This is a genomic window from Embleya sp. NPDC020630 (assembly GCF_044334985.1).
Lineage (GTDB): Bacteria > Actinomycetota > Actinomycetes > Streptomycetales > Streptomycetaceae > Embleya.
Map to the genome: position 1 here is coordinate 1 of NZ_JBIRUB010000011.1, position 57,671 is coordinate 57,671.

The window sequence follows — 57,671 nt, forward strand, 5'->3', positions numbered from 1 at the left end:
CGTCCGGGGGCGGCACATTGACATCCCCCCGCCCGGGGGGGGGGGGGGGGGGGGGGGTTTGGGGGGCCCCCGGGGGGGGGGGGCGGCCCCCCCCGGGGGGGGGCCCGCCCGACGCGCGCCCCGGGTCAGCCGCGGTCGACCTCGCTGACCTCCAACGTGCCCTCCGCGTACTGCCGGCGGATCACCTTCTTGTCGAACTTGCCGACGCTCGTCTTCGGCACGGCGGCGATCAGGCTCCACCGCTCGGGCACCTGCCAGCGGGCCACCTGCCCGGCGAGGTAGTCGCGCAGCTGCTCGACGGTGGTCTGCGCGCCCTCGCGCAACACCACCGTCGCCAGCGGGCGTTCGCCCCACTTGTCGTCGGGTACGCCCACCACGGCCGCCTCGACCACGTCCTCGTGGCCCATCAGCGTGTTCTCCAACTCGACCGACGAGATCCATTCGCCGCCCGACTTGATCACGTCCTTGGCCCGGTCGGTCAGCCGCAGGAAGCCGTCGGCGGTGATCGTGCCGACGTCGCCGGTGTACAGCCAGCCGTCCTTGAACCGGCCGCCGCCACTGGCGTCCGCCGAACCCTCGTCGCCGATGTACGCGCCCGCGATCCACGGCCCGCGCACCAGCAGTTCGCCCACCGCCTCGCCGTCGAACGGCATGTCGGTACCGTCCGGGCCGACCAGGCGGGCCTGCACCGACGCGGGCAGGCGGCCCTGCGAGATCCGGTACGGGAACGCCTCGTCGCCGGTCAGCCCGGCCGGCGGGCGGGCCACCGAACCCAGCGGCGAGGTCTCGGTCATCCCCCACGCGTGGATGATCCGGACCCCGTGCCGCTCCTCGAACGCGTGCATCAGGCCGGGCGGACAGGCCGAACCGCCGACCACGACCTCGTTGAGCGAGGACACGTCGGTCTTGTGTACGTCGAGGTAGTCGAGCAGCCCGGTCCAGATGGTCGGCACCGCGGCGGCGAACGTCGGCTTCTCCGCGGCGATCATCGTGGCCAGCGGCTCCGGCTGGAGGAACCGGTCCGGCATCAGGATCGACGCGCCGCACAACATCGCCGCGTACGGCAGGCCCCACGCGTTGACGTGGAACATCGGTACGACCGGCAGCAGCAGGTCCCCGGGGCCCAGGCCGAAGCCCTCCATCGTGCACACCTGCATGCTGTGCAGGTAGGTCGACCGGTGGCTGTAGACGACGCCCTTGGGGTTGCCGGTGGTGCCGGAGGTGTAACACATCGCGGCGCCCCGGCGCTCGTCGATGTCCTCGGCCCAGTCGAACTCGGTCGGCCGGCCCGCGAGCAGGTCGTCGTAGCGGTGCACCCGCTTGCCGCAGTCGCCGAGCGGGGCCAGGTCGGTGTCCGCGCCGGTGACCACCACGTGTTCGACCGTGCTCAGCATGGGCAGCAGCGGCGCGGCGAGCGCGGCCAGCGAGCCGTCCAGGACCAGGACCCGGTCGTCGGCGTGGTTCGCGATGTAGACCAGCTGCTCGGGTGGCAGCCGCAGGTTGAGCGTGTGCAGCACCGCGCCCATCGACGGGATCGCCAGGTAGCACTCCAGGTGCTCCTGGTTGTTCCACAGGAACGTGGCGACCCGCTCGTCGCCGGTGACGCCGAGTTCGCGCAGGGCGTGCGCCAGTTGCGCGGAGCGTCGGCCGACCTCGGCATATGAGGCCCGGCGCGGGGCGCCGCCGGTCCAGGTCACCACCTCCGAGCCGCCGTGCACCGTGGTGCCGTGGCGCATGATGCGAGCGATCGTCAGCGGCACGTCCTGCATCGTGCTCAGCACAGTGGAGCCTCCCTGCGTTCGCCGGACGGGGACCGGTCGAGGTGTAGGGGATTCTTTCTCGCCGATCGGGTCGTTGTCAGCCCCTTGAGCGGCGCGTTTCGGTTTCCGGACCGGGCGGCTCGGTTTCCGGAGCGACGCCGGATCACGCGCCGTCCCACGCGCCCGTCGCGATCCGCCATGCGCCCGTACGGGTGAACCAGGCGTGGCGATCGGCCGATCGGGCTAGCCGGACGGAAGAATGCGACGGTGTCCCGGTTGCTCCGGGTGGCACATCGTTTTCGACGGAACGCGGCGAGCATTCCGTAACTCCCGTTTTTCCGCTCTTCCGGAGGGGGACCGGCGAGCCCTCGACGTCCCCCTGGAGGGCACCTCGTGTACCCGTTGGAGGTCCGACCCGAACCGCACCCGCCGTACGACGTCGTGCTGCCGGACGCGTTGGGCCACCCCGTGCTCGGCTTCCGGGACGGCTACTGGTTCCACATCGGCCGGGACGGGCCGGCCCGGCCGTTGTGCGCGCGCACCGCGATCATCGGACATCCGGAGTCCGCCGGGCCTATCGTGCAGGTCATGTGTTGGTGGATGCGCGAACACCACGATCACCCGCAGGCGATCGACCTCGGTACCGAACTGGCGCTGACCGTCGGTGAGATGAGTCGCCGACTGCATGCGCGGGGGCCGGCGGCATGGTGAGGCGTTGCGGGTCGGTACGGATAAGGCAGGTGCCGTGCGGGCCGCGGGTGCCGGCGATTCGGGTGCGGACGTGCACGATTGTGCGCCGCCGGACCGGGATGCCGGGGCGGCGGTGCGGGTGATCGGGCGGGGCGGTTCGGCCGGTGTGCTCGGCTTGCTCGCTTTACTCGGTTTGCTCGGCCGGGGCGGGCGGGGTGCTCGGGGTCGTCCCCTACTTGGGTGAGGCGATCTTGCCGAGCAGGTCGACGATGCGCTGTTGTACGTCGTCGCGGGTCGAGCGCTCGGCCAGGAACAGCACGGTCTCGCCGGTCTGGAGCCGGTGCAGGTCGTGTTCGACGAGGTCGAGCGTGGTGTAGACGACGATCGGTGTCGAGTGCAGCCGTGCGTTGTTGCGCAGCCAATCGACCACGCCCATCCGGCGCCGGCGCACCAGCATCAGGTCGAGCACCACGAGGTTGGGCTCGACGCTGGACGCCTTGGACACCGCCTCGCTCTCCGAGGCCGCGTGCACCACGTCCATCCCGCGCCGCTCCAGCGACGCGGTGAACGCGGCCGCGATGTCCGGGTCGGCCTCGACGAGCAGCACCCGCGAGGCGTGTCCGGCGCTGTCCGCGGGGGCGAGCGAGCGCAGCAGTACTGCCGGGTCGGCGCCGAACGCGGCGTCGCGGGTGGCCTGCATCAGGCCGGCGGTGACCAGGACCGGGATCTGCGCGGCGGTCGCGGCGGTGCGCAGCGACTGGAGCGCGGTACGGGTGATCGGGCCGGTGAGCGGGTCCACGAACAGCGCGGCCGGCTGCACGGGGACACTCGCGTCGACCTCCTCGCGCGAGCGCACCAGGAGCGGACTCCAGCCGCGCGCGGTCAGCGCGCCCGCGGTCGCGGTGTCCGGCTCGGGCCAGACCAGGAGGCGACGCGGTTGGCCGTCCGGTGCCGGGCTGACCATGGTCGGCAGGTCGGCGCCGGACATCGCCTCGGCGTCGCCGGGCGGGCCGGCCGGGAATCCGGGCCGTCGGCCCTGGAAGGGAATCGGCTGGTCGGGCGCGGCCGGGATCGGCGGCAACACCTCGGTCGGCATGTCGGCGGCGGCCGGGCGGCCGGGGCGGTCCTGCACGCTGGTGGTGCGCCCGGTCGGGTCGGCGGCGCGGTTCTGTGCCGGGATCGGCGCGGGCGGCGTGGACAGCCGGCGCCGGGCCTGTGCGCCCTGCGGGGTGTGCGCGCCGTTGAGCCGGCCGCCGGCGGCGGGGGTCGCCGGGGTCGCGGGTTGCCGGCTCGGGATGGCGGACGGGTCCTGGTGGGCGGCGCCTCGGTGCGAACCGGATGCTCCGGCGGGGTCGTCGGCGGCCTCGGGCAGCTCGCGGGCGGCGCGGCCGCGGCGGGAACGGGGCGGGTAGACCGCCTCGAACGCGCCGCTGTTGTTGCGCGCGGCCTCCTCGGCCTCGTCGTATGCGTCGGCGTCGGGCCGCTCGTGCCGGCCCTCGTCGGTGCCGGCGCTCGCGGGCACCAGGGGCACCGGTGCGACGGTGCCGGCGGGCAGGGCGAACGGGCCCTGCGGCGCGGGGGCGACCGAGCCGGGCGGCGGGGGCGCGGGTACGGGCGGGGTGGACGAGCCGGCCGGCTCCAGGCGGGCCCGTGGGGGCTGGGCGCCTCGGCCGCGGACGGCGAGTTCGACGCCGGCGCCGGGGGCGGGGCGGTCCTCGGGGTCGTGGTCGGCGCTCTCGCGGTCGGCGGCGGCGGGCGCGTCGGGGGTCGCGGGCTTGCGGGGGGTGACGGCCGAGCCGATGCGGCGCTTGGGGGCGGCGGGGCCGTCGGCGGTCGCCGTCTGCTTCGCCGGGGTCGATGCGGTCGCGGTGTCCGTGTCGGAGTCGGGTGACTCGTCCGCGGCGGGCGTGGAGTCGTCGGGTTCGTCGGCCTGCTTCGGGGTGCCGTCGGCGGCCTTGCCCGCCTTTGCCGCCTCGTCGGCGTCCGCGTCCTGCTCGTCCTTGGCCGCCTTGCCGGCCTCATCCGTCTTGTCGTTCCTGCCGGCCTTGCCGGTCTTGTCGGCGCCCGGGTCCGGGCGGCCCGACTGGCGGGCGCGGCGGCCCTTGGCCGCGCGGTGTTCGCCGGAGCTGACCACCAGTTCGGCGGCCTCCTCGTCGGCGGGCAGTTCGACGACGTACGTGCTGCCCCGCCCGGCCACGGTGTGCGACTCGATCGTGCCGCCGTGCGCCTCGACCACGGCGCGGGCGAGCGGCACGCGGACGCTGCTGTTGCGGCTCTCGGGGCCGCGTACCTCGATCCGGGCGAGGTTGCCGCGCTGCGCCGCCGCGACCACGACGGTGGAGCCCTCGGGGCCGGCCGCGACCACGTCCGCGAGCAGGTGGCCCAGCGCGCGGGTCATCGCGTCGATGTCCACCCGTACGCCGACGGGCGACGCGTTGACCGCGAACTCCACGCCCGCGCCGCGGGCGAGATAGGTCACCGTCTCCATGGCGCGGTCGACCAGGTCGTCCACCGTGGTCGGCATGCGGTCGGGTTCGGCCGGGGTTTTTGCGTCGTCCGCCGCGGGGGTCGGGTCGGCGTCGGCCGCCTGGTGGGCGAGCACCTCGCTCGCGAGTTCCTCCAGGCTTTCCAACTCGCCCGCGACCTGACGCACCATCCGGCGGGCGCCGTGGCCGACCTCGCCGGCGCCGCCGTCGGCCACCTTCTTCAGCCGACCGCGTACCGCTTCGAGTCGGCCCAGTATCTCCGTGTCGACCAACTCGGCCAGCTGGGCCCGGCGTTCGCCGAGCGACTTCTCGCGCGCGGTGTCGCTGAAGGTCATCACGGCGCCGACCACGGCGCCGCCGAGCAGGATCGGCGCGGTGATCATGTCCACCGTCACGAAGCCCTCGTCGCCGCGCCACAACACCTGGTCGCGCAGCCGCTGTCGGCGGCCGTTGCCCAGGGTCACCAGCGGCGGGCACTCCTCGGCGGGCAGCGGGGAGCCGTCGGCGCGGGCGTGCATGAGCAGTTCGTGCACGTTCCGGCCGCCGAGGTCGCTGGCCCGGTGGTGGAGGATCCGGGCGGCGGCCGGGTTGGCCAGCACGATGTCGCCCTCGGCGTCGATGCCGATGATGCCCTCGCAGGCCGCGCGCAGGATCATCTCGGTCTGCCGTTGCTGGCGGGCGAGTTCGGCCTCGACGTCGACCTTGCCGGTGAGGTCGCGCACGACGATCATCAGCAACTCGTCGTCGTATCCGGCCGGCAGGTTGGCACTGGTCACCTCGACGGGGAAGACCCCGCCGTCGGTGCGGTGCGCGGACATCCGGGTCGGCTTGGTCCGGGTGTCGCGGGTGTCGTTGGTGGCCCGTACCGACCCCGGGATGCGCCGGTGGTCGAACGACGGGAGCAGGTCGAGGAGACCGCGACCCACCACGGGAGTGCCCGGCGCCTCCAGGACTTCCAGTGCCATGGCGTTCGCGTTGACGACGGTGCCGTTGCGATTCACCAGCAGGAGGGCGTCCGGCAGGGCGTCGAGTATGGCGGCGAGGCGAGCAGCGCCTCGGGATGGCCTGCTGCTCACGAAGCGCGTACCTCCTCCGGTCCTCGGACTGCGCGACGGCCATCTTGCCCGTCGCCGCCGGGGCATGTCACGACCGACTATCCCATTGTTTTTGCAGTCACGTTGACGAGCCTAGTAATCTGTTCCTCGTCGGCAAACACCGATGGAGGCTTCGCCTAGTCCGGTCTATGGCGCCGCACTGCTAATGCGGTTTGGGTTCATCCCCATCCCGGGTTCAAATCCCGGAGCCTCCGCTCGACGAACAGCCCGTCTGGTCCCACCAGGCGGGCTGTTTCGCGCCCACCGTCGCGACCTTTCCGTGATCGCACGGCGACCCGGGGTCACGACTCGGGCCATAATGTCCGATATAAGGCTCATATCCGAAGCCCTCGCCCTGCCCCGCGCACACCCGCCATCACAGCGGACACCGCCGCGATTTCCCCTCGACCGATCACACCCGCCATACCCCCCGTCCGCCGACATGCCCGAAAGGCCCAATTCAGCCGGCAGCGAACACAACCAAGCCACACCCGAGCGCGTCGCGCCGGCCGTCCACGCGACGCGAGCCCATCCGCTCGCCGCCACGCTCACCCGTTCGGCTGCGGATCCCCCACCAACCGAACCCCATTGCTCACGAAATGCCCAGTTCACACCACCACCGGACAATGGATTTCACCCCGAGCGGGGGACCATGTATTGTTGACCTCGGTCAAGCCGACCAAGCGCTCGTAGCTCAACGGATAGAGCATCTGACTACGGATCAGAAGGTTGCAGGTTCGAATCCTGCCGAGCGCACAAGATTGCGCTAGAGCACAGGTCAGCCCCTGAATCAGGGACTGACCTGTTTCGCGTTTCCGGCTCGGTGCGGACGGTCGCCGGCCCGACAGGTGAGCAACGTCGCAATCGGTCCCGAAGCCGCCTTCTCTCGCTTGGGCGCCCTGCGAAACCAGATGCACCGCAGGAATCGGCACAGACCTCGACCGGCAGCGTGCACATCGCCGTTACCTCGGCAACACCACCGGTCCGCAACGGCGGCGAACTATGCACGATCCGACTCGACTTCGAGTGACACGACCTCCTCCGAGTGCCCGGAAAAGATCATTTCCACAACGAATGTGCCGGACGTACCGTGGTGGGTCGGAGGGAAGTTTTCGGTCGATCGGGGAAGAAGACCATGGCAGATCGCACCATTTGTGAAGCGCTCGGCCGGGCACGCCGTAGGCGTGGGCTGACCCAGGAGCAGTTGGCCGAGGCGTCGGGTGTCTCGCTGGGGGTCATCCGCAAGCTGGAGTGCGGCGATCGGTTGAGTGCGCGACTCGCCACGCTGCACAAGCTTGCCGCCGCGCTGGGGGTGCCGACCACGGCCCTGCTCGACACGACGCCGGCCGCGACGGCCGGCACGCCCGATGTCGAGCCCGATGGGCTGCTGCGCCTGCGGCAGATTCTCAATCCCGTGCCAGGATCCGCACCGGATCCGGCGGTCGAGACCGGTGAGGTACCGGACGCGACCGCGCTGCGAGAGTCCGTCGCACAGGCCGTATGCCTCGCCGACGCAACCGACTTCAACACTTCGGCACGCGTGCTGCCGACGCTGCTGGCGGATGCGCAGTCGACCCTTCGGCATGTGGAAACCGATGAAGAACGGGCTTCGGCCCTGCGTTCGTTGTCCACCGCATATCGGCTGACGGGCCAGTTCCTGATCCAACTTCATCACCGGGATCTCGCCCACGCCGCGTTGGCGCAGGCGGCGCGTCTCGCCCGGGACTCGTGCGACATCGTCCAGGAGGGTTCCGTGGGCATCACGACCACGTGGCTCCTCGTCAGGGAACGCCGCCTGGACGAAGCGGAGCACTTGGCCGTCGCACTGTCGGACGCCATCGAACCCAGGTTCAGGACCGCGACGCCCCGGCGACTGGGGACCTACGGTTGGCTCCTGCTTCAGGCGGCATCGGCCGCGACCAGAAACAACCGCCCGGACGTCGCCGGCGAGTTGTTCAGGACAGCACGAGCTGCGGCTGTCCGCATCGGACCGGGATCGGGTCGACTCACCTATGAACGCCGTGCCTTCGGCACATCCCTGGTCTCCATGAAGCTGGCCGAACAGGCCTCCGTGCAGGGCGACGCACGGCGCGTTCTCAAGATCGCGAAGTCGGTCCCGGCACGGTGGGGGGCAAGCGTCGAGGACTACTCCCGGCATCGTCTCGACGTGGCCAATGCCTACTTGGAGACGAAGGAAACCGGCGAAGCCCTCGAAACCCTGATCGAGGTCCGCGACGGCGCGCCGGACTGGTTCCGCGTTCAGCCGTTCGCGAAGGACGTGACCACCAGGCTGATCGAGAAGCGCAAGCGCCGGATGCCGACCGAGCTGGTATCCATTGCGGATGACCTGGGCATTGCAGTCTAGATGGGATAGATCGACTTCGAAGGTGCACTTACTACCCCACTGCGCATCTGGAAGGACGTGATCTTTCGCAGGAGTCTCCTGGTACCGCGAGTGCGTGCAGTCGGGAGCGCCACTCCAAAGCCGGCAGTGCCAGGTGACCAATGAGCGAGATCCGATTCATCACCGACGCCCCGAGCGTTCCGCATCGTCCGCGCCCGTGCAGCGCGCTCGTCGTCGTGTCGCGGTCGCTGCCGGCCGTTGCGGAGGCGGCAGGGGCTGCGCGGCGACTCGTGTGGGAGGTGGGGGACGGGATCGGGATCGACGGTGAGCGGCGGGGGGATGTCGGGTTGATGGTCACCGAGTTGGTGAGCGAGGCGCTCTTCGCGGGCGAGGCGACGTCGTATGTTCTGGACGTCACGGGCGCCACCGACGAGGGGCGGCCCGCGCTGGCCGTGGTGTTTCGTGAGGTCGGCCTCACCCACTTGCCCCGTCGGCGACTCGTAGCCGGGCGGGGTCTCGCCGTGGTCGCCTCGCTCGCCGACGGGTGGGCGCATCACGAGTGTGGGTGGTTCACGCCGAAGCGTGGGCCGACGTCGTGGTTCATCGTCGGCGACGTCACCCCCGAGCGCGCCCGGCTGCTGGACGACCGCCGACTCCTCCACCTGCGCGGCCTGGAGAACACCCACCGCGTCACCCGGGACGACATCGGCAGCCCCCTGCGCCACATCGACTGGGGCTGCGACTGGTGACGCGCCGAGCCCCACACACCCGCTCGGCGGGTGGGGCGTCGCCGAGGGTGTCGGGTGCGGATCGGCCCGATGTCACGTGCCCGCTGCGACCTTTACCGTCAGGGACAGGATCGGGTCGAGGGACGGGGCGAAGGCCAGGGCGCGGATTTCGGCGACCAGGGCCCTGGCGTCGCGGTGCCGGCCGCCGAGGAGTTCGCAGGTTTCCAGATCGAATTGGTAGTCCGTCACCTCGGCCGCCGGGTGCCGCTCGCAGACCCAGCTGCCGCCGAGGCCGCCCAGGCCGTCGAGTACCGCGTCCGGGCGCAGCCGTCTGGCCCGGCACAACTCGTCGATGCCGCCGACCGGGCCGCTCGCGCCGGAGGCGGCCAGACGGGCGGCGATCACCGCGTTCCCGGCGGCGACCCCCTCGGCCACCCCGACGGTGCCGCCCCGGCCGACCGGGCCGCCCGCGAACTCCCCCGCGATGCCCACCGCGTCCCGGATCCGGCGGCTGTCGAGCGTCATCAGCCGGGCCGCCGCCAGCGCGGCGCCGATCATCCCGATCGAGGGCGAGCCGTCCCGGTCGGCCAGCCGGCACGCCATCTCATGCCCGGCGACCACCGCCACCAACACCTCGTCGCCGCGCGCCTTGACCTCCTGGCCCACCGCGAGCGCCACCGGCAGCACCACGGCCATCGCGCCGGCCGGGGTATCGGGCTCGGGTGCCGCCGCGCCGATCAGCATCCCGTTCGCGAGCGCGGCGGCGGGCGCGGCGAGCCGGCCGGCGGCATGGCCGATCAGTTCCGCCTCGGGCGGGCCGCCGATGCCGACCGCGACGTGCACGGCCGGGTCGACGGCGCCCACCCGGGCCGCGCCGACCCCGCCCGCGATCGCCGTCAGGATCCGCCGACCCGTCGCCCGCCGTACCGCGACCGGTATATGACGCATCGTCAATTCTGTGGCCCAATCGGCGAATTCACCCGATACCGCCATGGAATCCCCTCCGCGTGCCTCGACTGCCCGACGACGTGGTGTGAAAGGACGGCGCAATGTCCCATTGTGACCACCCCGGTGACGTCGCGTCAGCCCCCAATCACGTCGGGCACACGGCGTAGGCGAACCCGGCCCGAGCCCCGACTCAGCGCACCACGCCCGCCGTCCGCGCCGCCGTCAGCCACTGCGGGAACTCGGAGAGGATGCGCTCGTACAACTCGACGTCGGAGATCCGGTCGATGTCGTCCACCTGGAAGAACCCGGCGTTGTCCACCAGCCGCCCCGGCATCGTGTCGATCCGCTCCAAAATCCCGTAGTTGGACCGACCGAGACCGACGAACTGCCAGAAGATCGGCAGCCCGGCGGCGTCCGTCAACAACCGCTGGATCTGCTTGCTCCGGTTGACCCCGCCGTCCGAGAAGAACAGCACCAGCACCGGCGCGCCCGGCTCACGCCGGTAGCGCGCGATGATGTCCTCGATCACCGCCGGCTCGTTGTTGCCGCCGTATACCCCGGCCAGCAGGTCCGGCGAACGCTGCGATCCGTCCGGCAGCGGCGGCGACTGCGGGCGGCGGCCACCGCCGTCGATGTAGACGTTGTCCGCGATCCAGCGCGGCAGTTCCGGGATCCGCACCGGGTCGAGCGGCGCGTACTCGTCGGCGAAGATCCACGCGTCCAACTCGCCGTCGTCGTCGAGCCGGGCCGCGATCGGCGCCATGCGCTCCACCAGGCGCCCCACCGCGCCCCCGGCGTACTGCGCGCGCATCGAGCCGGAGCGGTCGAGCACGATCGCCACCCGGGCCCGCACCTCGTGCAGGCCCTTCTTCTCCAGGCAGATCCGCACCGCCTCCTTGCGCAGCGAGATCCGCGCGCCCACCTCCGGCGGCAGCCCGGCCAGTTGCGGGTCGTCCGAGGGCGCGGGCAGCCGCATGGTCGGCTCGTCGCTGTACGGCGGCGGCGCCCACCCGGGCGTGACACCCAACGGCGGGCCGCCCACCGGCGCCATCGGCAACGTCCCGACGGGCACCGCGGCGGCCTCCGCGACCTCGTCCTCCTCGCCCACGTCCACGCCGTAGTCGCTCGCGAGCCCGGCCAGCCCGCTGTCGTACCCCTGCCCGATCGCGCGCAACTTCCACGCGCCCTGCCGCCGGTACAGCTCGCCGAGCACCATCACCGTCTCGGCACCGCCCGCCCGCACCTCGAAGGTCGCCGCGACCGCGCCCGCGGCGTCCAGCGCCACCAGCGACAGCCCGCCCACTCCGGCGAACGTGCCCTCGTGCACGGAGGCGGCCAGCACCACCCGCTCCACATCGGCGGGCAGCGCGCCGGGATCGACCCGAACACTCTCGCCCTCGGCGTTCGAACCGACGTGGCGCACCGCGCCGTCCGCGCCGGTGGGCTGGTTGTAGAACACGAAGTCCGCGTCCGTACGCACCCTGCCGTGCGATCCGAGCAGCAGCGCCGAGGCGTCCACACTCGGCGCGTCCGCCGCACGGCGGATCACCAGGGTCAACGGACCCGCGGGAACCGGGATGTTCGCCCCGGCGATCAGAGTCGTCATGGTCGCCAGTGTGGCCCGAACGGGCGGCCTCCCGCAGAGGTGTACACACCACCCGGAAGGTGGACGTGATCGGCATCACGAGTGATCGGCCGGCACATCGTGAATGATTTTCCCCATCAGGTGGGAACCAAGCGGTTATGGGCAACAACGGTCATCATCCGGGCGGCCATCGCGCGGACCCCGGCGAGTGGAGCGACGCAGAGCACGAGCGTGCCCGGCTGCTGGTCGAGCGCGCGGCCTCGATCGCCCGCCGCCTGGAGTCGCTGTGCGCCGCCGAGGCGGCCGCGAGGCAGCGCGGCCCGGGCCGCACCTGACGGTGCCGCCCGGGCCGACTGTCGGACCGCCGGGGCCTGTTCGAGACCGGCCCGGGGCCCTCGCGACGTTCCGTCCCCTCCACGGCACGCCGTAGTGCTGCCGGTGCCGTGGTGACCGAACCGGAAACATGTCCCCCACGACGGCCGCGGGCGGCCGTCTTCCCACAACGACCGGAGGCGACCGCATCTCCCGGTGTGCACACAGGAGATGCGGCCGCCCCCGACCGTCTTCGCGCTCTTCACTCGACCGCCGTGCACCGCGTCGCGATCGACACACGGCGTACGCCGAACCGTTCGGGACCCACGGCCCCGGGTGGTTCTAGCGCAGGACCAGCTTCTGGCCCGGAAGGATCAGGTCGGGGTTGGTGCCGACCACGCCCTGGTTCTTCGCGTACAGCGACTGCCAGCCGCCGCCCACGTTGTTCGCCGAGGCGATCGCGCTGAGGGTGTCACCGGCCTTGACGACGTAGGTGCCCTCGGTCGCGGTGGTGGTCTCGACCTTGGCGGTCGTCGGCTCCGACTTGGTGACCGGAGCGGACTTCTTCGGCGTCTCGCTCTGCGGCGCGACGGCGACCTTCTTCGGCGTGGTCTTCGAAGTCGTGCTCTTCGGAGTCGACGCCTTCTTCGACGAGGTGGTGGTGCTGCCAGAGTCGGACGGGCTGCCGCCGCCACGGGTCAGGCCGGCCTTCTTCGAGCACACCGGCCAGGCGCCCGGGCCCTGGGACTTGAGCACGTTCTCGGCGACCCGGATCTGCTCGGCCTTCGAGGCGCCCTGAGGGCTGCCCGTACCGCCGTTGGCACGCCACGTGCTCTGCGTGAACTGCAGGCCGCCGTAGTAGCCGTTGCCGGTGTTGATGGACCAGTTGCCACCGCTCTCGCACTCGGCGACCTTGTCCCAGGTGGACGTCGTGGCAGCGCCGGCCGAGGTCGCGGTCGCGAGCCCGACGAGCGGGGTGGCGGCGACGACGCCGACGATGGTCGCGGTGCGCAGGCGGCGCTGGGTACGGCCCATGCCGCGGTGCGTGTTGGTGCTGCGACCGAAAGCGTTGCGGAGAGACATACATTCCTCTCGGAATTCCCCTGGGGCGGATGGACCGGCGCGATCCTTGCGGATCACCCCCGCCCGGAACCGAACGTTCACGCCGGAGACGTGATGTCCGATGCCGCAACCCCGCGGCCCTCCCAGACCGCGAGTTCCGCCATGCCGTGCCGGCGGGAACCCAGGAGGTGCGATTTGCACATCGCCAGGACCATAAACAGGTGATCCGGCCCTTATCAACCCGCTCTTGCATTTACGCAGGTCAGGATAGGTACCGGAAATGCCGAGAGCAGCGCTCGGGAGCCTGTTCCGGGCCGGATTCGCGTTTACCGCGCCGCAAACCTGGGAACCTTTTGCCCGTTTTGACCACCAGCTCTACACGCTGCGCGTTCGCTTCGTGACACACTGTCGAATTATTACCGGTTGCGATCGAACGATCACGTGTCAGAGCGGCCCGGAGCCGGTATTTCGGCGGAGCCTTAAACACCTTTATGTCCGACTTACACGTGTGGAGTGAGCGGCATCACAAATCCGACCGTGGCAGTCGGTGGGCACAGCGGGTATAACCGGCCGGCAGTCGGCCGGGACACCCTTTCCAACCTGGGCATATGTACGCTGCGAGAGCACTCCGCCACCGGCCGGAAAAGTATGCCGAATGCGATCCAGGCCACATCGAAACTTGTGACCCGCGCCACTTTCACCCGTACGAGGGGCTATTTGCGCCCCATTCGAAGGACACCGGCACGGAAGACATCCTTCCGGAAGCCGGCGCCCTGGGAAAGGGCCGGTGTTATCACGATCCGGGCCCTCGGGAAAGCGGATTCCCTCGCGTCGAAAGTCGCGCCGGGCGCGCCCCTATATATAGGGGTGCGCCACCCGTGCTCCGCCGTGCTCTGTCGTGCTCCACGGGGATCCGGCGCGCCCCGGCGCGGAAAGGGTCACCACCGGCGCCGTGGGCGGGGCGCCGTCAGGATCCGGGCTTCCACTGGGAGGCGTCGATGGTGAAGGTACGCAGACCGTGTCCGGCCTCGGCGTCCCGGACCCCGGTGAGCCACACCAGCACCAGGGTCTGCCGAGCGGTCTCGACGCAGAACCCCACCTTGCCCGCCGCGACGCTCGAATTGAGCACGGTCAGCGGCACCGAGCTGGGCAACGCCGCGGTGCGGGCGGCGACCCGGCATTCCGCGGCGGTCGCGTCGGGGCGGCTGACCAGGCCCGCGACGGCCTGAGGGTCCAGGAACCGCAGCTCGGCCGTGATCGAACGGTCGGCGTGGGTACCCGAATCGGTATGGCAGACCACGTACTTGAGGGTGGTCGCCGGCAGCAGCTCCCGGTCCCGGGCGTCCGGCCGGCCGGGCGTGACCGAGAGCTTCTCCAGGTCGATCAGCGTGGCGAAACCTCCCTTGCAGACGTCGTCTTCGAGGAACGAGGCCGCGGGAATCGTGGGGGCCTCGATCACCATGGGAACCTTCGAGCGGATCTGCCTCAGGCCGGTGGTGGGGTCGGTGCCGGAGCCGTCGGCCGACCCGGAGTCCTTGCCGCCGTCTCCGTCACCGTCCAGCAGTGGCGGGACGACCAGGACGGCGGCCACGACCACGACCACCGCCGCGACCGCGGCCATGGCGATGCGGGCCCACGGGCGTCGGCGGGTGGCGCCGTCGGGGTGGGGATGGGGGTGGGCGGACAGGGGCGGGGGCGGCGGGCCGGCGAAGCCGACGGCCCCACCGCCGGCAAGGAGGTGATCATGGCGGCCACACCCGATACGGCTGGGTGCGCTCGACCTCGACCTGGGACTCCTTCAACACGTGCAGCCTGGAGGGCCCGGCCCTCGGCCGGCCGTACGGGAACGTCGACCGCGCCGAACTCGCCATCGGCTTCGGCTACTCCACCAACTGGCGCTTGGTCACCGCCCCGACGTCGGGCGCGGTCTACATCAAGGACTTCGGCGGCCAGACCTGCCTCACCGACAACGGCAACGGCAAGCCGCTGTCGGTGGTCACCTGCACCCCCGCCAACCGCTCCCAACAGTGGCGAGTCCCATAAACCTTCCGCTCAGGCCGTGTTGCGACGGCGCACGACCGCGATCGCGCCCGCCCCGAGAAGAACCAGCGCACCCCCGGCGAGGGTGAGCGGCACGGCGGTCGCGCTACCGGTCTTGGGCAACTCGGTCAGTGGCGCGGCCGCTTCCCGGGGCGGGTTCTGCTTGTCCGCGACGGGCCGGGTACCGACGTTCGCGTCCTTGTCGTCAGCGGGCTTGGCGGCACCGCCGATCTTGAACCGGTGGGGGAAGGGGTCCTGGTCGGGAACCTTGACCAGCCAGGGCTCGATGCTGCCGTCGGTCAGGTGCGTGGCCGAGCCGTTCACCGTCACGGAAAGGTCGACCGTGATCGACTTTCCCGCTCGCAGGGGGCCGGGGAGGTCGATGCTGAGAAGCAGGCCGTCGTCGGTCTCGGTGACCTTCAGGTTCTGCGTCGCCTTGCCGGGGGTGCTGTAGCCGACCACGACGTCCTTGGCTTTCCCCTGCGCGTTGGCACCCGTGAGCCGGATGAGAGCGGCGATCCGCTCAGAGGGCATGTCGTGGTACTTGGTCGTGTTGCTGACCGTCATGCGGCTGTGGAAGACCTGGCCCCGGGTAACCGACCCCGGCACCTCGCTGACGAGCTTGAGCCACGGCTTGTAGCCGGGCTCACCGACGTGCGGGTCGTCGTCCTTGGGCGTCGCGGCCTTGGTGGGGGTGGGCGCCTTGGTGGCCGGAGCCTTGGTGGGGGTCGGAGCCTTCGTGGCGGGGGTGGTCGTACCGCCGTCGGACGTCGGCGCGGCGGAGGACGACGGCACCGGGGTCTCGGCCGCGAACGCGGCACCGGCGGCCCCGGGCAGGGCAAGCGCCACCAGGACGGCAACCGGGGTGGCGACCGCGAAACGACGGGCAAAAGTGGTGATTTCGAACGAGCGCATGACGGAGTAGTCCCTTGGTTCGGAAAGGAGTGAAAGAAAAACGAACTCGGAGCCCCGGGTACCGCCCGAGCCGACATCCGCCGGCCCTGCGTGCCGTCCCGCCGCTCCTCTCTGCTTGCTGCTCTCAATCACATAGACGCCCGCCCGCCCATGTGGTTGCGCCCGAACGCGAAATTCCCCCGACGACTTCTCCCCAGCCCCCTGACCTGCACACTCACGCGCCAACCCACGGCGACAAACGCAAAAGTCGGCGGCACCCGGTCGAGTTGCCTCGACCGGGTGCCGCCGACCTGCGGGTTTCCGCCGTCCTACTGCTTCCCGCGGAGGACGTGGGATTCGAACCCACGAGCAGAGTCACCCCTGCTAGCAGTTTTCAAGTCACAGCACCCGCATGACGCACAGTACGGCGCGGCCCCCAACAGTGCCGCGCCGTACGCGTTTTCCCTGCTCAAAGCACGTACGCATGACGCCCGGTACGCCACCCTGGGACCCGGTTCGCAAGCGTCCGGGCACACCTCGGGCACACCAGGACGGCCGCTCACACCCTCACTGGGGCTCGTCTGCGTGCCCCAACTCCACGGAGTATTCCCGCACCCCGCAAGCAGGCCACGGGCAGGCATGTCGAACAGACGCGCTCGTCCCCGGCCGTCACCCTGCAATGAAGCCGTGGCCGTCGGGCCACGGACACCTCGTCCCGCCACGCGGCGACGTGTCGCCAGTCCATGCTGCAATGAAGCCGCAGCCGCCAAGGCCACAGCCGCCAGCGACCCGCAGATACAAATTCACAACGCAATCCTGCTGCAATAAAACCGTGGCCACGAAAGCCACGGACGCCCGATCCACATGGCGACGCTGAGACCGTGGGAAACGCTGCAATGAAGCCGTAGCTGCAGACTACGAACACCCGGCCGAGTGGGAGGTCTGCGATCCGGGAATCCCGCTGCAAGGAAGCCCTGTCTACGCAGGGCACCGACGCACCGGTCCGGCGATCATGCGGGTCACGAACACGTGGCTGCGATGAAGCCGTGGCCACAGAGTACCGCCGAGATGTGCGCGAACGTCGCGGTCCCCACCCCCTGCAATGGAGCCGTGGTTGCGAAGGCCACGGACACGAGCTGGGCGGCAGCGACACCCTACGCGCGATGCTTCTGGAATGAAGCCGAGGCGGAGAAGGCCACGGCGCCACGTATCCGTGCTCACAGACGGCCAGGTTGTACGCCCTGCAATAAAGCCGAGGCCGCGAAGGCGACGGACACCTGGCGCGCGCGAAACGGAAATCGTCGCGGACGCGCTGCTGTAATGAAGCCGAGGCCGTGAGGACCACGGACACATCATGACCATGGGCGTCGTCAAGACGCAGGACATACTGCAATGAAGGGACGGGCGAAGCACGGATGCTCCTCCTCGGGGCCCGTGTACGGGTCTCTCCGACGACTGCACTGAAGCCGTGGCCGTCAACCAGGGACGCCGGTCCTCGATCGCACCATATACGGCATGTCCCTGACGGCAATGAAGCCGTCCCATCGTGGCGACAGATGCACCGTGTCCGCTGGCGAACCTCACTCTCGACGAACTGCCGCAATGAAGCTGTCGAAGCGAAGGCCACGGATGCTCACGCAACTAAACGGCGGCGCGATCCTGCGAATCGATCTTGCCCTGCAACAACGCCGTGGCATGCCCACCATGGATGTCGCGTACTTGACGCCTTCTTGCATTCGGGTATCCAAGCTGCAATGAAGCCTAACTGACATGGCCGAAGCCACGAACGACAATAGCCGTGATGGCAACGGATGCTTTGGGACATCGGTATCGGTGGCCAGACCTTCCTCGCTGCAATGAAGCCGCGGCTGCGAACCACGGACGCCGGGTACGGCCACAAGATCGTCGTCCTGGGAGACGTGCTGCAATGAAGCCGAGGCCGCGAAGGCCAGTACGTTCGCGACGGTCGTCATCCAATTGATGAGCCGCGCATCACCTGACGGGCAATTCTTCTCATACCGGATATTCGACTTCCGTCAAGCCAGCGTGTCGTGTGTGCTTGGGGTTCCGAAGGGGCGTGAGCGCAACGAACGTGCCGAGACCGTAGTGGCTGTGCTGCCCCAGAAGGATGGGCCCAGTAACCGGGTGGGGCAATTCGATACGTAGTCCGTCGCAGGGGCGGGTCTGGTTATGGGTTTCATTTTTGGTCCAGCGATTTCGGGTGAACAGGGGCCACTGGCCCGGGATGCGGTTGACCTTCGTGGGAGCAGGGTGCCCGCGGTAGGCGAGTTCGCGGGTGATCTCCGCGAGGAGATAGGCATCGCGGTCCTGGCCACTTTTCGGGTGTCGTGTCGCGGTGAACGCGGTGGCGCTTTCCCAGACCGACGCGGGGCCAGCGAGCGTGGCGGGGAGGATGTCGGCGGCGGCTCCTTGGGCGGCGACGCGAATATGGAGGTTGTGAGGGCCTTTGATGCCTTCGGGGACTCCGATGGTTCTTCTGCCGGTGGTGAGTTGGTGGATGGCGGTCAGTTCTTCGTCGGTGAGGCCGTCGGGGATCCAGATGAGGAGTTGGTCGATGCGGCGGTCGCCGTCGCTGTCGTGAGGTACGAAGTGCGCGTGTCGGTGTTGCCCTGTGGTGAAGGGGGTGCCGTCGGCGTTCTTCCCGGCGAGTGCGCTCGCGCGTGGTGGGCTGCCTTGGGGGTTGAGAATTTTGATGCAGGCCGCGCGAAATGCTTCGGCAAGAGGAAGCGCCTGGGTGAGCGGCGGCTGGACGCGTCCAGTGACGGTGAGCCGGATTGCTGTGACTTCGCGGGTGTCCGCCGTAGCGGGGCCCCGGTTCCTGCGCGGGGGCGCGGCTGCGTCAGCCTGGTCGGGCAGGGTGTAGGTGAGTTGACGGCTGCCGGGTGGGAACAGGAGTTTCCCGGCGCGGACGTCGACCGGTCGCGCCGTCAACACCTCCACGTCGAGGGGCAGTTCGGGCGCCAAGAGGTCGACGGTGACCCATCCCGGTGGTGGGAGCTCGTCGGTGCTCAGTTCCACCGCGGCGGTGCGGGTCGAGTCGGTGGACAGGTCTGTCACGAGCTGTGCCTCGACCAGGCTGTCGGCGCGGCCCAGGTAGGGCAGTGCTTCCAGGAGCGCGGCGAGCGTCTTCGTACCAAGGGTGTCGAGGGTGTCGGCCCATTGGATGTGGAGGGTGGCGTCGCCGCCGAGGACGGCGAAGGCGTCGATGGCCTTGTCGGTGGCACCGTTGGTGCCGCTGCGGTGTTGGGTGTCGGGGTACCAGTGGCGCGTGTGTTCCAGGTGGTGAGGCGGCAGCAGGTACCGCAGCGGCGGTGTCGCGAGTTTCGCGAGGACCGCGTGGACGTGCTCCTCGGCAAGGTCGGGGCGGCGTTCCTTCCAGGTGGCGTACAGCGCGCGGAGGATGCGCCAGGGCGAGGGCGGGAGTTCGACGGCGCCTTCGTTGACGTGTCGGCCCCAGGGGGTGGCGTGGTAGCGGCGCCAGGGGAATTCGAGGGCAATGGTGATCACGCGCCAGCCGTCGCCTTCTTCTTCGCGGCCTTGCCGTCGCGCCATGCCACGGTCAGGGCGCCACATGTGTTGAGGTTCTTGGCCGTGGCGGCGACGAGTTCGCGCAGACGCTCGTCGAGGACGTCCGCCTCGAGAAGGGCCTCGGTGTGGGGGTTGGCCTTGATCTCAGAGACGGGTTCCAGGTCGCAGGAGGTGCGCAACCGCATCCCGTTGTCGAGGAGTTGGCGGATCTCCCATTGGGCGAGGGTGATGAGCATGTTCGTGCGGGTGTCGTCGAGTCCGTAGGAGCGCAGGAGGGCGACGTCGACGCTGAACATGGCCTTGATGGTGCGGGCGGTCCATTCGACGCGGTGGAAGGGGATGGATCCGTAGCCCTCGCTGGTGCCGCCGCCTTCGCTCTGGTCGCCGAGGGAGTGGCGCACGGAGTCGCTCTTGCGTCCGCCGCTGATGACCCGGCTCACGTCGTACGCCTCGACGACGGCGGAGGTGGCGCGGGTGAAGCGGGGTTGCCCGTGCCAGGGCTTCTGGTTGAAGAACACGCCGTGCAGGAGGCTGAACGGGTCCAGTCGGGTGATGGCGTCGGCCATGGCGGGGAAGTCGAGGGGTTTGTCGTTGGCGAGTCCGAGGCGCTCGGTGATCACGTCGACCATCTTGCGGTTGCCGAGGGCGGAGTCGCGGACGAATGCCGAGGTGAGGCGGTGGGCTTCCTGTCGGCTGGAGGTGAGGAACCGGTCCGGGTCGTCCGCGTGGTGTACGCGCACGTACGGCAGGTCGGCGACGGTGTCCACGGGTGCGCGGTCGGCGCTGTTCCAGGCGGTGTTCTCGAGGCGGTTGGCCATCGACTGCACGGATTCGACCAGGAGCATCGGGATGGTGGTGCCGTCGGGGCCGGGGGCGTCGAAGTAGGCGGGGCCGATGTCGGGGAAGCCGGTGGGCTGGAACGTGGAGCCGATGACCGGGGCCAGTTCGACCTCGTAGCGCAGCCGGCGGATGTTCGTGGCGCTCATGCGTTGTCTTCCTTCAAGGTTTCGCTGTCGGTGGGTTGCCTGTCGGCGGCAGGGGTGCGGCGGGCGCGGGTGGTGGCGGTGACGGCGTTGAGGGCGAATGCCCGGTCGCGGTCGGTTGTTCGGGTGAGGAGGGCCGCGGCCAGGCGGCGTCCGTCGAGCCCGGGTCCGGCGAGTTCGCCGGCGGTGATCAGGGGTCGGCAGCCGGCGATGCCCAGGCGGAGCAGGGCTTCGGGAAGGACCGCTCCGGGCCCGGAGGCGATGAGGCGGGCGATCCAGTCGGGTCGTGGCATCAGCCGGGCCTCGAAGTCGGCCTTGTCGGGGTCCCACAGGGAACGCATCCGCAGCGGCCGGTCGGCAGGCCCGAAGAACGGCAGCAGGGCGGCGACCGGCGGCGGGTATGGCCGGTCGGACGCTGGTGGGGCGGGCAGGCGGATCTGCCAGCCGAGGGCGAGGAGTCCGCGCAGGTGGTTCGCGATCGCGGTGTCGTCGAGTGCGCGGTCGAGGAAGCGCAGCATCACCGTGCGCGGAAGCGCGGGACCGTTCCGAAAGCCCGATCCGGTCAGGCGTTGGTCGGTGTCGTCTCCGGTGGCGCGCCCGCGCAGGTGGAGTCGGTGGGCCTCGGATAGGGCGTGGGCGAGGTTGGAGCCGTCGAGGTCGACGCGGGTGGCGGGTCGGTCCGCCCAGGTCGGGCGCGTGCGGCCCTTGTGGGTGTGCAACGCGGTGCGGGTGAGCGACCACCGCAACGCGGCGGGGTCGACGGTGGAGGTGCCGGGGATGTCGCGCGCGTCGGCGAGTACGGCGGCGAAGACCAGTTCGTCGTCGGTGTGGGTGCCGGGATCCCACGTCACGCGGGTCCGCGGTTGGAAGGGCGGGACGGTGTCGCGGGTGGTTCCGGATCGGGCGACCGCCTCGTGCAGGAGACCGAAGGCGGTCACGAACCGCTCGACCGCGGGGTTCCCCTCGCCACGGGCGACGGCGAACAGCGCTTGGTCCGCTTGGCGCAGGAGTGTGGCGACGATGTTGGACGGGGAGGCGCGGCGGACGCGGTCCATCCACGCCTGGGCGTCGACGACCAGGTGTGCCTCGCCGTGGACGGCGACCGGTAGGTAGCCGACGGGGACGGCGAGGGGGTTCTGTCCGTGGCGCTCCGCGAACAGAAAGCGGCGGAATCCGGTGAGGTTGCGGTCCACGCCGAGTGCGGACACGGCGAGCGCGAACGTGACGCCGGTGCGGGCCTGGACGCCCTGCCACTGGGCGCGGCCCTCGCCCAGGAGGACTTCGAGTTCCCCGATACCGGTGGGTCGTTCCCACAACGGCGCCCACAACTCGCGCTTGACCGACTCGCCTTCGGCGGCGGTGGCGTGACCCACGGGTGAGGAGGACGTCATGAACGGCAGGCTGGTGCCGGGAGCGCCGTTGCGGCGTACCGCGGCGCCCGCGAACATGACCAGGCCCTCACAGGACAGGACGGTGTGCCAGGGGTTGACGAAGCCGACGTCGTCGCTCTTCTCGGCCGGTGAGGAGTGGATGCCGCCCGCCCGGCCGGGGTCGAGTTGGCCCACCGTGTCCCGCAGATAGGGCACGGTTTCGTCGCCGTCCAGGACCGCCCGCGCCCAGGCGCGTGAACGCTCGGTGTCGGCGTCGGGGCCAGCGACGAGGTCCAGGCGTTGGTGGAAGGTGGCGGAGAGTTCCTGCCGTCCGAAGTTCCCGCCGGTCCCCGCAATCGGGTTCCACGACACACCCGCATCGCCGAGCGCGACCAGCGCGTCGACCCACGGCAGCGAGGCGTCCGGGAGCCTGTTGCGGCACAGCGTGATGACGTTGTCCTTGGTGGCCTTGGACCACATGGTCTCGCCCGCCCACCCGCGCCGGCGACCTTCCGACACGATCTCCCGGCCGACCTTGATCGCCTCGACCAACGCCGCGAAGCGGGGGTGGGTGCTGTTCTCGAACGCGGTCAGCAGTTCCTCGGCGCGCACGCTCTTGCCCGCGTCGTTGAACCCGGATCCGGAGTTCCACGGGGTGACGATCGGGGTGGGCGCGTACGTGTGCACCAGCCACTCGACGACGTCCTCGGGGCTGTGACGGGCCGTCAGGAGTGGTACGTCGCCACGCCATTGGAGGCGGGCACGGTCGTCGAGCTGCTCGGACATCACCCGCAGCAGGCCCAACGCGGACAGGTAGCCCGCCAGGGTGGTCGCGCGCAGGCCGCGCAGACGGATCATCCCCACAACGCCTCCTGCACAGGCACCGATGGCGACGCCGGCGCCCCCTCGGGTGGGTCGCCCCCATCCCGGGCGGCTGGTTCCGGCCCATGCGGTGCGGGGTCCGGCGGTTCCGGGTCGCGGTAGGAGCGGCTGACGCGGCGGTCCGCGACCCGCACCGCCGCTTCCAGGAACGCCAACCTGAACGGACCCAGCGCCGCGTCGTCGCGCAGGCGCAACACGCGCTCGGTCCACGACGACGAACCGTCCCCCACCCCGCCCAGGAACAACATCGCCGGATCCATGGCGATCTCCGGCACCGTCCGGGTACCGGGCAGTTCGACCGGACCGAACACGTCGCCTGGTTCCACGCCCAAGACCCGGGGCACGGCCCGTTCGGCCTCGCCGGGCATGGACCGCACCGACACCCTGACCTTGCCGTGATGCGCGGCGGCGAGATAGGTGATCAGGTGCGCGTGCGGTTCCTCGTCGAGCAACGCCACCTTCGGATGCGCCAGAGCGAGCGCGGTCACCAACTCGTGGCGGAAGAACCGCCGCGAGTGCCGCCCCACCCCGTGCTCCGACTTCGCCCAAGGTCCCACGCCCGGCGGCTCCTGCCCCTGCGGGCAGCCCGCGACCAAGGTCGCCTGGAACACCTCGTGGGCTTTGCCCAAGTCGTGGTACCGGCCGGCGACCGCCGCCGCTTCGACCAAATCGTCCGGAACGACGACACCGACCTCGGCCAGCGCAACGGCGACCGCGCGGACGTCGCACTCGACATCGTCCAGGTGCTGCGGGAGGTCCACCCAGCGGTCCGCGCACGACAGGTGGTCCGCCCCGGCCGAATCCGCCGCACCACCGCGATTCGGCACCGGGACCACGGGGCCGCGATGGCGCAGGTCCCACCCGAGTTCGCCGTCGTAACAACCGGCCGACGCGTCGGCCAGCACCACCATCCCCGGCCGCACGTCCCCCGCCCCCAACCGGCGGCAGCCGCCTTGGACCTGGTCGAACGTCCACCACCGGCCCGGATCCCGCGCGATGGCACGACGCACCTCACCCACCGGCGCCGGACACAACTCCTCCCGCCGCGGGAACGGCTCCCCCTCCCCTGGACCACCGTCGGACCAGACACGCCAGGCCACCGACACGCTCGTGTCGTCCCCGTCCCGGATCCACCGCGACACGTCGATGTCCGCACCGGCGATATCGGGCATCGTGTCGAACAACTGCGACAGGTCCCGCCGCCGCAACACCGGATACACCGGCGTCTGCGTCTCGACCGCGACCCCCTGCAACATTCGGGATGTCACCGCCGCACCCTCCAGGCTGGCCAATGCCTCCATCGCGTGCTCCACGTCCGCATCCTCGTAGGGAGCGAATCCCGACCCCGGCGGACGAACCCACAACAAGCGCGCGTCGCCAGCGTCACCGTCGCGATTGCACCGCCCCGCACGTTGCACGATCGACGACCACGGAGCGGCCTCCGTCAACAACACGCTCGACGTCAGATCCACCCCCGCTTCCAACACCTGCGTCGCGACGACGATCTGACCGCGAGCGCCGGTCGGCCCCAAACGCAGCGCCAAAGCCTGCCGCTCGGGTGGACGAAACCGCGAGTGCAACAGCACCACCTCGGGCGCGCCCACCCCACCCGCCAAAACCTTGCCCAGCGCGGCCCGCACCTCCTGAGCACGCCGCACCTGATTCACGATCGCGATCGTCCGCGTCCCCGCCCGATGCCGACGCAGCAATTCCGCCGCCACCGCGCCCGCGTACGCCTTCGCGTCCTCGGGCACCTCGACCCGCTCGACCATGCGCACCGCGCCCAAACGCTTGTGCAACTCCGCATTCTGCGGCAGATCCGACAACGCCTTAACCCGCGGGTCGTCCACCGCGTCCAGGACACGTGTCACCGGCGCGTGATCCGGCGTCCGTAGCCGCACATCGTCCAACGTCGCGGACATCCACATCGACGACGAACCACCGAACGTCCCCAACATGTCCCGCAATCCCTGCAACTGGGCCGACGTCTCCAACGCCGGACCCATCAACTGCGTCTCGTCGAACACGAACTGCACCCCACCGTGCAGCAACCCGAACGACAACGGCCACGACGCCCGCGACTCCGCGTACCCCCGCATCAACAACCGCGACAACACCATGTCCTGCGTCCCCACGAACACCGCAGGACGCCCCGGATCCAACTGCCAATCGTCATCGGCTCGTTCGACACCGCCGAGCAACACATGCAAACCGACCCGAGCGGGTTTCCCCGGATCTGGGTACAGCCTCTCGATCCACGACCGGACCTGCCCGACGGTCTGCTCCACGAGCGAACGCAGCGGCAACACGTACACCAACCACCGTGGGGTGGACCGCCGCACGGCTTCGTCCGGGTGCTCCAACAGCCGCCACATCCATGGCAGCACCGCCGCAACCGTCTTCCCACACCCGGTCGGCGCCCGCAACAACTGCGGCAATGGCCCCTGCGACAACACCTCCTGGTACGCGTACGGCTTGTACGTCGTCGCCGTGGACACGAAGTCCTCGAACGACCGATCCATCGACCCACCCCGCTCCGACCACCATCGGCATCACGCCGAATGACAGCGGATCCTGCCGGCCCCCACCGACAACCGAGAGTGATACAAGCAAAACAGCACGTCACGAAGGTATGGAGAACATCCTCGACGTCGATGACTATGGATGCCGCGATCGCATGTGGTACTTCTGTCCTGTGTCCCAAGTCGAACACCGCCCTCGACTCGAAGGCAGAGAGTTCGGTCAGCATGTGTCGGAACCTTGAGCGCACACGGGACACGCCAGTTCCTCTGAAGTCAAATGGGCGACTTGACATGAATCGGGCCTCTGGTGGGGCCAGAGTTGGCTGACCAGTGGAGGAAACTGCCCGGCTCGGACAGGGTGTCCGCGACCGTGCGGCCGCGGCTTCATTGCAGGTGCTGGTAGAGCGACCACCACACGCGCTCGCCCACGTGTCCGCGACTGTGCGGTCGCGGCTTCATTGCAGGCACATCTGCGTCTTGCCAGCTTGGGCGGCGTGTATTCACGACCGCGCGGTCACGGCTTCATTGCAGGTAGCAGGTCTCCGGCGGCGGCAACGAACTCGGACTCGTGTCCACAACTTCACGGTCGTGGCTTCATTGCAGGAATGCCGTGCTTCGCAGCGTCAGGGTTTGGCGCACGGCGTCCACGACGGCACGGTCGTGGCCTCATTGCAGGGTCTCGTGGCACCACAGTGCGACCTGCAGGTCGGAGGGCATCCACGACTTCACGGTCGTGGCTCCGTTGCAGACCCGTGCCGCGCCCGCCCATGACGAGCCACGTGCCACGTCCACGACGGTCATGGATTCATTTCAGGCCCCACTGCCACGTCGAGCCCAGGGGCCCTTGACGCGTCTACGACTACACGGTCGTGGCTTCATTACAGGCACAGGCCAACACCGACGCGCAGCCGCTTTAGGAGTATCCACATCTCAGCGTTCGTGTGATGCGCAGTACGGCGCGGCGTCCAACCGTGCCGCGCCGTACGCGTTTCCCTCATCAAAGTACGCACGCATGACGCAAAACGCGCGGCTCCGGGGCCCGTTCGCAAGCGTCCGGGCACACCAGGGCACACCAAGTGCGTGAGATGAGACCGCCACCTCATCCGACGGGGTCGATCGCGGTTTCGACGAGGGCGTAGATGCCGTCCATCGCTAGGTAACGGTCGAACGTCCTGCCAATTTCCCGCGTACGTCGTCAGGGAGCGGCGCTAGTAAAGCGCGCTGTACTCGGTCCTTCGTCAATCGGGGTCCCTGGCCAATCGGAGAGCCGGACGCGAGTCTTGCGCGTCCGTGAGCGCGCGGATCATGCCCTCGGGCCAATGCAGTTCCCTAGCGAGCCGACCAGTGGTGATGCCCTTGCGCTGAGCCATCTCAAGAGCCCGTTGCAGCAGCACCGGAACCTCTCCGGGGAACGCCCGTACTGGCGTCGCAGGCAGCAGCCCCTCCGCTCTCAGACTCTTCAGCCGCCGCCACGCTCGGCCGCTCACGGCCTCCGAGTGCAGTCCGAGTTCCCGACACCGCACGAGCAACGAGTCCAGGGAAACGCCCCATATCTGTTGCAACCGGCCCAAAAGCGTGAAGTCGACCCGGGTGGGCAGCGAGCTCGCGAGCTTGGCCGTGGGCGTCAGGAATTCGGCGGCGAACGCATCGGCCTGGCGCTCATGCTGGATGTCGCCAGGATGAGCTTCCCCATGCAACAGCAAGTGGCCCAGTTCGTGAGCGCAGCTGAAGCGATGACGGTAGACGTCGTCTCGTCCGTCATTGAGGACGATCACGGGCCGTGGCAGGCGCGCCGTGGAAAACCCGTCCAGCTTGCGGCTGTCGGGACTGGAGTACGGCAGTACGGCCACGACAATGCCGCGTGACTCCAAGAGGCGCACCAAGTGCGGGATGGGGCCGTCTCCCAGATCCCAGCGAGATCTCAGAGCGCGGGCCGCCTGCTGTGGTTCGGTGGGAAGGTCAGGGATGGTCTCTCCTCCGTCCCACCCAGGTAGGTCAACCCTCGGAAGCCGGATGTAGGTCTCAACAGCGTGCGTCAGTTCCCAGAGAAGTTCCGTAAACGACAGGCTTCGCTCGCGTTCGCGTGCTGGCGCGGAGCGCAGGGAACGAAAGTGCACGGCGGCGGTGTCCAACGCTGCGCGTGGCCGGCCAGCGGTAAAGAACGCGGTCGGCATCCCCAGCACTTCGGCGAGTCGACGCACCTGTTCCGGACGCGGGCGGATGGCGCCGGCTTCGTACTGCCCCACTGCGGCGGGGGTGACGTCGATCTTGGTTGCCAGCTCCTTTTTACTCCAGCCGGCCAGGCGGCGGGCCTGCGTCAACCGTGCGCCATCGAAGGCCGCTGCCACCGACGCCGATACATCCATCGGGAGGACCGGCGCCAGGGACAGCGGGGGGTGCTTAGCGCTCATCACTCTCGTTCGCGAGACGGTCGGCATCTTCCAAGTCGATCGACGGTTCGGCGCCGGTGCCGAAGCCGGGGGTGCTCGGGGTGGGGGGTGAGGCAATCCACAGGCCACCAGCACCGCCTTCGGCGTCCGAGAGCGGAAGGGGTTCGATCCAGTCCCACTTCACGGCTCCGGACGAGTCCACGGTCGCCTCGCCGACGTAGCACTTGAGCAGGCCACCCTCGCGGTTGCTGGCGTATGCAAGGAGGAGCATCGTCGGCTGGTCCGGAAGCTGTTCCGGGGTGTCTTCCAGGTCGTCGACAACCCATTCGTGGCTGCCCTCGATGCCTTCGTCAATTCGGAGCGCGGTCTGGACTTGCGGAGCAAGCTTGCCGAAGGCGGCGAACATCTCCTGGCGGATTTGTGAGGTCCGCACCTTCATGTCCCGCACATTCGTGGTGGAGTCGTCCGCGTAGCAGACGGGGTACAACACCGCCCCGCCGATCGCGAGCATGAAGGTGTTTCCCACCCGCAGGGGCCTGCCCTCGGGAAGGAGCTCGGCGAGCCTCTCCGCGTCCTTGAGCGCGCCCACACAGAACCGCCACCGATTGGTGCCGAACGTGTGGCCGTCGCTGTACTTGCTGAACTCGAAGGCGTCGACGGCTTCCTGATTGCCTGTCGTGAGCGCCCACACCACGTAGCGTCGTGCGCGCCAAGCCGGGGGGCCAACGATGTGATCAAAGCGAGAGTCTTGCGGCGGCAATCGAGCCACCTCCCTGACAAAGAGATCAGCCAGAAACTTTAGTCCAAGTGGCGATCATGCTGTCGGACTTTAGTTTTCGCGTCAAGCCTATCCACGGTGTGGTGTCGCTTCCCTGCCCCGGGAAGGTCGTTGCGTTCGCATGATGGAGCCCACTTGGTACGGCTGTAGCTGTCCAGACGCGTTGCCCAACCCGGGCCAGCCCGGGTTGGGCAACGGTGAAGGGACATGTAGCGGCGTGGACTCGGGCGGAGAACTGCAGCCTTCAGCTTGGTGCGCTACGAGGTGATGACCACTTCTCTGGCAGCGCGGGCAAGGACGCTTTGGGTGGAGGACGGCAAGCCGATGCGGTTCCAGGAGAAGATGATGTGGAGCGCGAGGACGTCTCGGATGCCTCTGTCGAGGGCCCCCTCGTACGCCAATGTCTGAAGCGATCGTCCGGCAACGTCGAAGGCGTTGGTCCAGTTGGCTGCGAACGCCAATGGCCCGTCAGCCGCGAGGAGCCTGCTGGAGGGGCCCACGTCCACGGTCATCAGGTGTCGCATTCCGGGTGCCATGGCCCGTAGTCGATCCATGGGTGCGCCGGGCGGCAGGGGACGCAGGGCTTCCACGCGGTGCCATATGTCGGCCTGCTCGTTCCATTCCTGGCCGGCTGCGCGAAGCAGAGCGCTGCACAGCATCACGGACATCTCCCGCCGTCCGATCATCCGGTCGGACGGAACGGTGGCCTTGTGTCGCTCCAGGAAGTCAAGGATCCCCCGGCTGTCTTCGTGAAACAGGCGATGGGCGGCGGGCATGGCCTCGGGCCCGCCGAACGCCAAGGCTTCGGGTTCGTAGATGACGCCCATGCGGCGGCTGACGATCAGGTCACGCGATGCGAGGTGATCGAGCACACGTCCCAACCAGGCTTCGGGGTCGGTACCGGCGGCGGGCCCGGTGCGCAGGCGGAATCGCCACCATGGGGATTTGCGGGTGAACCACCAGGCCGTGAGGATGCGGTTCGCCTTCGCACGTCGAAGGAGCGGACCGAGCCGAACAAGTGCCGCCTCGGCGGAGTCCCGGTCGGCGAACTCGATGTGGACCTGGTGCCAGTCGCGGGAGTCTGCTTGGGCGGTCAGTGCTTCGAGCCCAGCGGCGCGATACGAGCGAACTGCGTCAATGAGGTCGTCGAGTCGCATCTTCGCGGCTATGGCCGCCTGGTCGGCGGGGGTACCAGCGAGGACGGCGAGAACCGCTCGTTCGACGGCTTGTGCCGCAGGCCGTCCGGGATCTGTGTCAGGAATCAGGTGATCAGCAGGCACGCGTCCCATCCCGTATCCGGTGATGCGGGGTGCGCGGCCGTGTGCAGAGCCAGCGCGGTTCCGGCGGGCCCTTCCAGAAGTCCTCCGGCCGTACTCAGATCTCCAGCGCAAGGCATGCTGTCGATCAGGTGCCGCCAGCGGGCGGCGAGAGCTGGTGTGTCGGCGTCCTGAGCGGTGCGGTGGAGGGTCTGGGCGACGCCGGCCCACCCATGGCAAAGGCCCGCCTCCGTGATGCGCGCCATCTGGATGGGGTCCGATAGGCAGGCGAGAAGGGCGTGTTCGGCGATGGCTCGTCGGTCGGCATCGCCGGTGGCCAGAGCGGCGAGTTGTAGGGCGCGCGCGATTCCCGGGGTGCCGTAGCACCACGATGGTCGGAGCGGTCCTGGCTGTGTGGTGTGGCCGGTGTGCAGTTCGTCGCGGGTGATCCACTGTGGCCACCAGGTGCCGTGGGCATCCTCCTGGCGGCAGGAGTCCAGCCATGCGGTGATCGTCTCGATGGCATCGGCCTGGCCGTCAACTCTGACCCCATGCCGTTGGGCGAGGGACAGAAGTGCGAGAGGGCCGGCGATGCCGTGCGCCATGCCGTGATTGGCATGACCGCCGACGAATCCGGGGGAGGTCCTGAACGAGGGATCGTGGTGCGTCCACCATCCGGGCCGGGACCGGTCGCCGTCGTGTACGGGTTCTGTGAGGCGGACCAGGTAGGCGAGGACGCGTCCCAAGGCGTCGCCGGTGGGGCTTCGCCGGAGCAGGTGGGCGCCGATGCCGGTCAACCCGTAGATGAGGTCGAATTCGGCGAGCGACGGGAGGTCCCGGCGGTTGATGCGAGCGTGGGCAAGGTCCACGCGCCGGTGGGCCAAGGCGTCGACGTGACCGTCGAGGTCGGACAGGGCGAGCCGGTATCGGTCGGTGTCGCCCGCGGCCGTGTGGAACGCGAAGGCGAGAGCCGGGGCGCCGAAGAACAGTCCGGCGTCGTCGGCCGCGCTGGTGGGTGTGCCGGCCGCGACTCGCAACCAGGCGTGAGCGGTTGCCCAATCGCCGACGGCGGCGCGGGCACGCACGATGTGCAGCAGGGCAATCCCGACCGAGCCTTGGGCCAGCGACTGTTCGCGCCCTTCCTCCTCACGCGTGGGCTCGGCGAGATGCTGCGCGACACGTGCGGCGGCGGCTCGGGCGAGCGCGGTGATCGGGGTGCTCACGGCGTGCTCCGAGGACGACGAGCGACCCAGGACAAGGCTGCAGCGCGGGCAAGGTGGTGGCATTGGCGTTCGGCTTCGTCGTCGATGCCGTGCATGCGGACGTGGTGCATATGGAGGAGAGATGCCAGCACGGCGTCGGGCCCGATGTCGCCGTCGTTGGCCACAATTCTGCGGTACACGCCCAAAGATGCACGCCGACCGGCCCATCCCCGAGCAACCGCCTCCCCGCCAACCAGTTCGCGGACACGAACGCGACCGTTCTCTGGGGCGGCCAGCTTCACCGCCTGGTCGTGGATGTGTCGTGGCGGTGCGGGTCCGGAGCTCTTGTCGATGCGGTCGACCAGCCAGCGCCTGCCCGTTTCGATGTCGCCGAGGAAGGCGCTCGCGATGTCGACCATGCTCGCGGCGGTAAGGGCCTGGGGATGAGCGCCGGAGGCCCGCAGTTGGGCAAGCGCCGCTGCGGAGTCGGCAACGAATACGGACTCGGCCGCGTCCATGACCCCTCCGGTGCCGAAGCGGCCGACCTCGGGGTTGTAGGTGTCCCACAGCACCCGACCAACCAGGCCCCGGTGCCGGAGACCGATCGTCCATGCGCCGACGCGGGCTGCGATCTCCGCGAAGTCGTCGGCTATTCGCAGGCGCAGCCGAAGGTGCGGTTCGGGGTCGTGGTAGCGCACGTACCACCACGCGGGTGGGCGACTCCATCCGGCAAACAGCTTCGGCAGGTGGTCTGTCAGTAGGGCCGGTTGCCGATTCGCGGGCGCGTAGAGCTTGACGTACAACCACGGCGAGGTGCCGGGTAGGTGTCCCTGCTCGCGATCGACAACGCAGGGCCTTGAGGATCGTTTCGGGCGGGGCGGCCAGGGTGCGGGCGCCGTGGATGCCATGGGCAGCACAACCTCGTGGGGGCGGTTGTCGAACCACCCCAGCGCGCTCGCATCCGGGGCTTCGTGCAGGTAGGCGTGCCCGTGGCGATCCATCTGCGCGCGCAGCAGGAACCGGTGTGCGGGCTCGTCCAAGTCCAAGCGGATGCGCTGGTCGCCGTCGCCCATATATACGGCGTCGGGAACGTGGCGCCGCCGTCGCCATCGAGACAGTGCCGCGTCCCACAGCGGCCATGACGACCGGGGCCCGGGGAGATCGTGAGTGTCCGCTCTCCAACGTGCGGCGGACAGCACGGTGTGGCCGTGCCGAAGGCGCGGCAAGAATGGCATTGTTGCCGCGGCGCCCCATGAAAACGGCAGACATACGCCGACGCGCGCTCGGTGCACCTCGCACACGAAGCGCGCCACCGGGTCGGTGAAGTTCGCGTACTCGACCGCGTTCCACACGGTGGGCTCGACCGGGCGTCCTCGCGAGAGCGACATCAGGTACAACCGGTGCACGTCACCGCTCACCGCGAGGTCGTCCAAGCCGATCGTCGTGTCGTCGGCGGCGTGTTCGCCCAACGACACCAGCAGCGGCAAGGTTTGAGGGGCTCGGGCCAGCGTTTCGGTGCGGGTGAACACCGGTGGGCTCGATACCTGGGCGGGGATGGCGCCGTGTTCGACGGTGGGCAGCCGCCCGTAGGCACGGCGCATGCGTTCGCAGTCGACCGTGTCGAAGAGGTACAGGAACCTGCCTGTCATGGTGCCCACCGCTCGCGACGTGCTCGCAACCACGAGCTGGAACTCCGCCCGGTCGAGCGCGGCTCGGTCCGGCGCGTGGAGCTGAAAGCTGAGTTCGACGTGGGGCTGTCGCGTCTGCGGCCGATCCTCGATCGCGATCTCCGCGATCAGTTGCTCGTCGAGGACGACTTCGCGCTCACCGTCGAGGGCCGCACGTTGAGCCAGCGCGAGGAGCGCCTGGTCGCGCGAGGCCAGGGCCGTCGGCGGCGTGGAGTAGGGCGACCCTCGGTATCCGGCGGGGAACCCCAGGCCCGCCTCCGCGACGAGGTCCCGTACGGGTACCAGGGCGTGAGCGCCGTAGCGTTCCAGGAAACGCGCGTGGTAGTCACGCCACGCCGCGCTCCCGAACGGGGATGGCGTCAGGCGTGCCAGTAGCTCTGTCGCCCTCTCGGCTTCGCGTGCCACCGCTTCGGGGAACACAACATCGCAGTCCAGACGTAGATCGACGGCGGGCGGGCGTTCGTCGCCGTCGCAGATCGTGCCTGTCCGGCGCGCAACCTCCGCCCTGGTCCGTCGGCGCTCCTCGGGCGGGCCCGCGTCGTTGTGTCGCGACAACCCGGCGTGGATCTCGCGTAGTTCGCGCAGGTGAGACGCCACCGAGACGAGGGACTCCGCCTCTGCGTCAACCAACCGATCCAGGACATGTCCGAGAGGATCCACGTTCGTCATCGGCGGTCGTAACGCAGTCAACAGGACCCCACGGGCGACCAGTTCGGTCAGCATGCCATCGATCGTCGCCGCAGCCACCGAAGGGAAATCGACCGCCAGCTGCTTGGCGAGGTCTCCGCAGCGCACGGGTCGATGCGCGATTCGCAGCACGGCCTGTACCGGTCGGGTGTGACGCATCGACACCTCGATGGGCGTTCCGTGGCCCGAGCCGTCGCGTTGCTCTCGGCACGGGACCACGAGCTGGTCGCCGCGGATGAGGCACAAGTTGTTGGCGATCACCTGCAGTCGAGGCAGCAGCTCCCGGGACGACTCCAGAAGCGAAACGATCTCGGCCAGCCACACCGGGTCCGGACGGGCCACGGGCCGGTGTTCGCTTCCCCAGCGCACCGTCGTCTCGGTCCCGAAGGACACGCTCGCCACCCCGGCAAACAGACCGAACGGCGTCGGCCTGCCGGTCGCGCGCAGCACGTACTTCACGACGGACACGACCACGCGCTGCGCTCGCCGCATGGTCGTCGGGCGCCCGGCACACAGCGCGTCCACTTGTGCGGCCAACACCGGGCTGGCGAGCTCGATCGCCTCGACCAGTTCTTCGCGGGACCACACTTGCCGCAGCCACTCCTGCCACAGCTCCACCGCTTGGTCCGTCGTGTCGGACAGGTCGGGCCAAGGGGGCAATGGCACGTTGCCGCCGTGAGCCGTTGCCCGCATCATCGCGGCGTCCACGCTCCGGTACACCCTTACCGCCCCCTGATCACGCACGCGAAAGGAGCCCGGTGCCGTAGCCGCGGAAGCGGTCCCGGCACCGGGTCGGTGGCGCCGCTAAGCCTTCGAGCAGGTGGTGCAGGCGCTTTCGCAGGTCGCGCCGCAGTTGTCGTCCGTGTTCCGCATCAGCTCGGCGACCGCCGCGCCGGCTTCGACGACGGTGATCCGCAGGTCAAACTCGTCCTCTGCGATGACCTCGTCCTGTGCCGTGTCCATCTCGACTCCTCCTTGTGTGGTGGTGCCCATTTCGAGAGCCCCGCCCGACGCAGCCTCGTGCCGTGTCAGGGCCAGGAGATCGTGACCCGCGTGTTGCGCTTGTCGATGACCCGGCCCGCGGGCAGATCCGCGTCGGCGGTGTCGACCGGATACGCCTCGATACGCGCTCCGGGTCCGGAGCGGTGCTCGCGGTCCCAGGTTCGGATGTGCTCGGCCAGGGTCTCGGCGACCGTGTCGGCGGCGGGGCCGTGGCCGTACACCCCGAACTCGTAGACGGTCTCCTCGGGGTCGACGGGCCTGGCGCGGGCGCGGTAGGCGAAGCTGTCGCCGTCGACCAGCGCGGGGGTGCCCAACCGCCACGAAGGCGTCACCAGTCCCCGGTCGACCGCCTCGCGGTCGGCGGTGAGGAGACAGAACCCCGACGCGACGCTCGCCAACCACAGGTCGAGCTGGTCGAACGGCTCCATCGCTCCGACGGTCACCCCGGTCCACCGCTCCACACGCGGCTCCAGCAACGCCTTCCGCAGCGGCTCCGCGTCGACAGCCATGTCGTCGTCGACGCGCAGGGCCACGTCCTGGTCGTGCAGGAGGATCAAGCGTTTCGCATGGGCTCCGACGCCCTGCATCGGCACGAACCCGCAGACACCGTAGCCTCGGCTCGAAAGGTGCCCGGCCTCGCGTTCGAACGCCACCGCGCGCGTGAGTCCACGCAGGTCGAGCGGCAACACGATCCGGCCGTCCTCGGCGAGTTGGTCGTCCCACGGCGCCGCGATGTCCGGCGCCCCCACCGTGACCACGATGCGATCGAACGGCGCGAACTCCGGTGCGCCCAGCCCGCCGTCGCCGGTCAGCACGTTGACGTCCGTCACGCCTGCGGCGGTCAAGCCGCGCTTCGCCCGGTCGGTGACGTCGGCGTCGATGTCGATCGTGGTGACCTCGCCGTCGGGCCCGACGAGTTCACGCATCAGCAGCGCGTTGTAGCCGCCCGATCCGATCTCAAGGACCCGGTGGCCGGGCTTGAGGTCGAGAAGCATCAGCATCATCGCGATGATCTGGGGCGCCGACACCGAACTCATCGCCGAGCCGTTCTCGGCGCGCTTGGTGACGACGGCGTCGTACGCGTAGGCGCGTTCCGGTGCCACGTCCGGCAGGAACAGATGCCGCGGGACGGCCCCGAAGGCGTCCACGACCTCAGGCGACAGGGGCATCTTGAGCGTCGCGAAATCACGTACGAGCGTGTCGACCAAGGCTGCGCGCAGCGACTCCGGGGTCGGGGTGGATCGGGGGTCCGTCTCGGGGAGGTTGGGCATCGAACCTCTTCGTTCTCGGTGATTCGTACTCGGGCGCCGAGTCGATCCGGACGCCTGCCAGAGGCCGTCGGCTCACCCGAGCGTCCGGCAGAGTTCGCTGGCAGCGAGACGTCGGTCGTCGCGATTCGGCCAGCCTCCCGATCGGAACACGGGCTACTGGTCGAGCGGCCTCTGGAGTGCTGGGCAGGGTCGACGGATCTTCGGGTTGTACCGCTGCACGCCGGGCATCGGCTTCAGCTCCTGAGCCGATCCCCGCGCGTGCTGTATGTGACCATAGCGCTACCCAAGATCACTAGATAGTTCCTCAGTCGAGATCTCATCTGAGATTTCAAATCACACCGTCGCGCTGTGGCACGAACGCAAGAAAGCCCCTCTTTCGAGGGGCTTTCGAAGGAGTCCGGACTATTGGACGCGCGCCAGGAAAGCGGACCAGGCCGCCCCGTCGACCGTGAAGGCCGGACCGTCGGCCAGCTTGCTGTCACGAACCCCTGCGACGGAGCCGAGGTTCGCCACCTCCACACATGAACCGGTCTCGTTGCTCGCGGTTGCCTTGACCCAGGCGACGACACCGAGCTCGGAAGCGTGCTCCACAACGGCGGGGTAGTCAGACATCGGAGAGTTGATCCATTCGTCGTTCGATCAGTGCCCGTGTCGCGGGCGGGTCCAACGCGGCCGACTGTAGATGGTTGATCAGCCGCACGATACGGCGCGTTACCTGCGGTTGAGTGTGCTCCTCGGTGGTCACCGCCGTCTCCAGGTACGCGACGCTGGGATCCGCCGGATCGGCGAAGTGCATCACCGTCATCGATCCGCCGTAGGCTCCGGCACTGACGTTGTCGGGGATCACGTGAACACGGACGTTGGGCCGCTCCATCGCCGTGAGCACGTGGCGTAGTTGCTCCTTGAGCACCGCCGGGCCACCGTGCTGGTAGAGCAGCGGCGCCAGGGTCACCACGGCGATCAACTCGAAGTCGGTTCTATCCAGCACCTCTTGGCGTCGTGTCCGCGCCGAGACGAGAGTGTCGATGTCGTCGTAGTCCTGAACCAGCGGGCCGCTGGAGATCACGGCGTGCGCGTACTTCGGGGTCTGGAGCAAACCTGGCCAGATGCACGTCTCGTACGCCCACTGCTCAGCGCACTCGGCCTCGTAGGCGATCAGCGACTGATAGTTCGCCGTCAGCACGCCCGCATACGGGGCATGCGTCGACCATTGTTTTGCCTTCGACGACCTGTGCAGCTTGAGCACGTCGACGCGCTGGGCGCTCGCCGTCTCGTAGAGGTCCAGCAGTTGCTCAAGGTCGTACAACGAGACGCCACTCTCGGCGGTTTCGATCCGAGAGATCTTCGAGTCGGTCCATCCGACCAACTCGGCAGCTTCCCCGCCTGTCAAACCACGGGTCTTGCGAAGAGCGCGCAGCGCTTCGCCCAGTCTCTTCTTCGCAAGCATCGGCGTCGTCGAAGCGGTCACTCTTCATCCTCCCAGGGCGAGTGTGCCGGGCCCTCAAGTATCGACGCCATGGGCACACTCGTTCGATCCCATCGAGACTTTACCTTTACATGGCTTTATGAGATTGCATATGCAGTCACAGACGAGCACCCTTCTGGGTACGCAGATCACCACAGGTGATCGCCGACGTGCGTACCGCGAGCACCCATGCGGTTGTCGCGGTGGCTCCTCGCACTCGGATGTGTCCTTCGGGAGGCGATTGGTTGTGCTCCAGCAACAGCTACCGGCGGAAGAGTCGGTAAGCCCCGTGCCCTCACCTGCACCCACCGTTCGACGGATCGAACCTGGGGATGTCAAGGTCCGTTTCAAGGCCCACCCCAGGCGGGTCGAGCAGATGCGCAAAATCGCGTGCTCGCAGCTCCGGTACTGCGGTCACCGCGACGGCGAAGCCGTGTACATGGTCGGCGTGGTCGTGAGCGAGCTCGTCACGAATGCGGTCCGACACGGTGCAGGCGACACAGTGACGTTCGCGCTCAGGTGCGACGAGTCAGGCGCAATTCGGATCGAGGTCGACGACCACTCCTCCGGCCGGCCCGAAATCCGCGAGCCCGACAACGAGTCGGAGGAAGGCCGGGGCCTGGTGATCGTCGAGGCTCTCGCCAGCGCCTGGGGGCGCGAGGGGTCGTGTACGTGGTGCACGTTTCCGGCGGAAGGAGGTGTCGCCGCGTGAGGACTCATGTGCGGGGGCGGGCCGCGACACCGCGAGGTTGGGTCGAACAGCGGCCTTCCCGCTTCGAGCGGGTCCGCGCGCGTTGCTGGGCGGCCGTGGAGTGGTGGGATGTACACGTTCGCTACCGCGAGCTGCACCGCCAGCTCGACGCCGCGCGGGCGAACCTGGGCGACCTGGGCATCGGCGCCCAGGACTTTGCCGCCTTCGCGGACGCGCTGCGGACACGCATCATCGACGCGCGGCTCGCGGACGAGGCGACGCGGGCGACAGGCGAACCGTCCGACGAGGGTCGGTGCGACGACGAGGCGGCCTTTGACGGCTTCGCTTGGGAGTACGCGGCGTTCCGCCGGTTCCGCCGTGATGCAACGACCGGGGAGGAGGGAGCGATGCAGGGCTCGGCCAGGCGCGTGGGCACCTACAACCTCCTGGACGGTGGCGGTGATCGCTTCCCGTCACAGATGGCGGTCCTGCGAGCGATGGACCTGGACCTCGTCGCCCTGCAGGAGGTGCAGCACGGCACTCGGGACGATCACGCGCTGGAGTGCGCGATCGCAAACGAGCTGGGCATGCAGACGATGTTGGCTCCCTCCGCGAGCCACGGATGCCACCTCGTGCTCGCGTGGAATCCCGCCAGGCTCCGCCGCGTGGGCTACACCGCGGACGCGGCGGAGGGGAAGTTCCACCACACGCTCCAGCGCGTCGAGTTCGTCGTCCCGGACACCGGAGCGCCGCTCACGGTCCTGCACACGCATCTGGATCCGTTCTCCGGCGACGACCGCGAGAGCGAGGCCCGGTGGCTCACGGAGTACGCCGCGCCCGGCCGCCGCACGCTGCTGCTGGGCGACCTGAACACGATCGGCGCGTTCGACCCCGAACCCGACTGGTCGACCCTGCCCACCCACCTCCACTCGCGGCACCGACTGTGCTGTGAGGACGGGACCCTCGGCCCCACCGACCGGCGCGCGATCCGCCTGCTCGACACTGCCGGGTTCATCGACCCCTTCGCCAACCGGCGATCCGGACGCAACACGGTCGGCCACTGGAACGAGAAGGAGGACGGCATCCGCCGCCGGAGCGACCACATCCTCGGCAGCGGACTCACGTTCCGCACCGCGGGCGTCATCGACGACCCGGCCGTGCGCCGACTCTCGGACCACCTGCCCGTCTACGCGGTCGTCGAGGTCTGAGACCCGCGCCTATGAAGCCCGTTCCGGTCGCGTGGATTGTCCGCGACCGGAACGGCCACCCCTCGGCGCTGGCCCGAACCTCAGCTATGCCCGAATGCTCCTCCGCACTCGCTCGATGGTGCCAGCGAACGTCAAGAGCAGACCGTCCACGACGGCCCAGGGGACAGCAGCACTCCTGGTGGGCCCCGCCACGGTGATGACGGTGACGACCACCAGCACCAGCGCGGTCGTGATCGCCACCGCCTCGACCCCGACCAGGGTCCATACCGCCAAGCGGTGCCGACGGGCTCGGCGGTCGCCGCAGCACACGCAGAACTCGGTGTGCCTGCGGCCGTCAGGATGCGTAGGCATGTTGGACCTCCGATCGCGGAACGGGGCGTGCCTTGCGGTTGGCCCCAGGGAGAGGGTCCGAATCGGCCCTCGTCACTATGGTCGGAGTACGTAAGCAGGCCCAACAGCACCCAAAATTAAGCCGATTGCAGTTAGGAGTTCCGTATGGAGTTCCGTGTGTTCGAGGATCCCGCCGGGCCAGGCGGGGAATTCGGATTGGTCGACCTCACCGAACTTCCGTGCGCACCTGGGTGGAGGTTTCAGATCGGCCTTCGCGGCCTCGAATCCGGGTTGGTGCGCCCGGCGCGCGTGAAGGTTGTCGCCGACGGCGGCGTGACCCTCAACGAGAAACAACTCCGAAGGCTGCCGCTGGCGCGAGTACTCACCTTCGCCGTGATCGCCCGGCTCTTCGGGAGGGACACAGCTGTGTCGGTCGGCATCCCGCCAACGCGGCCCAAGAACGGCAGCGTCGAGTTCGCCACCGCTGTGGCCATGGTGTACGCAGCAGCCGTACGGTCGAAGCTACGGCCCGGCCCGGTCATCCAGTCCGTTTGGGGCTGCTCCAAGCGCACCGCCGCCTTGTGGGTGCGGGAGGCACGAACACGCGGTTTGCCGGTGCACCGTGCGGGCCGCGCGACACCAACATCACTACCTTTCCCGAACGCAGCTCCCACCCAGCCCGCCGATGAGCCACCGGTGCCGGAACGCGGCCCGGCATCTTTTCAGATCTCCGAAGGGAAAGTGACGTCCTTCGAGGACTTCGCGGGCTGGCGGGAATGGAGGGTCGAGATCGCGCTTGACCCGTCTGCCACAGGTACACATCCGCGCGCAATTATGCTTCTCCCCAGCCAACATGATCCTGCGGGCAGAACTGCTGTGCTGGACGGATCGGTGATCGACGCCTTTCCGTTCCATCAGTTTTTGAAGCTGGGCGTCGACCACGGCTTCGACCGGCAGATCAGCATGAGCGTCCTGGCCGCGCTTGGAGGTCTCCCCCGTACCGCGTCGATGAATCAGCACCTGACAGCTGTGGCAGCGGTCTACCGCACCGCCTTGCAACTCGGCCTCCCACCACGAAAGACCGTGGCCGAGTATTGGGGCAGGACGCCGAGCGGTAGTTCGGTCGCCCGCTGGATCAGGGAAGCCCGAGCAAGCGGGCTCCTCCGGGATTCGGACAAGGAAACCTTCGGGAACAAGCACGCGGAACTGCATCATCGAAACCGCTGCCCGTCACAACAGCGGATGCTGTACCTCCGCCGCGAGATTGACGGCCTTGTACCTCGCGGAGACGTGGCCGCAGGAACCCGGGAGTGGAGGCCGAGCCGAGCCGCGGGCAAGAATACCCGCAGAACCGCTGCATGGCCGGTGATCGCGCGGTCTCTACTTACTATGAGGCTGACTGGTGGCGAGGAGTTCCGACAGGCGGCCGCCTCAATGGGCAAGCCCGTGATCGACCAGTTCATCGTCGAGCAACCGGAGATGAACTGCGCCATCGCCCACCGCCTCACCTACAACGTCGACGGCACCATGAACCGGCAGATGGCGCGGATCGACTGGCCGCAGTCACCAGTGAGCCGCTGACCTGGGGGCCCGCTACGTTCGGTTGCGCCAGCGGTCTGCCGGGGCCTCCTCGGCCCACTGTTCCGTGCCGTCGCAGTGGAGCAGCGGTCCAGCGCCGCAAGGTGATAGGGCGGTCCCCGTCTCGGTTAGCCCGCCCAAGGCACGCCCACTCACGGCTGCTCGCAACCCCCGATTGACATTTCTCGGATGCAATTCTGTTCGATATCAGAGGTAGATCCCGGCGAACGTCCCGTCGAAGCCGAGGCTGACGAGGGCCTCAGTGTAGGTGGCCCAGTAGCGGTCCGGTGGTCCGGCGGTGAGGGTGTCGAAGTCGTCGGTGTCGAGGTCGGGTTCGTGCCATTGGTGTGCGCAGCGGCAGCGGACGAAGGTGTGGCCTCGGTGGTGGACGAGGAGCCAGTCCCGGCGGGCGTCGCAGGCGGGGCACCGGACGGGGATGCCGGTGACGCGGAGTTCGTCGGGGTGTTCGGCGCACACTGCCAGGGCAGCCTGGTCGTAGGTGCCGGGTTCGGGCATGGGGTGCAGGTTCGGGACGGGCGGGAGTTCGGGCCGGTCGTCGGGGTGGGGTTGGGGCATGGGGTCCTCTCCGGTCGGGGACGACACACCATGCCCCCGACCGGGTGGACAAGTCCATGGCGTTCCGCGACCCGCGTCGGGGTGTGTTCGTGCAGGTCGCAGACGCAGCGAGTGCTCCGCCGTTCAGCGTGAGCGGCGCTTGGTGTCCGGGTCCGCTGCCCGTGTGGGGTTCGTCGGTGGCGTCGTTGCTGCGGGGCGGGTGTGGTAGGTGGTTCGGGTGCGTGCGGCGGCTGCGCGGGGGTTGTAGGGGGTTTGGCGGGCGAGGCGGCGGATGCGCCAGGTGAGGACTTCGGTGGGGTTGTCGGCGGTGTCGAGTTCGCGTTGGGCGACGGCCTGGTGGAGGAGCTGTAGGGGTTGGTGGCCCTGGTCGGCGGCGTGGTGGAGCGTGGCTGCCAGGGCGGGCCAGGCGGGGTCGGTGGTGATGGTGTCGGCGCGTGGGCCGAGGACGGTGCGTGCGTGGTCGGCGTATCGCGTGGTGGTGTCGGGGTCGGGGCTGTCAAGGGTGAGGCGGGCGAGCGTGGGTGGGGCGGTTGTTCGGTAGGCGGCGCGTAGGGCCTGGGCGGTGTGTGCCGCGGCGTGGGCTTGTTGTTCGAGGTCGCGGGCGGCGTACCAGCGGCTGATGGCGACGGTGACGAGGACGGCGGTGGCGAGGATGTCGGCGAGGGCGCCGTCGCCGGTTCCGGTTGCGTGATGGGCGAGTTCGCGGACGGTGGAGCGCAGCGCATCCGCCTGGAGGTGGGCGGCCTTGATGCGTGAGCGGGACGCGCGTTCGTATGCCCTGGCCGCGGCGGCGAGTCGGCGTCGGTCGGCTCCGGCGATGGGAGCGGTGGCGAGGGGCAGGGCGTCGAGGAGGTGCCCGACGGCGGCGATGTGCCCGGCGACGACAGGATCGGGGACGTGGCTTCCGCCGGTCCCGGTGCCGTCGGTTTCCTGCAGGAGCGTGGCGAGTTGGTCGAGGTGGGCGGCCGTGCGGTCCCACGGGTCGGTGGCGGCGAGGTCGGGTCGGTGGCCGGGGGCTTCGGTTCTGCGGGTGGGTGTGGTGAGGCGTTCGAGGATGCGGGGCCAGGACAGGTCGGGGGCGAGGGTGCGTCCGGCGAACCAGATCTGTTTGCCTTCGGCGTTGGTGTCGCCGGGGAGGGCGACCTTGTAGCCGAGGGTGTCGCCGGAGGGGCCTTCGCGGGTTTGCACGTCCACGCCCAGGTCGCGGAGGGCTCGCAGGAACGTGGGCGGGTCGGCGGCGTAGGCGACGGCGGTGCGTACCCGGGTGCGGAGTTCGTCGCGGGGCGTGATGGAGCGGCGGGCGCGTTGGGCCTTGTGGACCTCCGGGGCGGTGGACGGTTTGGCTGCGGTGCCGTCGCCGGGTGCGATGCGGCGCAGGCCGAGTTCCTTCTCGATCCGGCGGCATTCGGTCTGGGCCTTGGTGCCGTCGCGGAAGGGGTGGACGGGGGCTAGGTCGGCGTTGACGAGGGTGGCGGCGATGTGGATGTGGTCGTCGGCATGGCGTACGGCGACCCAGCGGCAGCCGCTCTGGTCGCCGTGGGGGTCGATGCCGGTGGCGGCCAGGACGCGGCGGGCGATGTGGGCCCATTCGTCGTCGGTGAGGTGGCGGTCCTCGGGGGCGGCGCGGATCGACAGGTGCCACACGTGCCGGTTGGGCGCGCGGTCGCCGGCCTGCTTGGCGGGCAGGTCGAGGATCCGGGCGAGCCGGCCTGGGGTCATGGTGGGGTCGCGTCCGGGGTCGGGGGTGAAGTCGTCGAAGGAGGCGACAAGGTGCGGGTCGGTGTGTGCCTCGGCGGTCTTGCCCGGCCCGTAGAGGTAGTGGAGAAGACCGACGACACGGCTGCGGCGCTTGTGGACGCGGGGGTACATCAGCGCCTCGGTTCGGTCAGGGTCCACACCGCCCGGTCGAGTTGTTGCAGTGTCCGGGTCACGTCGGTCAGGACCTCCCGCAGGTGGGCGAGCAGGTCGTCGTCGGTGGGGTTGCTGGCGAGACGGTCGATGTTCAGGGCCCGGGTGATCTGGTTGAGGTTGGTGCCCACCCGACCCACCTCGGTCCGCGCTGCGGACACCTGCAGGCCGGCCTCGTGCAGTTGGGCGTCGCGGGTGAAGTCGTCACCGGCCGCGGCGGCGAGGGCCGCTGCGGCAAGGAACCCGGAGGGTCGCATGTTCGCGCGTGCGGCGGCGTCCTCGATGCGGCGCTTCTCGTCCGGGTGGACTCGGGCCTTCATCGTGAGTTCGCGCCGGTTGCCGGCGCCGGTGCGGGGCTGGTCGTCGGGCAGGCGCCGGGCGGGACGGGGCGGCGCCTTGCGGGCGGCGGGATCGGCTGTGGGCGGCTCGCACGCCGCCTGGCCCGGGTGTGCACCGGTGGTTTCTCCCTCGACGACCCCCGGCGGCGAGTTGCCGTCCGGTCCTCGCGCGCCCTCGGGCGGGGCGACTGTTCCGGAAAGGCCCCCTGGGGCCTCCGGAACACCACCTTGCCCGCCCCGTCGAGGAGGAACCTGCCTGGTGGAGAAGGGGAGTTCGCTGCTCAAGCTTCCGGCTCCTGACTGCGGAAGAGGTCACCCGCCCGGAACGTCCGGGCGGGTGTGGATCGGTGACGGGCGATCAGGTGCGGGCGGGCGTCTTCGCGGCGGCATCGCCCTCATCGCGCAGGGTCCGCATCAGGTCGGTGAGGCGCTCGTTGGAGACGCGGCGGCCCTGGTCGCGCAGGGCGTTGGCGACGATCGCCCGGGTGATCCGGCCGCCGTCCGCGACGGCCCGGCGGGCCGCCGGCAGAAGGTCATCCTCGGCCGTGGCGCGGTCCGACTCGGCGGCGAACACGGTCGCCTCCGGTCCTGCGAGGGCGAGTTCGGTCTGCTCGGCGTCCCCGTTGACCGTCGCTGTGGGCATCCGGTCAGTCACCGGGTCACCCGTCCGGGACGGGTGTCCGGGCATCGCGGGCCGGTCCGACGCGGAGGATGCGGGTTGGCGGGCGATGAGGATGTACAGGTGGACGGCTCCGGCGAGGGCGAGCGGTGCGAGGGTCGACAGGATGCCGACGGTGGTGTCGCCCATCCGCAGCCCGGGGTCGTCGCCCGGGTTGGTCTGTTGGTTGATGCGGACGGCGTGCAGGGCGTTGGCCCAGATGCTCGCGCCGGTCGCCGATCCGAACAGCGCCCACACGTAGACCCGGGCGGCCGGTGGCGCGGTGCGCAGGACCAAGAGGGCGCGGATGCCGTAGGCGATGAACCCGTCGATCAGCAGCGGGAACAGGAAGCTCAGCGCGCCGCGCACGTGGACGGCCACGGCCATCTGCCGCAGCGCGTCGTACGAGAGGGCGAATCCGGTGAGGCCGAGCCCGGCGATCGCCGCGCGGTCCCAGGCCGTCGCCCGGGCGTGGCCGGCGGTGGTGTCGATGATGGTGGTCAGGGCTGCTCCTTGAGGGGCGTGGGTGGGGTGGGCAAGGGTTTGGGCAAGGGGGTTGGCGTGTTGCCGTTGCACTCGTCCCACCCGTTGCATCGCTGGTCAGCCCGGTACGGGTCGCATGCGTGGGACGGGTCGACTCGTCCCACGTCGACGTTCATCGGCGCGCCGACCTGCGCGGGGACGGTTGGGACGAGTGGGACTGGTAGCGGCCCGATCCGGTCTCGTCCCGGCCCTACCTGCGAGGGGAGCGTCGCGAAGGTGCGCACGGTGGTCACAGCCGAGGTCGGTTTCCTGAGTGGACAAGGCGAGCGTCCACCGGGTGGACGGTCCTCTCGTTTCCTGAGGGAACAGAGCGGGCGTTCCCCGAGTGAACAAAGCTGCCGTTCCCTAAGGGAACAGTCGGGCATCTCGCTGGGCGTGCTTGGGACGGGTCGACTCGTCCCGTGCCGGGACTCGTCCCCGCGCTGACCTGCGCGGGGACGAGTGGGACGGGTGGGACGGGTTGCGGCCTCGTCAGGGCTGCCGGGGCGGCTCCGGGTCGGGCTCGGGGCAGTAGCGGTGCCAGGCGTCGACGAACTGGTTGCGGGTGAAGCCCTTGCGCTGGTTGTGGTCGGGGAAGCGGATGTTGGACGAGGTGATCCCGTAGTCCTTGAGCAGGATCCCCAGCGCGCGCGGGGTCAGGCCGTTCGCGCCGTGGTCGGCCCAGGGAGCCTCGGCGTCGGCGCGCAGCGCGTTCAGGAGTTGCCCGGTGGACAGCGCCGCGATGTCGTTGTGCTGGGCGAACACGCCCCGGCAGTCCGCGAGCAGGCGGATGCCCAGTCCGTCCTGGTCGTCGTTCGCCTCCTCGGCGGCGGTCATCTCCGCGCACGCCACCCGCGCTGCCCGGGGCCAGGACCCGCCGGCGAGGTCCGCGACCACGACCAGGGGCTCCCACGTGTCGGCCGCTCGGTCCTCGACCGGCATCTCGGGCTCCGCGTCGGCGGCGGCATCGGCCACCGAGCGCAGCCACGCCGCGAGCCGGTCGCGCAGCTCGTTGAGCCCCGGCTGGTCGCGGCGGGTCCGGAAGGGCGCGGCGCGTTCCCCCTTGACCTTGCGGCGCATGCGGATGACCACGGACCGGTCCATGATCGTGTCGGGGAGGTCACCGATCCCGGCTATCGCCGCCATGGCGAAGGTGTTGAAGCGGTGCGGCTTGTGGTCGTTGCCCACCACCCGCAGCGTGTAGCGGTTGCGCTGATGGCCCGCGTTGAGGAGACCGCGCATCTCCTCGTTCTTCTCCGCGACCTTCGCGCTGCCGAACAGCGTGTCGGCCTCGTCGACCAGCAGGGTCGGCGGCTCGTCCGTGATCGACCGGAAGATCGCCGCCGGCGTCGCGTTCACCGTGATGCACGGGTCGTGCACGGTCTCGTGCAGGACGTCCAGGAGCCGGGACTTCCCGCACCGCTTCGCCGGAGCCACCACCGCCAGACGCGGCGCGTGCTGGAACGCCGGCTGGAGGTGGGTCGCCGCCGTCCACAGGGTCACCGCGTCCAGGGCCGCGCCGTGGGGCAGGATCACGTAGCGCGCGATCGCGGCACGCAGCTCGTTCAGGAGGGCGTCGCCCTCGGTCGCGGGCAAGTCCGGCAGGGCGACCGGCGGGCGCGGGCCGTCCGCGTCGTCGGGCACCGACGCGTCGGCCGCCGGGCCCGGCTCGGCGGCGGCCGGTGCGCCGGGGGTCCGGACCGGGGGCCAATCCGCGTAGCGGGGTGGGCGCTCGTCGGTCGACGACGCGCTTGGCGTCGGAGGACGCGGCGTCGTACTGTGGGGCACAGATTCTCCTCACCCGGTGGCGACGAGCCCGGCAAGGCCCGCCGCTACCGCATAGTGATCGTTCAGGACTGGGCGTATCCGGTGTGGATCTTGAGGCCCTTGGCGTTGGTAGACGCCAGGGGCTTCTTCATGTCCGAGGTGCCTGTCGGGTGCACCTTCGCGATGCGCGGGGCGTGGTAGCGCCTCGCAGTGGTCCCGTGGGGTGGGCACCCCGGGGCGGACCAGGAACATACGCCGTAGACGCTCGACGGATCCAGCTTTTCTTGCTGCTGCGACACAACCGACATCTAGGCGGCCTCCCGACCGTCCTCCGCAGCCCGAGCGGGCTGCTCCCCGATCTGCAGCAGGCGAAGCAGATCGGCGGTGATCACTCGGTACACGTTGCCGAAGTGGAGAACGGTGCACGGGTACTTGCCCTGCTTGGCCAGCTCATATCCCTTGGTGCGCCCCAGCGCGAGGGCTCGGTTCGCCGTGTCGAGGTCGATCGCGGCAGGCAGGTTGAGCAGCTCCGCCCGCGTCATGCTCCGTGTCGTAGAGACACTTTTTTCGCCGGTCAAGGCATCCCCTTCGCGTAGCGGTAGTTCCTTCCGGGGAAGTTGTATCACACGAGCCCCACAGACACGTTATGTCTCTGCTATTGTGCATCTATGACACAACAACAAGCCTTCGACTCGGCGGTGGTCAAGATGATCGCCGGCCAGATCAAGCGCTACAGGAAGGAGAAGGGCTGGAGCGCCCAAGAGTTGGCGGACGCCTGCGCGGCACTCGGGTACCCGATCCCGCGAACGGTGCTGGCCAACCTGGAGACCGGACGCAGGTCGCTGATCTCGGTCGCCGAGGTCTTCATCCTCGCCAGGGCCCTGGACGTGGCTCCCATCAGCCTGATCTTCCCCCTGGGCACGGAAGTCGACGTACAACTGCAGCCCGGCGAGGCCACGCCGACCTGGGAGGCGATGACCTGGTTCACGGGAGAGCTGCCGGCGAAGGAGGAACCTCCGGAGGGATCACCGTGGGCGGTGTTGCACGACTACCGACTGCACTGGAACGCGGTGGTGGGTCTCCGTCGGATGCTCACCGTCTACCAGGAACGGCAGTTGGAGGCGGTCACCGCGCGGAGTGCGAAGCGCCGCGAGGAGCTGAACCTGTCCAACACACAGCTCGGCTTCATGATCCACAGCGAGGCGCACGCCCTGTACGAGCACCGTCGCGAGATGGCCGACGGCGGCTACGTGCTGCCAGCTCTTCCCGACGATCTGGCCTTTGTGGACGAGGACTTCGAAGACGAGGGGGACGATGCGTGAAGGGATCCACCACACGGCGTTGCGGGTGCCGAGACCCCAAGACGGGCAAGAAGCTGGGCACCAAGTGCCCTCTGCTGCGCAAGAAGGGCCACGGGAGTTGGGCCGTCCGGCAGGAGCTGCCGCCGACCGCCGAGGGTGAGCGCCGGTATTTCCGCCGGTCCGGATGCGAGAACGCGACGAGCGCCCAGGCGGTCCTCGACCACGTCCGCGCGCTGTTGTCGGCGCCGGCCGAGAAGGACACGTTCGCTCGTGACCTCGTCGCCGAGCTCCTGGTCGCGGTCGCCGCCGACAAGCGACTCCCGCTTCCGGACATCGACCGCTTTCGGGGCATCCTCGCGCTGTCCGTCGACGAGGAGCCCGAGGACCGCAACGCGATCGCCGCGCTGCTGCGCTCGTGCGTCACCGGCGGCGAACCGCTCCCCGAGGTCGACGAGACGGCCCGAAGACTGAGCACCGGTCAGTCCATGACCAACCGCATCACAGTCGGGGACCACCTCGACGCGTGGCTGGCCGGGAAGAAGCGTGTGGGCGAGGGCACGCTGCGCGGCTACCGCTCGATCGTCGAGCTCTACCTCAAGCCGTTCCTCGGGCATAGGCGCCTCGATCGGCTGCGTACGACTCACGTCGCCGACCTCTTCGACTGGATCGAGGAGCGCAACGAGACGATCATCGAGGCCCGCGCGACGGGCAACCGTGAGCAGTTGGCCGACCTGCCCGGCCTGCGCAAGTGCCTGGTCGGCCGCACCACCATGGGCCGCATCCGCGATGTCCTGCGCAACGCGTTGAACGACGCGATCCGGCAGCAGTTGCTCACCTTCAACGCGGCGCAGTGGGTCGAGCTACCCCCGGCAGAGCCGGCCCGGCCGATCCTGTGGAACGACGAACTGGTCGCCCGGTGGCGGGAGACCGGTGAGCGCCCCTCCCCCGTCATGGTGTGGACCCGCGAGCACACGGGCGCCTTCCTCGACCACGTGGTCGACCACCCGATATACGCCCTCTTCCACCTCGTCGCCACACGGGGCCTGCGTCGCGGCGAAGCGTGCGGGCTGCCGTGGACCAACGTCGACCTGGAGGCCAACCGGCTGACCATCTCGCAACAGATCGTGCACTACGGCACGACCGTCAAGATCAGCTCGCCCAAGAGCGAGACCAGCACGCGAACCGTCTCGCTGGGGACGCGGAACGTGCCCGTGCTCCGCACCCACCGTGTCCGCCAGAAGGAGCAGAAGCTCGCCTGGGGCGCGGCCTGGGTCGACAACGGTCTCGTGTTCACCCGGGAGAACGGTGAGTCGTATCACCCGGCCGACCTCACCGACGAGTTCCGCGCCCTCGTCGAGTCCGCCGGCCTCCCGCCCATCCGATTCCACGACCTCCGGCACGGCGCCGCGGCGATCCACCTGGGCAGCGGCGGCAACATGAAAGAAGTCCAGGTCATGCTCGGCCACTCCACGTACGCCTTCACCGCAGACGTCTACGCGACGCTCTACGAGGAGGTCGCCGCCGCATCGGCCGAGACGGCCGAGCAGTTCATCCCGCGCGCCAACGAGAAAACCGCCGGGCACACCTCGGGCACACCGTAGGTCCCGAGCCGCGCACCGGCGGTCTCTCATCTCCGCATTTCTGCAGGTCAGCGGAGGACGTGGGATTCGAACCCACGAGCAAGGTCACCCCTGCTAGCAGTTTTCAAGACTGCCGCCATCGGCCACTAGGCGAGTCCTCCAGTGCCGCGACCCTGGTCGGGTGCGGGCCGCATCAGTCTCTCATGAGCGATGCGTGGGATCACTGGGGATTCCGGGCCGACACGTTCGGAGGGCGGCGGGTCAGTTGTCGCCCACGCGCTGGCCCAGGGTGACCTCGGTGGTGGCCTCCTTGCCGTCGCGCTGGTAGGTGACCTTGACCTTGTCGCCCGGGCGGTGGCTCCAGATCTCGCTGAACAGGTCCTCGTAGGAGCCGATCGCGCGGTTGTTGAGCCTGGTGATCACGTCGCCGGCCTTCAGGCCCGCCTTGGCGGCGGGGCCGTTGGCGGTGACCGGGTCCTGGCCGTTGGGGCTCTGGGCGACGATCTGCGCGCCGGTGCCGGTGTAGCGCGAGTCGGGCAGGATGCCCATCTGCGCGTAGACCGGCTTGTTGCCCTGGATCAGGGTGTCGGCGACCCACCGGGCCTGGTTGATCGGGATGGCGAAGCCGAGGCCGATGCTGCCGGACTCCTGCTGCTGGCCGAATGGCGACTGGCCGCCGCCGCCGGTGGAGCGGATCGCGGAGTTGATCCCGATCACCTCGCCGGCCGCGTTCAGCAGCGGGCCGCCGGAGTTGCCGGGGTTGATCGCCGCGTCGGTCTGGATCGCGTTCATGTAGGAGACCTTCTGCTGGTCCCCGGAGGCCACCGGGCGGTCCTTGGCGCTCACGATGCCCGTGGTCACCGTGTTGGACAGGGTGAACGGCGCGCCGATCGCGATCACCGGGTCGCCGACCGCGACCTTGTCGTTGTCGCCGAGCGGCAGCGGCTGCACGCTCGCCGGCATGTCGTCGACCTTGATCACGGCGAGGTCGTACCCCTCGGCCCGGCCGACGATCTTGGCCGGCTTGGTGGTGCCGTCGGAGAAGGTCACCGACAGCTCGCCCCCGGCCGCGGCCAGCGACACCACGTGGTTGTTGGTGAGGATGTGGCCCTGCTTGTCGTAGACGAAGCCGGCCCCGGTGCCGGTCTCGGTGCCCTGCCCGGACACCTTGCCCTTGGTCTTGATCGTCACCGTGCTGGGGACCGCCTGCTTGGCGATGCCCGCCACGCTCGTGGGCGAGCGGTTCAGCGAAGCCGGGTCCACCGGCGACGAGGACGGACTGACGCCGGCCGAGGACGGCTTGTCGTCGCGGTCCACGATCCACGCGCCCACGCCGCCGCCGACCCCGCCGGCGAGCAGCGCGGCCACCACGGCCGCGACCAGGATCCCCGAGGGGCGGCGCTTCGGCTTGGGCGGCGCACCGAAGCCCGGGTAGCCCGGGTAGCCGGGATAGGCACCACCCGTCCCGAACGGCGGAGCCCCCGCACCTCCCGCACCCGACCCGGCCGCGAACGCCGCCGGCACCTCGGCGCCCGGCTCACCCGTCGGCGGCAGCTGCGCGGTCGGCGGCCCGGCCGGCGTCGGCGGCACCGCCTCGCCCTGCGGCTGCCCCACGGTGGGCGCCTGCACCGGCTTGGCCGGCACCTCGGCCCGGAACTCCGGCTCCGCCGACACGTCGGACCGCCCCTCCGGGTGAGCCGGCTGCGGTGTGGCGGGAGACGATCCGTGGGCCTCCCCCGGCACCGGTGAACCGACTTCGCCGGTCACGTCGCGATCGTCACTCACGGTCTTCCTCCCACACACTTCGGAATAGTTGTTGGTCACAGACTTCCCGACACGCTGTCTGAACACCGTAAGCGCCGACGGCCCGTGCCACCCACGCCCCTTATCCCGGGGTTATCCACGCAGGTCGGACCGCCCGTACCGGAACGGAAACGGCGCGGAAACCGGCGGAAATTCCACCGTCCGCGGCGTGGCGCAGACCGATCCCCGGCCCCGGGGAAGCCGATCCGCGACCCGCGCCACGGCTCGACATCCCGGCGTCACCCCACGCTCACCTCGGGATGGCACGATTGTGGCGTGTCCACCACCGGAGCGCGCCCACTGCGCGCCAACGTGCAGGTCGTCGCCCACCGAGGCGCCTCCGACACCGTCCCCGAGCACACGCTCGCGGCCTATCTCCAGGCCATCGAGGACGGCGCCGACGCACTCGAATGCGACATCCGACTGACCGCCGACGGCCACCTGGTCTGCGTCCACGACCGCAAGGTCGACCGGACCTCCAACGGCCGCGGCATCGTCTCGACGCTGGAGCTCGCGGAGTTGTCCGCGCTCGACTTCGGCTCCTGGAAGGAATCCGGCCGGGAATCCGGCGTCGACCGCGAACACCCGGACGAGCCGGAGGCGCCCGACTGGGACCGCACCTCCGTTCTCACCCTGGAACGCCTGCTCGAACTCGTGGTCGACGCGCCGCGCCCGGTGCGCCTGGCGATCGAGACCAAACATCCCACCCGGTACGCGGGCCTGGTCGAGCGCCGCCTGGTCGACCTGCTGGAGCGCTTCGGCCTGGCCGAGCCGGCCGACGAGGACCCGTCGCTGATCCGGGTGATGAGCTTCTCCCAGCTTTCCCTGCGCCGGATGCGGCTGATGGCGCCCTCGCTGCCCACCGTGTTCCTGATGGAGCACGTGCCGCTGCTCTTCCGCGACGGCACGCTGCCCCGCGAGGTGCGGATCGCCGGCCCCAGCATCGACATCGTCCGGGCCCATCCGCGCTACGTCGCCCGCCTGCACCGGGCCGGACACCGGGTGCACGTGTGGACCGTGGACACCCCCGAGGACGTCGAGCTGTGCCTGCGACTCGGCGTGGATGCCATCATCACGAATCGGCCACGACAGGTCCTGGCCCAGGTGTCCGGTTAGCCCCTATTGGGGGGCGTACGCTGGTAGCCTTTCGCGGCGTTATATCCGACTTGGCGGGATCGCATACCCCTATACGCCCCTGGGCGAGTCGGAGCGCGTGCCGCGCCGCCGTTTCCCGTCCGCCGGCATCGGGCATCTCAAGCCCGACGCGCGAGACATGTGCGCGAGGCAGGCGTGTGCACGAAGGAGGCCGGGGGTGGCAATGGTCGTGGCCCGTGGGGTGCCCGATTCCGCGGCGGTGTTGGTACCGCACGCTCCGGTCGGGGTGTCCGCGGCTCGGCACCGTCTCGCCACCGACCTCGACGACCGCGGCATCGCCCGGGGTGTCGTGGACGACGCGGTGCTGATCCTCTCCGAATTGTTGAGCAACGCGCTGCGGCACGCCCGCGCGCTGCCCTCCGGCAACGTCCGCGCCGCGTGGTGGGTGCGCCCCGACGGCCTCCTCGCCATCGAGGTCACCGACGGCGGCAGCTCGACCCGCCCGCGCCAGGCCAGTCCGTCCCTGAGCGCGCACGGCGGCCGAGGATTGTCGATCATCGGCACCCTCGCCGCCGACTGGGGCGTGCGCGGCACCCCCGACGAGGTCACCGTGTGGGCGCTGGTTCCGATCGAGTCGAGCGCCGCCGACCGCCTGTGGGACGAATTCGACCTGGACGCGGTGGACCCCCTCGACTGACCCGCCCGACCGACCCGACCCCGACCGACCCGACCACCCGCCCCCTCGGCCGCGTGTTCGAGCGTCACCCCATGCCCGCGGAACTCAGTACCCTCGGATCCGGTGAGTCGTCGACCACCATCCCCCCGACACCGAGGCGGAGAGACCGCAGCATGGGCAAGAAGGCCGCGCTGAAGGGCCACACCGGCAACAAGACCCAGACCGCAGCCGCCACGGGATCCGTCCCGGCCGTCGGCGGTCGCGAACCCTGCCCGTGCAATTCGGGCCGCCGGTACAAGGCGTGTCACGGGCGCGAGGCGGCCTCCGCCGCCGAGACGCTCGTCCTGCGTCCCTTCCAGGGACTGCCGAACGAGTGCGACTGGATCGCGCTGCGCGAGCTGGTCCCGGCCGCGACCGCACAGCTCAAGCTCACCGGCGAGCACGCCGAGCAGACCGTCACCCTGGCGACCGTGCTGCCGATGGCCTGGCCCGCGCTGCGTCGCGCCGACGGCACCATCCTGGTCGGCCTCCAGACGCACACCAGTTCGGGCGACGTCTCCCGGGACCTGGCGCACGCGCTCGAGCGCGCGCTCGCGCAGGAGGACGGCACGTCGGTGGCCCCCGGCCCGCTGCCCGAGTCGGGCGACCGCCTCCAGGACCTGCTCGACCTGTCCCACCCGCTGGAGATCACCGTCCACCAGGGCTTCGACTTCTGGGTGGACGACCCGACGGCGATGAACGCCGAGGTGAGCGCGTCGCTGGAGCGGGCGAACGCCGCGGCGATGCCGACCGTACGGCTGACCTCGGTCGACGCCGCGTACTGGTGCGGCACCACCGAGAAGAACCACCTGCGCTGGGTGATGCCGCACGCGGAGGAGGAACTGCTCGACGCGATCGCCCGGCTGCACGCGGCCGGCGAGTCGAGCCTGGGCGAGGGCACCCGCTTCGTCGGCTCGTTCCGCGCGCACGGCCTGCTCGTCCCGGTGTGGGATCTGCCGACCTCGATGTCCGCCGAGGACGTGGAGAAGCCGGCCCGCGAGTTCGGCGAGCGTCTGGCCGCGGCGATGGCGGACACCAGCCCGCTGACGCCACGTCAGCGCAGCGCCCGCAACGGTCTGCTGAACCGCCAGATCACCCTGAACTGACCCGAGGCGAACCCCTACCCGAGCACCCGGATCGACCCCGATCCGGGTGCTCGGGTACATCCGCGCCCGCCACACGGAACACCGGACGGCGGGCTAGGCCCTGTCCGATTCCGCGACTCGGGGCACCAGCGTCGGCGAGCCCACGACCGTGCCCTTCCCCCCGGTCCCCTCGCCCTTCACCCCGACGGCCTCCGGCTTCGTCCCGGACGACGACCCGCCGACCTGCGACCGTGGCTCCCCGGCCGCCGCCGGCAGCTCGACCACGACCGTCAGGCCCGCCCCCGGCTCGGTCTCGATCCGCACCTCGCCCCGGTTGGCGGCCACGCCCGCCCACACGATGGCCATGCCAAGACCACTGCCCGTGGCCGCGCCGGCGCCGCCCGCCGTACCGTTCGCACCGTGCTCCCGCGCGGCCCGGAAGAAGCGGTCGAAGATGCGCTCGGCGTCCTGCGGCCGCATTCCCGGCCCCTCGTCGCGCACCCGCAACACGACCCGCCGCTCCCCGCCGTCGCCCTTGCCCTCGCTTTCGGACACCGACACGCGCACGGCCGCGGACACCGGCGTATGCGTCCGCACCTTGGCCAGCAGATTGCCGACGATCTGACGCAGCGTCGTCTCGTCGGCCAACGCCACACACGCCCGGGGTGTGTCCACGTGCACCGGCCGGTCCGGTTGCTGCGCGCTCAGGTCGGCGACCGCGTCGCGCACCACACCCACCAGGTCGATCGGCCGCGACAACAATCGGGGGCGCTGGTCCAGCCGGGCCAGCGCCAGCAGTTCGTCCACCAGCCGGGCCATGCGCTCGGCCTCGGCCGCCATCCGGGCCAGGGCCCGGGTGCGCTCCTCCTCCGAGGCCAGCATGCCCTTCTCGTACAGCTGCAGGTAGCCGCGGATCGCCGCCAGGGGCGTCCGCAACTCGTGTGACGCGTCGGCCACGAACCGCTTGAGGTGCGACGCCGCGTGCTCGCGGATCTCGAACGCCGACTCGACCTGCTGCAACATCGCGTTCAACGCGGTCCGCAACTGCTCGACCTCGCTGAACGAACGTTTGCGCGTACCCACTCGCGCGGACAGGTCGGGCCGGTCCGGACCGCCCTCGGCGATGCCCGACGCGGTTTCGACCATGTCCTCCAGGGGTCGCAACCGCCACCGGGCACCGAAGTACATGAACGCGCCCAGCAGCACCAACAGGGAGCCTCCGGCCAGAAGTTCGAAGTGGACCACCTTGTCCACCACACCGTCGACGTCCTCGGTCGAGCGGGCCAGGAGGATGTAGTTGCCGTCGCCCAGGCGTGCCGAGACGACCCGGTAGGGCTCGCCCGCGAGCGAGATCGCGCGCGGTTCGTCGTGCCATGAGGGATCGCCCGGCTCGCGGACGACCGCCGCCAGGGCCCGCTGCAAGGCGTCCGGCGCCCGGTCGCCGACCGGCAGGGCGGTGCCCCGCGCGTCCACCACCGCGAAGGTCTTGCCGTCGAGGCCGGCCGACATCAACGCCTCACGCAGGCTCGCGGTCGAGGACAGCAGGGACAACTTCGCCATGTCGACGCCGACCCGCTCGATGCCGGTCCGGCCCGCGGTCAGGTCCTCGTCGACCCGGGACTCCAGGTAGTGCCGAATGCCCATCATGCTGAACCAGATCAGCAGCGCCAGCCCGATCGCGAGCACCGCGATGCTGCTCAGCGCCAGGTGCGCCCGCATGGCGACGATGTGCGGACGCTGCCGGGCCCGGCGCAGGAACCCCCGCCCCCGCGAACCCGGCGGCACGATCTCGTTGCAGCTCTCTTTCCCGCGTCCGCCGCTCATGCCCCGCGGTCCGCCGTCCGGCGCAGCCCGTACCCCACACCCCGCCGCGTGGTGATCAGCGGCGGCCCGTCCGGCACGAGCGGGTCGAGCTTGCGGCGCAGGTAGGAGATGTACGTCTCCACCACCGTCGACTCCACCACGTGCTCGTACCGCCACACCTCGCGCAGCAGTTGCTCCTTCGGCACGATCCGGTCGCCGTGCCGGATCAGGTGGCGGAGCAGCGCGAACTCGGTCGGGGTCAGCTCCACGTCGCGACCGCCCCGGCGCGCGGTGTACGTCGCCTCGTCCAACTCCAGGTCGCCGTGTCGCAGTACGGGCGGCGGCGGGGGCGGCGGCGTGCTCTCGTCCGGCGTCGGCCGGGTGCGCCGCAGCACCGCACGCGTGCGGGCGACCAGCTCGTCGACGTTGAACGGCTTGGTGATGTAGTCGTCGCCGCCGAGGGTGAGTCCCTTGACCACGTCGGCGGGCGAGTCCCGGGCGGTGAGGAACACAACCGCGATCTCCGGTCGTTCGGCGCGCAGCACGCGGCACACCTGGCGTCCGTCGCCGTCGGGGAGCGAGATGTCGAGGAGCACCACGTCGGGCCGCGCCGTACGGGCCGCGGCCAGCGCCGCGTGCACACCGTCGGCCGTGACCACCTCGAACCCGTGGAAGCGCAGGGTGATCGCCAGGACGTCGGCGATGCTCGGCTCGTCCTCGACGACCAGGACCGTGGCGCCCGCGCGCGGCTGGCTGCTGCTCATGTGCCCAGTATCCGGGGGAAGTTTGCGGAACCCCATGGGACAGCTTGAGAGCTTCCTGTGAGTCGACCGTGCGCCCGCCGGGCGACCCATCGCGCCGAACCAGTCTGGGCCCAGCACGCACGACCGGGCCGCGAGGCCCACACGAGGAAGGAATCGACCATGGCCGCCTGGGCGCGATGGTGTCTCAAACATCGGTGGACGGTGCTGCTGCTGTGGGCGGCCGCGCTGTTCGGCACGGTCGCGGCGAGCGCGGCCTTGGGCAGCGCGTACTCCAACGTGTTCAAGATCCCCGGGACCGAGTCCTCGACCGCGTACGAGCGCCTGCAGAAGGCCTTTCCCGACGCCTCCGGCGATGTGGACAACGTGGTGTGGCAGACCGAGCGGGGCAGCGTGCACGACGCCGCGGTCCGCGATCGGATGACCGCGCTGCTCGCCGACATCGCGCGGATGCCCGATGTCGGCCGGGTGGTCGGCCCGTACGACGCGGAGGGCGCCGGCCAGGTCAGCAAGGACGGCCGGATCGCGTTCGCCCAGGTCACCTTCGTCAAGCAGCAGTTCGAGCTGGAGACCGGAAATCTCAAGGACCTGATCGACCGCGCCGAGGCGGCTCGGGCGCCCGGACTGCGCGTCGAACTCGGCGGCCCCGCGATCGAGGCCGCTCAGGAACCGCCGGCCGGACTCGCCGAGACGGTGGGTGTGGTCGCGGCGGGCATCATCCTCTTCCTCGCCTTCGGGTCCCTGTTCGCGATGCTGCTCCCGCTGATCAGCGGGGTGTTCGCGGTCGGTACCGGTATCGCGTCGGTGATCCTGCTCAGCCACGTCACCGACATCCCCGAGACCGCGACGCTCCTCGGCAGCCTGATCGGGCTCGGCGTGGGCATCGACTACGCCCTGTTCATCGTGACGCGGCATCGCAACGGCCTCAAGGCGGGGCTCCCGCCCGACGAGGCGGCGGTGCGGG

44 protein-coding genes and 3 tRNA genes (1 of these 47 running past the window's edge) are annotated in these 57,671 nt (G+C 69.8%); 16 read left to right on the plus strand and 31 right to left on the minus strand.

Annotated elements, in window-relative coordinates; translation table 11 throughout:
* Positions 1-125: 125 nt before the first annotated feature.
* The gene (locus ACH4XV_RS31170; protein WP_395795640.1) at positions 126-1,781 is read right to left on the minus strand and encodes a long-chain fatty acid--CoA ligase; all 1,656 of its coding nucleotides are present in this window, start codon (positions 1,779-1,781) and stop codon (positions 126-128) included.
* Between the two features lie 372 nt (positions 1,782-2,153).
* On the opposite strand from ACH4XV_RS31170, the gene ACH4XV_RS31175 reads away from it, so the two are divergent.
* A complete protein-coding gene (locus ACH4XV_RS31175; protein WP_395795642.1) occupies positions 2,154-2,471 on the plus strand; it encodes a hypothetical protein in 318 nt (105 codons plus the stop codon).
* Positions 2,472-2,682: 211 nt separating this feature from the next.
* On the opposite strand, the gene ACH4XV_RS31180 is transcribed toward ACH4XV_RS31175, so the two are convergent.
* Positions 2,683-6,012 carry a PAS domain-containing protein gene (locus ACH4XV_RS31180; protein WP_395795644.1) on the minus strand — a complete coding sequence of 1,110 codons (3,330 nt, stop codon included), beginning with the start codon at positions 6,010-6,012 and terminating at the stop codon, positions 2,683-2,685.
* A gap of 144 nt (positions 6,013-6,156) precedes the next feature.
* On the opposite strand from ACH4XV_RS31180, the gene ACH4XV_RS31185 reads away from it, so the two are divergent.
* From ACH4XV_RS31185 to ACH4XV_RS31200, 4 genes are all read left to right on the plus strand, one after another.
* A tRNA-Ser gene (locus ACH4XV_RS31185) sits at positions 6,157-6,245 on the plus strand.
* Positions 6,246-6,713: 468 nt separating this feature from the next.
* Positions 6,714-6,786: transfer RNA gene (locus ACH4XV_RS31190), tRNA-Arg, on the plus strand.
* A 379-nt stretch (positions 6,787-7,165) separates the two neighbouring features.
* The gene (locus ACH4XV_RS31195) at positions 7,166-8,395 is read left to right on the plus strand and encodes a helix-turn-helix domain-containing protein (protein ID WP_395795646.1); all 1,230 of its coding nucleotides are present in this window, start codon (positions 7,166-7,168) and stop codon (positions 8,393-8,395) included.
* 140 nt (positions 8,396-8,535) lie between these two features.
* Positions 8,536-9,123: a hypothetical protein gene (locus ACH4XV_RS31200; RefSeq protein WP_395795648.1), complete on the plus strand. Its 588-nt coding sequence runs from the start codon at positions 8,536-8,538 to the stop codon at positions 9,121-9,123.
* A 72-nt stretch (positions 9,124-9,195) separates the two neighbouring features.
* On the opposite strand, the gene ACH4XV_RS31205 is transcribed toward ACH4XV_RS31200, so the two are convergent.
* Positions 9,196-10,095: an MmgE/PrpD family protein gene (locus ACH4XV_RS31205; RefSeq protein WP_395795650.1), complete on the minus strand. Its 900-nt coding sequence runs from the start codon at positions 10,093-10,095 to the stop codon at positions 9,196-9,198.
* Between the two features lie 145 nt (positions 10,096-10,240).
* Complete coding sequence (locus tag ACH4XV_RS31210; protein ID WP_395795652.1) at positions 10,241-11,656, minus strand: VWA domain-containing protein; 1,416 nt, start codon at positions 11,654-11,656, stop codon at positions 10,241-10,243.
* Positions 11,657-11,793: 137 nt separating this feature from the next.
* Here ACH4XV_RS31210 and ACH4XV_RS31215 point away from each other — a divergent pair, with 137 nt between their 5' ends.
* The gene (locus ACH4XV_RS31215) at positions 11,794-11,970 is read left to right on the plus strand and encodes a hypothetical protein (protein ID WP_395795654.1); all 177 of its coding nucleotides are present in this window, start codon (positions 11,794-11,796) and stop codon (positions 11,968-11,970) included.
* A gap of 319 nt (positions 11,971-12,289) precedes the next feature.
* Here ACH4XV_RS31215 and ACH4XV_RS31220 read toward each other — a convergent pair whose 3' ends face one another.
* Both ACH4XV_RS31220 and ACH4XV_RS31225 read right to left on the minus strand, forming a co-directional pair.
* Positions 12,290-13,030 (minus strand): transglycosylase family protein, encoded by a 741-nt coding sequence (locus ACH4XV_RS31220; RefSeq protein WP_395795656.1) that lies wholly within the window; start codon positions 13,028-13,030, stop codon positions 12,290-12,292.
* Positions 13,031-13,976: 946 nt separating this feature from the next.
* Complete coding sequence (locus tag ACH4XV_RS31225; RefSeq protein WP_395795658.1) at positions 13,977-14,630, minus strand: hypothetical protein; 654 nt, start codon at positions 14,628-14,630, stop codon at positions 13,977-13,979.
* A gap of 149 nt (positions 14,631-14,779) precedes the next feature.
* Here ACH4XV_RS31225 and ACH4XV_RS31230 point away from each other — a divergent pair, with 149 nt between their 5' ends.
* Entirely contained in the window at positions 14,780-15,052 is a 273-nt protein-coding gene (locus tag ACH4XV_RS31230; protein ID WP_395795660.1) for a hypothetical protein, read from the plus strand.
* 9 nt (positions 15,053-15,061) lie between these two features.
* Here the strand turns inward: ACH4XV_RS31230 and ACH4XV_RS31235 are convergent, their stop codons facing one another.
* From ACH4XV_RS31235 to ACH4XV_RS31300, 14 genes are all read right to left on the minus strand, one after another.
* On the minus strand, positions 15,062-15,964 hold the full coding sequence (locus ACH4XV_RS31235) for an LPXTG cell wall anchor domain-containing protein (protein WP_395795662.1): 903 nt from the start codon (positions 15,962-15,964) through the stop codon (positions 15,062-15,064).
* A gap of 1,992 nt (positions 15,965-17,956) precedes the next feature.
* A complete protein-coding gene (csb2, locus tag ACH4XV_RS31240) occupies positions 17,957-19,471 on the minus strand; it encodes a type I-U CRISPR-associated protein Csb2 (RefSeq protein WP_395795664.1) in 1,515 nt (504 codons plus the stop codon).
* Positions 19,468-20,478, minus strand: coding sequence for a type I-U CRISPR-associated RAMP protein Csb1/Cas7u (gene cas7u / locus ACH4XV_RS31245; protein ID WP_395795666.1), 1,011 nt, complete (start codon positions 20,476-20,478; stop codon positions 19,468-19,470). The genes csb2 and cas7u overlap by 4 nt, the downstream gene beginning before the upstream one ends.
* Entirely contained in the window at positions 20,475-22,703 is a 2,229-nt protein-coding gene (csx17, locus tag ACH4XV_RS31250; RefSeq protein ID WP_395795668.1) for a type I-U CRISPR-associated protein Csx17, read from the minus strand. Before csx17 ends, cas7u begins: the two co-directional genes overlap by 4 nt.
* The gene (locus ACH4XV_RS31255) at positions 22,700-25,249 is read right to left on the minus strand and encodes a DEAD/DEAH box helicase (RefSeq protein WP_395795670.1); all 2,550 of its coding nucleotides are present in this window, start codon (positions 25,247-25,249) and stop codon (positions 22,700-22,702) included. The genes csx17 and ACH4XV_RS31255 overlap by 4 nt, the downstream gene beginning before the upstream one ends.
* Positions 25,250-26,487: 1,238 nt before the next feature.
* Positions 26,488-27,660, minus strand: coding sequence for a helix-turn-helix domain-containing protein (locus ACH4XV_RS31260; protein WP_395795672.1), 1,173 nt, complete (start codon positions 27,658-27,660; stop codon positions 26,488-26,490).
* Positions 27,650-28,333 carry a hypothetical protein gene (locus ACH4XV_RS31265; protein WP_395795674.1) on the minus strand — a complete coding sequence of 228 codons (684 nt, stop codon included), beginning with the start codon at positions 28,331-28,333 and terminating at the stop codon, positions 27,650-27,652. Before ACH4XV_RS31265 ends, ACH4XV_RS31260 begins: the two co-directional genes overlap by 11 nt.
* Positions 28,334-28,674: 341 nt before the next feature.
* Positions 28,675-29,697, minus strand: coding sequence for a thiopeptide-type bacteriocin biosynthesis protein (locus tag ACH4XV_RS31270; RefSeq protein WP_395795676.1), 1,023 nt, complete (start codon positions 29,695-29,697; stop codon positions 28,675-28,677).
* Positions 29,679-30,896, minus strand: a complete 1,218-nt coding sequence (locus tag ACH4XV_RS31275) for a lanthionine synthetase C family protein (RefSeq protein WP_395795678.1) — start codon at positions 30,894-30,896, stop codon at positions 29,679-29,681. The genes ACH4XV_RS31270 and ACH4XV_RS31275 overlap by 19 nt, the downstream gene beginning before the upstream one ends.
* Complete coding sequence (locus ACH4XV_RS31280) at positions 30,893-33,958, minus strand: lantibiotic dehydratase (RefSeq protein WP_395795680.1); 3,066 nt, start codon at positions 33,956-33,958, stop codon at positions 30,893-30,895. The genes ACH4XV_RS31275 and ACH4XV_RS31280 overlap by 4 nt, the downstream gene beginning before the upstream one ends.
* 96 nt (positions 33,959-34,054) lie before the next feature.
* Positions 34,055-34,213 carry an FxLD family lanthipeptide gene (locus tag ACH4XV_RS31285; protein WP_395795682.1) on the minus strand — a complete coding sequence of 53 codons (159 nt, stop codon included), beginning with the start codon at positions 34,211-34,213 and terminating at the stop codon, positions 34,055-34,057.
* Positions 34,214-34,278: 65 nt separating this feature from the next.
* Complete coding sequence (gene fxlM / locus ACH4XV_RS31290) at positions 34,279-35,523, minus strand: methyltransferase, FxLD system (protein WP_395795684.1); 1,245 nt, start codon at positions 35,521-35,523, stop codon at positions 34,279-34,281.
* 402 nt (positions 35,524-35,925) lie between these two features.
* Entirely contained in the window at positions 35,926-36,135 is a 210-nt protein-coding gene (locus ACH4XV_RS31295) for a DUF397 domain-containing protein (RefSeq protein WP_395795686.1), read from the minus strand.
* Positions 36,128-36,991 carry a helix-turn-helix domain-containing protein gene (locus ACH4XV_RS31300; RefSeq protein WP_395795688.1) on the minus strand — a complete coding sequence of 288 codons (864 nt, stop codon included), beginning with the start codon at positions 36,989-36,991 and terminating at the stop codon, positions 36,128-36,130. Before ACH4XV_RS31300 ends, ACH4XV_RS31295 begins: the two co-directional genes overlap by 8 nt.
* A gap of 244 nt (positions 36,992-37,235) precedes the next feature.
* Between ACH4XV_RS31300 and ACH4XV_RS31305 the strand changes: the two genes are divergently transcribed.
* Both ACH4XV_RS31305 and ACH4XV_RS31310 read left to right on the plus strand, forming a co-directional pair.
* Positions 37,236-37,700: an ATP-binding protein gene (locus ACH4XV_RS31305; protein WP_395795690.1), complete on the plus strand. Its 465-nt coding sequence runs from the start codon at positions 37,236-37,238 to the stop codon at positions 37,698-37,700.
* The gene (locus tag ACH4XV_RS31310) at positions 37,697-38,887 is read left to right on the plus strand and encodes an endonuclease/exonuclease/phosphatase family protein (protein WP_395795692.1); all 1,191 of its coding nucleotides are present in this window, start codon (positions 37,697-37,699) and stop codon (positions 38,885-38,887) included. Before ACH4XV_RS31305 ends, ACH4XV_RS31310 begins: the two co-directional genes overlap by 4 nt.
* 84 nt (positions 38,888-38,971) lie before the next feature.
* On the opposite strand, the gene ACH4XV_RS31315 is transcribed toward ACH4XV_RS31310, so the two are convergent.
* Positions 38,972-39,238 (minus strand): hypothetical protein, encoded by a 267-nt coding sequence (locus ACH4XV_RS31315; RefSeq protein WP_395795694.1) that lies wholly within the window; start codon positions 39,236-39,238, stop codon positions 38,972-38,974.
* A 144-nt stretch (positions 39,239-39,382) separates the two neighbouring features.
* Between ACH4XV_RS31315 and ACH4XV_RS31320 the strand changes: the two genes are divergently transcribed.
* Positions 39,383-40,798 carry a hypothetical protein gene (locus ACH4XV_RS31320; RefSeq protein ID WP_395795696.1) on the plus strand — a complete coding sequence of 472 codons (1,416 nt, stop codon included), beginning with the start codon at positions 39,383-39,385 and terminating at the stop codon, positions 40,796-40,798.
* A 204-nt stretch (positions 40,799-41,002) separates the two neighbouring features.
* Here the strand turns inward: ACH4XV_RS31320 and ACH4XV_RS31325 are convergent, their stop codons facing one another.
* From ACH4XV_RS31325 to ACH4XV_RS31350, 6 genes are all read right to left on the minus strand, one after another.
* Positions 41,003-41,371, minus strand: coding sequence for a hypothetical protein (locus tag ACH4XV_RS31325; RefSeq protein WP_395795698.1), 369 nt, complete (start codon positions 41,369-41,371; stop codon positions 41,003-41,005).
* Between the two features lie 123 nt (positions 41,372-41,494).
* Positions 41,495-43,240, minus strand: a complete 1,746-nt coding sequence (locus tag ACH4XV_RS31330) for a relaxase/mobilization nuclease domain-containing protein (RefSeq protein WP_395795700.1) — start codon at positions 43,238-43,240, stop codon at positions 41,495-41,497.
* Complete coding sequence (locus ACH4XV_RS31335) at positions 43,240-43,902, minus strand: plasmid mobilization protein (RefSeq protein ID WP_395795702.1); 663 nt, start codon at positions 43,900-43,902, stop codon at positions 43,240-43,242. Before ACH4XV_RS31335 ends, ACH4XV_RS31330 begins: the two co-directional genes overlap by 1 nt.
* A 73-nt stretch (positions 43,903-43,975) precedes the next feature.
* Entirely contained in the window at positions 43,976-44,851 is an 876-nt protein-coding gene (locus ACH4XV_RS31340) for a DUF2637 domain-containing protein (RefSeq protein ID WP_395795704.1), read from the minus strand.
* A 438-nt stretch (positions 44,852-45,289) separates the two neighbouring features.
* Positions 45,290-46,585, minus strand: a complete 1,296-nt coding sequence (locus tag ACH4XV_RS31345; protein WP_395795706.1) for a DUF3631 domain-containing protein — start codon at positions 46,583-46,585, stop codon at positions 45,290-45,292.
* Between the two features lie 287 nt (positions 46,586-46,872).
* Entirely contained in the window at positions 46,873-47,106 is a 234-nt protein-coding gene (locus ACH4XV_RS31350; RefSeq protein ID WP_395795708.1) for an integrase, read from the minus strand.
* A 126-nt stretch (positions 47,107-47,232) separates the two neighbouring features.
* On the opposite strand from ACH4XV_RS31350, the gene ACH4XV_RS31355 reads away from it, so the two are divergent.
* Together ACH4XV_RS31355 and ACH4XV_RS31360 are read left to right on the plus strand one after the other, a co-directional pair.
* The gene (locus ACH4XV_RS31355; protein WP_395795710.1) at positions 47,233-47,886 is read left to right on the plus strand and encodes a helix-turn-helix transcriptional regulator; all 654 of its coding nucleotides are present in this window, start codon (positions 47,233-47,235) and stop codon (positions 47,884-47,886) included.
* Positions 47,883-49,466, plus strand: coding sequence for a tyrosine-type recombinase/integrase (locus tag ACH4XV_RS31360; protein ID WP_395795712.1), 1,584 nt, complete (start codon positions 47,883-47,885; stop codon positions 49,464-49,466). The genes ACH4XV_RS31355 and ACH4XV_RS31360 overlap by 4 nt, the downstream gene beginning before the upstream one ends.
* Before the next feature lie 51 nt (positions 49,467-49,517).
* Here the strand turns inward: ACH4XV_RS31360 and ACH4XV_RS31365 are convergent.
* Together ACH4XV_RS31365 and ACH4XV_RS31370 are read right to left on the minus strand one after the other, a co-directional pair.
* A tRNA-Ser gene (locus tag ACH4XV_RS31365) sits at positions 49,518-49,606 on the minus strand.
* Between the two features lie 100 nt (positions 49,607-49,706).
* Positions 49,707-51,230: a S1C family serine protease gene (locus ACH4XV_RS31370; protein WP_395795714.1), complete on the minus strand. Its 1,524-nt coding sequence runs from the start codon at positions 51,228-51,230 to the stop codon at positions 49,707-49,709.
* 294 nt (positions 51,231-51,524) lie between these two features.
* On the opposite strand from ACH4XV_RS31370, the gene ACH4XV_RS31375 reads away from it, so the two are divergent.
* From ACH4XV_RS31375 to ACH4XV_RS31385, 3 genes are all read left to right on the plus strand, one after another.
* Positions 51,525-52,364 (plus strand): glycerophosphodiester phosphodiesterase, encoded by an 840-nt coding sequence (locus ACH4XV_RS31375; RefSeq protein ID WP_395795716.1) that lies wholly within the window; start codon positions 51,525-51,527, stop codon positions 52,362-52,364.
* Positions 52,365-52,566: 202 nt separating this feature from the next.
* Positions 52,567-53,040 (plus strand): ATP-binding protein, encoded by a 474-nt coding sequence (locus ACH4XV_RS31380; RefSeq protein ID WP_078976390.1) that lies wholly within the window; start codon positions 52,567-52,569, stop codon positions 53,038-53,040.
* A gap of 152 nt (positions 53,041-53,192) precedes the next feature.
* Positions 53,193-54,164: a DUF5926 family protein gene (locus ACH4XV_RS31385; RefSeq protein WP_380003225.1), complete on the plus strand. Its 972-nt coding sequence runs from the start codon at positions 53,193-53,195 to the stop codon at positions 54,162-54,164.
* A gap of 93 nt (positions 54,165-54,257) precedes the next feature.
* Here ACH4XV_RS31385 and ACH4XV_RS31390 read toward each other — a convergent pair whose 3' ends face one another.
* Together ACH4XV_RS31390 and ACH4XV_RS31395 are read right to left on the minus strand one after the other, a co-directional pair.
* A complete protein-coding gene (locus ACH4XV_RS31390) occupies positions 54,258-55,967 on the minus strand; it encodes a sensor histidine kinase (RefSeq protein WP_395795718.1) in 1,710 nt (569 codons plus the stop codon).
* Positions 55,964-56,710, minus strand: coding sequence for a response regulator transcription factor (locus ACH4XV_RS31395; RefSeq protein WP_395795720.1), 747 nt, complete (start codon positions 56,708-56,710; stop codon positions 55,964-55,966). Before ACH4XV_RS31395 ends, ACH4XV_RS31390 begins: the two co-directional genes overlap by 4 nt.
* A gap of 159 nt (positions 56,711-56,869) precedes the next feature.
* Here ACH4XV_RS31395 and ACH4XV_RS31400 point away from each other — a divergent pair, with 159 nt between their 5' ends.
* A protein-coding gene (locus tag ACH4XV_RS31400; protein ID WP_395795722.1) for an MMPL family transporter crosses the window boundary here: on the plus strand, positions 56,870-57,671 show its start. It continues 1,439 nt past the right edge of the window; the window shows 802 of its 2,241 coding nt (coding positions 1-802); it begins with the start codon at positions 56,870-56,872; its stop codon lies off the right edge, out of view.

What these genes read in the sequence shown, in the direction of transcription:
- ACH4XV_RS31330 (WP_395795700.1), bottom strand. Translation starts at nt 43,240, where the DNA reads ATGTACCCCCGCGTCCACAAGCGCCGCAGCCGTGTCGTCGGTCTTCTC.
- ACH4XV_RS31390 (WP_395795718.1), bottom strand. Translation starts at nt 55,967, where the DNA reads ATGAGCGGCGGACGCGGGAAAGAGAGCTGCAACGAGATCGTGCCGCCG.
- ACH4XV_RS31355 (WP_395795710.1), top strand. Translation starts at nt 47,233, where the DNA reads ATGACACAACAACAAGCCTTCGACTCGGCGGTGGTCAAGATGATCGCC.
- ACH4XV_RS31320 (WP_395795696.1), top strand. Translation starts at nt 39,383, where the DNA reads ATGGAGTTCCGTGTGTTCGAGGATCCCGCCGGGCCAGGCGGGGAATTC.
- ACH4XV_RS31315 (WP_395795694.1), bottom strand. Translation starts at nt 39,238, where the DNA reads ATGCCTACGCATCCTGACGGCCGCAGGCACACCGAGTTCTGCGTGTGC.
- ACH4XV_RS31200 (WP_395795648.1), top strand. Translation starts at nt 8,536, where the DNA reads ATGAGCGAGATCCGATTCATCACCGACGCCCCGAGCGTTCCGCATCGT.
- ACH4XV_RS31395 (WP_395795720.1), bottom strand. Translation starts at nt 56,710, where the DNA reads ATGAGCAGCAGCCAGCCGCGCGCGGGCGCCACGGTCCTGGTCGTCGAG.
- ACH4XV_RS31195 (WP_395795646.1), top strand. Translation starts at nt 7,166, where the DNA reads ATGGCAGATCGCACCATTTGTGAAGCGCTCGGCCGGGCACGCCGTAGG.
- ACH4XV_RS31210 (WP_395795652.1), bottom strand. Translation starts at nt 11,656, where the DNA reads ATGACGACTCTGATCGCCGGGGCGAACATCCCGGTTCCCGCGGGTCCG.
- ACH4XV_RS31295 (WP_395795686.1), bottom strand. Translation starts at nt 36,135, where the DNA reads ATGTCTGACTACCCCGCCGTTGTGGAGCACGCTTCCGAGCTCGGTGTC.
- cas7u (WP_395795666.1), bottom strand. Translation starts at nt 20,478, where the DNA reads ATGAGCGCCACGAACATCCGCCGGCTGCGCTACGAGGTCGAACTGGCC.
- ACH4XV_RS31350 (WP_395795708.1), bottom strand. Translation starts at nt 47,106, where the DNA reads ATGACGCGGGCGGAGCTGCTCAACCTGCCTGCCGCGATCGACCTCGAC.
- ACH4XV_RS31260 (WP_395795672.1), bottom strand. Translation starts at nt 27,660, where the DNA reads ATGAGCGCTAAGCACCCCCCGCTGTCCCTGGCGCCGGTCCTCCCGATG.
- ACH4XV_RS31385 (WP_380003225.1), top strand. Translation starts at nt 53,193, where the DNA reads ATGGGCAAGAAGGCCGCGCTGAAGGGCCACACCGGCAACAAGACCCAG.
- ACH4XV_RS31255 (WP_395795670.1), bottom strand. Translation starts at nt 25,249, where the DNA reads ATGGATCGGTCGTTCGAGGACTTCGTGTCCACGGCGACGACGTACAAG.
- ACH4XV_RS31235 (WP_395795662.1), bottom strand. Translation starts at nt 15,964, where the DNA reads ATGCGCTCGTTCGAAATCACCACTTTTGCCCGTCGTTTCGCGGTCGCC.
- ACH4XV_RS31325 (WP_395795698.1), bottom strand. Translation starts at nt 41,371, where the DNA reads ATGCCCCAACCCCACCCCGACGACCGGCCCGAACTCCCGCCCGTCCCG.
- ACH4XV_RS31380 (WP_078976390.1), top strand. Translation starts at nt 52,567, where the DNA reads ATGGTCGTGGCCCGTGGGGTGCCCGATTCCGCGGCGGTGTTGGTACCG.
- ACH4XV_RS31205 (WP_395795650.1), bottom strand. Translation starts at nt 10,095, where the DNA reads ATGGCGGTATCGGGTGAATTCGCCGATTGGGCCACAGAATTGACGATG.
- ACH4XV_RS31220 (WP_395795656.1), bottom strand. Translation starts at nt 13,030, where the DNA reads ATGTCTCTCCGCAACGCTTTCGGTCGCAGCACCAACACGCACCGCGGC.
- ACH4XV_RS31215 (WP_395795654.1), top strand. Translation starts at nt 11,794, where the DNA reads ATGGGCAACAACGGTCATCATCCGGGCGGCCATCGCGCGGACCCCGGC.
- ACH4XV_RS31225 (WP_395795658.1), bottom strand. Translation starts at nt 14,630, where the DNA reads ATGGCCGCGGTCGCGGCGGTGGTCGTGGTCGTGGCCGCCGTCCTGGTC.
- csx17 (WP_395795668.1), bottom strand. Translation starts at nt 22,703, where the DNA reads ATGATCCGTCTGCGCGGCCTGCGCGCGACCACCCTGGCGGGCTACCTG.
- fxlM (WP_395795684.1), bottom strand. Translation starts at nt 35,523, where the DNA reads ATGCCCAACCTCCCCGAGACGGACCCCCGATCCACCCCGACCCCGGAG.
- ACH4XV_RS31285 (WP_395795682.1), bottom strand. Translation starts at nt 34,213, where the DNA reads ATGGACACGGCACAGGACGAGGTCATCGCAGAGGACGAGTTTGACCTG.